This is a genomic window from Nonomuraea sp. NPDC005650, assembly GCF_040605375.1.
Lineage (GTDB): Bacteria > Actinomycetota > Actinomycetes > Streptosporangiales > Streptosporangiaceae > Nonomuraea.
The window spans coordinates 1-55,760 of the sequence record NZ_JBEXCR010000048.1; the positions used below are offsets into that span (position 1 = coordinate 1).

A 55,760-nucleotide genomic window follows, 5' to 3' on the forward strand; every position below is an offset into this window, starting at 1 on the left:
AACCGTCAATAATGACGGGGATATGCATGTGTTACTCATGCACTGGCTTTTAACACACTGTTGAGTTCTCAAGAAACGGACGCGTACTTCCTTGCTTGAAACCGTTTCGGTCTTTCGCTCGGAGGCGTTCATTTCGTTGTGTCTTAAGTCTGTCAGCCGTTCAAGTTCCTGTCAAATTGACCGGACTTGCTCGACTTGCGGAAATTAAGACCCGCCCCGTTTCCGGGACAACCCCTCTAACTTACCAGCCCTCACGAGTGGACGCGCACGTCCGCCGTGACGGAGGAGGAGAAGAAGGGTTGTGCCGCACTTCGTCGGCTCTTCAAGATTAGCAGCGCTCCCGACCCCTCGTGCCGCTTCGCCACGTTCGACGGACACAGATCGATCACGACCGAACATAGACTCCCCCCGTGAGCAGTAACACGCCGCCAGTGGCGAAGAAGGTTCCGACTGAGCGCACCCACCACGGTGACACCGTCATCGACGAGTACGCCTGGCTGGGCAACAAGGAAGATCCCGATACCACCGCCTATCTGGAGGCGGAGAACGAGTTTCTCAAACAGCAGACCGCTCACCTCTCCGACCTCCAGGAGCAGGTGTTCCAGGAGATCAAGGGCCGCACGCAGGAAACCGACCTCTCGGTGGCCAGCCGTAAGGGCTCCTGGTGGTACTTCTCGCGTACCTCCGAAGGCAAGCAGTACGCCGTCTCCTGCCGGGTCCCGGCCGACAGCGACGCGCCCCCGGAGATCACCCCGGGCGCCACTCTCGAACGCGAGGCGGTGATTCTCGACGGAAACGAGCTCGCCGGCGACAGCCCGTTCTTCTCGATCGGCACCAGCTCCGTCTCGCCCGACGGCACGATGCTGGCCTATTCGACCGATTTCAAGGGCGACGAGCGATTCACGCTGCGGTTCAAGAACCTCGCGACAGGCGAGTTGCTCCCCGACGAGATCACCGACATCTTCTACGGCGGCGCCTGGTCGGCCGACGGCTCGACGTTCTTCTACACGCGCGTCGACGACGCCTGGCGCCCGTACCAGGTCTATCGGCACACCCTCGGCACCGAAGAGGACGTGCTGGTCTACGAGGAGGGCGACGAGCGTTACTGGGTCGGCATCGGCCTGACGCGCAGCGAGAAGTACCTCGTGCTCGGCGCGGGCAGCAAGATCACCAGTGAGGTGCGCATTCTCGACGCCACCGATCCCACCGGTGAGTTCGCGGTCGTGCGTCCCAGGAAGACCGGCGTCGAGTACGGCGTCGAGCACGCGGGCGACTTCTTCTACGTGCTCCACAACGAGAACGCCGAGAACTTCGAGCTGGCCACCGCCCCGCTCGACGCCCCCGGCACCTGGACCCCGCTGATCGCCCACCGGGACGACACCAGGCTCCTGGAGATCGACGCGTTCTCCGACCACGCCGTGGTGCACTTCCGCCGCGACGGGCTGACCGGGCTGCGCGTGCTGCCGTACCCGGACGACGTCCAGGGCGGGCGCGAGCGGATCGAGGCCGCCGAGCGGAACGCGTACGAGATCGACTTCCCCGAGCCGCTCTACGACGTCGGCCCCGCGGGCAACCCCGAGTTCACCACGACGCGGCTCCGGCTGGCCTACACGAGCATGGTCACCCCGCCCAGCGTGTACGACTACGAGCTCGACACGCACGAGCTGATCCTGCTCAAGCGGCGCCCGGTGCTGGGCGGCTACGACCCGGCCGACTACGAGCAGTTCCGCGAGTGGGCCACGGCCGAGGACGGCACGCGGATCCCGGTGTCCATCGTCAAGCGCAAGGACTCCGCCAAGCCGGCGCCGACCGTGCTGTACGGGTACGGCAGCTACGAGACCTCCATCGACCCCGGGTTCTCGGTCCCGAGGCTCTCGCTGCTCGACCGCGGGTTCGTCTTCGCCGTCGCGCACGTCAGGGGCGGCGGTGAGATGGGCCGCCGCTGGTACGAGGAGGGCAAGCTCACCAGGAAGCGCAACACGTTCACCGACTTCGTGGCCGTGGCCAGGCACCTGAAGGCGAGCGGCTGGAGCGAGCGGATCATCGCCAGGGGCGGCTCGGCCGGCGGCCTGCTGATGGGCGCTGTCGCGAACCTGGCGCCCGAGGAGTTCGCGGGTGTGGTGGCCGAGGTGCCGTTCGTGGACGCGCTGAACACCATCCTGGATCCGTCGCTCCCGCTCACTGTGATCGAATGGGACGAGTGGGGCGACCCGCTGCACAACCCCGACGTCTACGCCTACATGAAGGGCTACACGCCGTACGAGAACGTGGACGGGCGGCCGTACCCGCCGATCCTGGCCATCACCAGCCTGAACGACACCCGCGTCCTCTACCACGAGCCCGCGAAGTGGATCGCCAGGCTGCGGGCGACGGCGAGCGGCGGGCCGTTCCTGCTCAAGACGGAGATGGGCGCCGGACACGGCGGCCGCAGCGGGCGCTACGACGCCTGGCGCGAAGAGGCCTTCGCGCTCTCCTGGATCATCGAGAGGGGCACCTCATGACCTATCAGGCCGACGACGGCCGCTACGAGCGGCAGCCGTACAACCGCAGCGGCCGCAGCGGGCTGAAGCTGCCCGCGGTCTCCCTGGGCCTGTGGCACAACTTCGGCGACAACCGGCCCATCGAGAACTCCCGGGCGATCCTGCGCCGCGCGTTCGACCTCGGGGTGTCGCACTTCGACCTGGCCAACAACTACGGCGTCCCGTACGGCTCGGCGGAGAAGAACTTCGGCCGCATCCTGCGCGACGATTTCCTCCCATACCGGGATGAGCTGATCATCTCCACCAAGGCCGGCTACGACATGTGGCCGGGCCCGTACGGTGAGTGGGGCTCGCGCAAGTACGTCCTGGCCAGCCTCGACCAGTCGCTCCGGCGCATGGGCCTGGAGTACGTCGACATCTTCTACAGCCACCGGCCCGACCCGGAGACGCCGCTGGAGGAGACCATGGGGGCGCTCGACCGGGCCGTGCGCTCGGGCAAGGCGCTCTACGCGGGCATCTCCAACTACTCAGCCGAGCAGACCGCGCAGGCCGCTCGGATCATGGCCGAGCTGGGCACGCCGCTGCTCATCCACCAGCCGTCCTACTCGATGATCAACCGGTGGATCGAGGACGGGCTGCTCGACGCGGTGGAGGAGGCGGGCATGGGCTGCATCGTGTTCTCGCCGCTGGCGCAGGGCCTGCTGACCGACCGCTACCTCGACGGCGTGCCGTCGGACTCGCGGGCGGCGACGAGCAGGTTCCTCAGCGCCGACAGGATCGACGTCGACCTGGCCCGCGACCTCAACGAGCTGGCCAGGGGCCGCGGGCAGACGCTGGCCCAGATGGCGCTGTCGTGGACGCTCAGGGACCCCAGGGTGACGAGCGTGCTGATCGGGGCGAGCAGCGTGCGGCAGCTTGAGGACAACGTGGCGTGCGTGGACGGCCCCGACTTCACGGAGGACGAGCTGGGGGCCATCGACAAGATCACCGCGCGCCACACGGCCCGCTGATCACAGGGATTCGTGCCGCTGGAGGTAGGTGAAGGCGGCCCAGCCGGGCAGCACCGGCAGCCAGAACGTGAGCAGCCGGTGCAGCAGCACGGCGGAGGTGGCCAGCTCGGCGGGCACGCCGGCCACGGTCAGGCCGCCCGTGAGCGCGAGCTCGACCGCGCCCAGACCGCCCGGTGTGGGCGCGGCCGAGCCGATGGCGTTGGCCGTGAGGTAGACGACCGCGCAGGCGGTGAAGCTGAGCGAGCCGCCGAACGCGGCGACGCAGGCGTCCAGGCACAGGACGAACGCCAGGGTGATCATGAGCGTGCCCGTGCACGCCTCCACCATCTTGCGCGGCGACTGCAGCACGTCGAGCAGCCTGGGCAGCACGTTCGAGAACAGTTTGCGCAGCCTGGAGGTCACCAGCCTGCGCAGCGGCGGCACGCCGAGCACCACCACGACCAGCACCGCGACCGCGAGCAGCACCAGGACGAGGCCGCGTGACGGGGTGAACGAGGTGGTCGTGGTGGAGCCGGTGATGTAGGCGAACAGCAGCAGCAGCGCGATGTGGAAGACCAGCATGATGAGCTGCGAGGCCCCCACGCTGGCCACCGCGCTCGCCGGCGGGATGCCGCGCTTCTGCAGGTAGCGGGTGTTGATCGCGACCCCGCCCACGGCGGCGGGCGCGACGAGCTTGACGAACGACGAGGCGAACTGCACGAGCACGGTCCGCCAGAGCGGCAGCGGCTCGGGCACGAACCCCCGCAGCATCAGGGCCGCGGCCACGAAGCTGACGAACGACGCGAGCAGCGCCACCCCGGACCAGGCCCAGTTGGCCGTGGTGACCACCCGGTAGATGTCGACCCGGCTGAGCTGGGAGAGCACGATGTACGCGGCCAGCGTGCTGGCGATGATCGTGATCAGGGTGCGCGGTTTGAAGCGTTCGAGGCGTACTTCCTCGACCTTGGCCTGCGGCTTGAGCGCGACGATGTGCTCGCGGATGCCGGCCAGCAGGTTTTTGTTCTTGGCGAGGGCCGAGCGGGTCTCCCTGGTCAGCGCGATGCGCTGGAGCAGCGGCATGGCGGCGGCCAGCGTGTCGGGCCCCATGACGGCCGCCGCCGCCCGCACGGAGCGCTCTGGGCCGACGCGCAGGGCCAGGTAGGTCATGAGCTGGGCGATGTCGAGCCTGAGCAGCAGGTCTCCGGCGGCGATCTCGCCGCTGCGGGCGTCGGTCAGCACGACGCGGCCGGCCCGGTCGAGGTGGATGCCGTCGCCGGTGAGCCGCCGGTGCGCCAGGCGCTGGATCTGCAGCAGCTCCACCTGCTCCCAGATCTGGGCGAGCAGCTCGTCGTCGATCTGCTCGTCGGGCACCTCGTCGAGTGGGCGCGTCTCGATGTGCTCGTACGCGAGCATCGCGGCCTCGGTGCCGAGCTCGCTGGTGCCGAGCAGGCGGGGGGTGCTGGCGCCGGCCGCCTGGGCCGCGTACGCCATGAGCGCCTCGCGCTCCAGCTCGGCCCGCAGCGACCTGATGGCCCGGCGCCGGGTCTCGGAGTTGAGCCTGATGCGCCGCCACAGCCGGTACGGCAGCCCGGCCACCTGCCGGTCGCGGTCGAGCACGGTGACGTCGAGGCTGGTGCCGTCCTTGAGCCCGATGGCGTAGCGGCGGCTGCCCTGGTGGTCGTCCTCGATCCGGCGGGCCGAGATCACCGCGAACGACAGCTTGCGCAGCGCGGCCACCACGGCGCTGCCCGGCGGCCTGGTGTTGGGGCTGCCGACGCCGTAGAGGGTGGCGTAGCCGATGGCCATGCCGACCAGCACGGTGACGATGGCGCTGGGCAGCGTGATCTGCCTGCCGGAGAAGAACGCGAGGACGTAGAGGGCGATCGTGGTCCACATCAGCATGCGCCAGGTGGGCCGGCGCGAGATGCGGACGGCGGTGGCGTACGCGACGACCGAGGTGAGCAGCGTGTTCACCGGCTCGATCGTCCGGTCGCCGGTCAACAGCACGCGCAGGTCGTCGACGTTGCCCGCGACCAGCCACTGCCCGAGCAGGAACGACCCGGCCATGCCGATGATCGCGGCGATCAGCCCTTCGGCGACGCGCAGCCCGTCGCGGTGGAAGACCCGTTCGACCGCGAACGCCGCGGGCACGATGAGCACGGCCGCGCCACCGAGGAAGGCGGCGATCCTGCTGAGCAGCGGTACGAGCTGCGCACCCTCCTTGACGTCGGCCTCCAGGCCGATGAGCGTCTGCTTGGCGACCAGCGCGAGCAGGACGACCGCGCCGAGCACGATGAGGGTGGCGAAGAATCGCAGCAGGTCGGAAGGGCGGCGAAGGCGCTGCGGCAGCAGCGGCTCTACGACGTAGACGTCGCTTTCCGCGCGTGACTCAACCACGGCTGGATCCCCCTCGAGGTCCTCCGTGTCATCTCGTTCCCTGATTTCGGCCACCGACAGCGATTCTGCACCTTCCCGGGCGGACCGTGCGATCTCCAGGTTTCCAGTGTCCTCAATCGTCCCCCGCGGACGTCGCACCGGGCAGGCTACACGCATTTCCGCGTCTCCCGTCATTCCAGGTACGGGACGTAGTCTGTGTCCCATGTCGGGTGAGTTGAGGGTTTTGGGGGCCTGTCCGCTGGACTGCCCGGATGGCTGCTCCTGGGTGGTCAGCGTCGAGAACGGCGAGGCCGTCAAGCTTCGCGGCAACCCCGACCACCCGTACACCAGGGGCGCCCTGTGCGTGAAGGTCAACCGTTACCTCGAGCAGACGCGGGCGGACGACCGCATCCTCCACCCCATGCGCCGCATCGGCCCCAAGGGCTCCGGCCAGTTCGAGCGCATCACCTGGGACGAGGCGCTCGACGAGATCTCGGAGCGGCTGCGCGGCATCGTCGAGGAGCACGGCGGGGAGGCCATCTGGCCGTACCTGGGCACCGGCACGCTCGGCTACCTGCAGGGCTGCGAGGGCGTGGCCGGGCGGCGGTTCTGGAACGTGCTGGGGGCCTCCAAGCACTGGCTCAACATCTGCTCGGCGGCCGGCAGCAGCGGCCTGATGCGGACGAACGGCACGCCGGGCGGCATGGACCCCGAGAACTTCGCGCTGGCGAAGCTGATCCTGCTCTGGGGCACGAACACGCTGACCAGCGGGCACCACCTGTGGAAGTTCATCCAGGACGCGCGGGCGGACGGCGCGCACGTCGTCGCCATCGACCCGATCCGCACCAGGACGGCCGACCAGGCCGACGAGTACCTGGCGATCAGGCCGGGCACGGACGCGGCGCTCGCGCTCGGGCTGCTCAACGTCGTGCTGGCGGAGAACGCGCAGGATGAGGAGTTCCTGGCCGAGCACACCGAGGGCTGGGAGGACTTCCGCCAGGAGATCCTGAGATATCCCGTCGAGACTGTGGCCGAAATCACCGGCATCCCCGCCGCCGCCATCCACAGCCTGGGGATGCGGCTCGCCCACACCCGCCCGACCGCCATCCGCGCCACGCAGGGCATCCAGCGGAACCAGGGCGGCGGCACCGCGCTGCGCACGCTCGCCTCGATCCCCGGCGTCACCGGCGACTGGCGCCACCCCGGCGGCGGCATCGCGTACTCCACCTCGGGCCACGTGCACTTCGACATCGACATGCGCAACGACCTGCTGGCCAAGCCCGTCCGCACCCTCGTCATGACCAAGCTGGGGTCCCAACTCGATGATGTGAAGTGCCTGTGGGTGTACGCGGCCAACCCGGCCGGTTCGAGCCCCAACTCGAACGCGATCAGACGGCAGCTCGCCCGCGAGGACCTGTTCACGGTGGTCATGGAGCAGTTCCCGACCGACACCGTGGACTACGCCGACATCGTGCTCCCCGCGACCATGCAGACCGAGCACCATGACCTGCACGCCGGATACGGGCACCTTTACCTGCTCTGGAACGAGCCCGCCGTCCCCCCGCCCGGCGAGTGCCTGTCCACGACGGAGACCTTCCGGCGGCTGGCGGCGCACATGGGGATGACCGAGCCGTCGCTGTTCGACTCGGACCTGGAGCTGGCCGAGCAGCTGCTGTCGAGCGGGCACCCGTCGCTGGAGGGCGTCACGCTCGACCGGCTGCGCAAGGAGGGCTGGGTGCGGATGAACTACCCCCAGCCCTTCACGCCGTTCGCCGAGGGCTTCCCGACGCCGTCCGGCAGGCTGCGCTTCCCGCCGGCGGGCAAGGCGTACACGCCGCCCCACACGGTCCGCGCCAGGGGCGCCTCGCCGTACCCGCTGGCGCTGGTCACGCCCGCCTCGCACACGTTCCTCAACACGACCTTCGGCAACAACCCGGAGCTGCGCCGCCGGGCCAAGGACCCGGTGGTGCTGGTCAACCCGGCCGACGCGGCCTCCCGGGGGCTGGTGGACGGCCAGCGGGTACGCGTGCACAACGAGGGCGGCGGGTTCCTGGCGGACGTGGAGATCAGCGACCGCGTGGCGGCCGGGGTGGTGGCCTCGCCGAAGGGGCGCTGGCCGAAGCTGACCCCCGGCGGCGCCAACCCGAACGCGGTCGTGGCCGAGCGGGACGGGGACATGGGCAGGGGGCCGGGCTTCCACGACAACCTGGTCGAGATCAGCCCTTGTGCCGGTCCATGAACGCCACGATCCGGTCGAGCACGTCCTTCCCGTGAGGGCTCGTGAACAGGGCCGAGGCGTGCAGGCTCTCCCCCGGGATGACCATCGTCTGGTTGTCCGGGGCCTTCGTGGCGGCGTCGTGCGCCGCGGCCAGGTCGCCGGCGCCGCCGTACCCGTCGTTCGCGGAGCCGATCTGGAGGAGCGGGACGGTCAGCCTGGCGGCGTTCTCCTTGCTGATCTCGCCTGAGACGGCCACCACGCCGGCCACCTTCGAGCCGAGTTTCAGCGCCGCGGGGACGGCGGTGGTGGCGCCGATCGAGCCCCCGACCAGGAAGATCCGCTTGACGCCTGGCTCCTTGGCCAGGCGCCGGCCCATGGCGACGGCGGCGTCCTCGGGGAGCGTGGCAGAGCCCCTGGCGTACAGCAGCACTCGGTAGCCGGCGGCCACGAGGCGGTCCGACAGGGGCCGCCACGTGCACACGTTGCCCCGGCGCTCGTAGGTGACGACCACGCCCACCGGACCGTCCCCGGTGATCACGCCGGGGAGGCCGCCGTCGTGCTCGAAGATCTTGCCGTCCGCCTCGGTGAAGCAGCCGGAGACGTTCGGGCCCGTGGGAACCGGGGCCGACGTCGTCGCCGCAGAAGCCGTGCTCGGGCCGGGCGCCGCCGCACCGGTGCTGGCCGCGCCCCCGCAGGCCGTCAGCACCGCCACCATGAGCCCCACCACACCTACCGACACGCGCATGGCCGCCCCTTCTTCTCAACTATGTCAGAACTGACATAGTTGTAGGAGCACCATATCCTTGGGCGAACCATGACCTCAACGCTGGGATTCGCGATCCTCGCCGTGCTGGCGCGCGGCGAGCGCACGGGGTACGACCTCGCCGCGGCCATGCGGCGGCCCGTCGGCTACTTCTGGACGGCCGGGCACAGCCAGATCCACCCCGAGTTGCAGAAGCTGCGGGCCGGGGGGCTGGTCGGGTTCGAGGCCGAGCACGGGCCCGGGCCGCAGGGCAGGAAGGTCTACCACCTGACCGCCGAGGGCAGGGCGGCGCTGCGGGAATGGGTCACCGAGCCGCCGCGCGAGCGGCCGGAGCGCGACGAGCTGGTGCTGAAGACGTACGCGTCGTGGCTGGCCGAGCCGGAGCTGGTCAGGAGGATGTTCGCCGACCAGCTCGCCGCGCACGAGGAACGGCTGGCCGAGTACGAGCGGCAGGAGGCGTCATTCGACGGGCCGCCCGCCTTCGGCGATCCCCGGTTCGGCAACTACGCCACGTTGCGCTGCGGGCTGAGCTACGAGCGGCACCGGGCCGACTGGTGCCGCTGGATGCTGGCTCAGCTCAGCGAGAGCTTGTAGCCCACGTGGGAGGCCGTGAAGCCGAGGTTGTCGTAGAAGCGGTGCGCGTCCGTACGTGACTTGTCGGACGTGAGCTGCACGATGGCGCAGCCGCGCTCCCGGGCCCGGTCGACGGCCCACTCGATCATCCGGCCGCCGAGGCCCTGGCCGCGGGCGCCGGCGGCGACCCTGACGGCCTCGATCTGGCACCGCTCGGCGCCCAGCCGCGACAGCCCGGCCAGATACGTGAGCTGCATCGTGCCCACCACCTCGCCGTCCTGCTCGGCCACGATCAACTCGTCGTACGGGTTGGCGTCGACCCGCTCGAACGCCGCCAGATAGCGCTCGTCGCCGGGGTCGCCCTCGCGCGTGGCGCCGAGATGGTCGTCGGCCAGCATCGCCACGATCGCCGGCACGTCCTCCTTGCGGGCCTCGCGGAAGAGCACTTTCTCACTTTGCTGCATGTCCGAATGATGTCAGGGATGGCTCAGGGTCGGTCCCCGATGCCCTCAAGGGGGCCGAAAAGGCAGCATGAGTGACATGAACGAAATCAGCCGACGAGATGAAGTCTCGCTGTCGGGTGCCGCGCTCCGTGGCGCCCCCTGGAAGGCCGCCGCCGTCGGCGGCGGCGCCGTGGCCGCGACCAGCTTCGGCCTGGGCGTGATCACCGGCGGCGGCGACCTGCCGTGGGCGCTGGGCCTGGGCATCAGCCTGTTCGCCCTGATCGCCGCGATCGGCGCGGTCTCCAAGCCGAACGAGGGCGACCGGGTGACCCGCCAGGCCCGCCTCTGGTCGCTGAAGCACCCGTGGAAGTTCTCGCTGCTGCCCGCGGCCATCACGGCCGTGCTGGACTATCCGGTGCAGCTCGTGCTCGACGGCGAAGGGGTGTTCGGCTCGGCCGTGGGGGCCCTGTGGCACGGCGCGCTCGTCTACCTGATCGCCGGCGTCCTGACGCTCACCATGCGGGGCCGCGCCAGCACCGACCGGTGAGCTCAGCCCTGCGCCTCCCGCTCCGCCTGACTCCGGCACACGCAGAACTCGTTGCCCTCGGGGTCGAGCATCGTCACCCAGCCGGTGCCGTCGGGCTGCCGCCGGTCGTCGTGGACGGTCGCGCCCAGCCCGATGAGCCGCTCGACCTCCTCGTCGCGGGTCCTGCCCTCGGTGCCGTTGACGTCGAGGTGGATCCGGTTCTTCACGGTCTTGCCCTCGGGCACGCGGATGAACAGCAGGAACGGGTCCTGCTTGGTGCGCAGCATGACCTCGTCGTCGCCCGGCTGGTCGCCCTCGCCGAGCGGCAGCCCGGTGGCCTTGCCCCACCAGGTGGCGATCTCGTACGGGTCGGCGGCGTCGATGGTGACGGCATGGATTTCGATCACGCAGCCACCCAACCCGTGACAGGCCGAAACGTCAAGCGAGCACCCGCAGGCCGATGACCCCCGCCAGGATCAGCGCGATCGAGATGAGCCGGGGCAGCGAGACCTCGTCTCCCATGGCGATCATGCCCAGCACCGCGGTGCCCGCGGCGCCGACGCCGGTCCAGACGGCGTACGCGGTGCCGACTTCGAGGCTCTTGAGCGCGTACGAGAGCAGCCCGAAGCTCAGCACGGCCGTGACCAGGAACGACAGGCTCCACCACAGATTGCCGAAGCCGTTGCTGAGCTTGAGCGAAAGGGCCATGGCGACTTCCAAGACGCCGGCCAGCACGAGAATGATCCACGCCATGATCGGAACTCCCTTGAGACGAGACTGCGGTGCGTGCGTCGTCTTGGCGTTCCGGGTACGGCGCGTCTCGTCCGGGAGCTGTCAGCTCATGGGCAAGAACGCGGCCCGCAGCGGGATCATTCCCACCAAATAGTGACCCAACGGTCGCGCGGCAACGGCCACATGCCCAGCTCCAGCACCATGGCCGCCACTTCCTCCGCCCTGGACGGATCGAGGCACACTCTGCGGCACGCGCTGGCCGCCAGGTCCTCCAGCGAGGTGAACCGTTCCAGGGGAGCTTCCCGTTCCTCCACCTGCACGGCATAGCCGAGCGCCGCCGCCAGCGCCACACAGTCCTCGGCGATGGGCCGGACCGGCCGGTCCACCCCGTGGAAGTGCTGCCACAGCGGCGTCATCCAGCTCATGGGATGGCGGTGCGTGAGTTCGAGCACCACCCGCCCCTGCGTGCGCTCGTCGAGCGCCCTCAGGAAGCCAGCCAGGTCCGGGACGTTGTAGACCACGTGCGCGGCTATGGTGGCGTCCACCATGGGCACGTCGCCGGCCACGTCGGGCCAGCGGCCCTCGATCGCCGTGACCGGCACGCCGAGCTTCTCCGCCCTGGCCGTCAGCCCCTCCAGCATCGACGCCGAGGGGTCCACCGCGTAGAGGTGGCCGATGCGCTCGTGCAGCGGCAGAGACGAAGCACCTGGGCCCGAGCCCACGTCGAGCAGCGTGCCCTTGTCGGGCAGCGCCTCCGAGAGCCGGGTCATGGTCGGCCCGTCGTCGGGCTCGGCCAGCGCCCTGTCGGTTCGGGTGCCGAACCGCTCAGGCGAGTGACTCCACGGGTCGACCGGAGCCTGGGCCATGATCTCGTCGGGAATGGCCCAGGATTCCAGTCGCTCTCGCCATCTGGCGGCGAGTTCTTCGGCGTCCATGGAGACGAGCATGCCACGCATACCTCGGGTTACCCGCGGGTAGCATTGCAGAGTAAGGTTACTCGCCAGTACGAATACCCCTCGGTTCAAGGAGATCGACCCCATGGGCCACTACAAGAGCAACGTGCGAGACCTGGAATTCAACCTCTTCGAGGTGTTCGGGCGACGTGAGATCCTCGGCACAGGGCCCTTCGCTGACGTGGACGAGGAGGTCGCCCGGGGTCTCATTGACGAGGTCAACAGGTTGGCCACCGGCGTCCTGGCCGACTCCTTCGAGGAGGGCGACAGGAACCCGCCCGTGTTCGACGCCGCGACCAACTCCGTGAAGGTGCCCGAGGGCTTCAAGAAGTCCTACAAGGCGCTGGTCGACGGCGGCTGGGCCAACCTCGACCTGCCCGCCGACCTGGGCGGCCCCGGCATCCCGAGGAGCCTGGCCTGGGCCACGGCCGAGCTGGTGCTGGGCGCCAACCCGGCGCTGTACATGTACGCCGCGGGCCCCAACTTCGCGTACACGCTGTGGAAGGTCGGCACGCCCGAGCAGAAGCGCTTCGCCGAGCTGGCCATCGAGCGCGAGTGGGGCGCCACCATGGTGCTCACCGAGCCGGACGCCGGCTCCGACGTGGGCGCCGGCCGGGCCAAGGCGGTGCGGCAGGAGGACGGCAGCTGGCACATCGAGGGCGTCAAGCGCTTCATCACCAGCGCCGAGCACGACATGGCCGAGAACATCTTCCACCTCGTGCTGGCCCGCCCCGAGGGCCACGGCCCGGGCACCAAGGGGCTGTCGATGTTCCTGGTGCCGAAGTTCCACGTGAACCTCGAGACCGGCGAGCTGGGCGAGCGCAACGGCGTCTACGTCACCAACGTCGAGAAGAAGATGGGGCTGAAGGTCTCCACGACCTGCGAGCTGACGTTCGGCGACAGGCACCCGGCCGTCGGCTGGCTGGTGGGCGACGTGCACGAGGGCATCAGGCAGATGTTCATGGTCATCGAGCACGCCCGCATGATGGTCGGCACCAAGGCCATCGCCACGCTCTCCACCGGCTACCTGAACGCGCTGGAGTACGCCAGGTCCCGCGTCCAGGGCGCGGACCTGACCCGGATGGCCGACAAGGCCGCCCCGCGGGTGACCGTCGTCCACCACCCGGACGTGCGCCGCGAGCTCATGCTGCAGAAGTCGTACGCCGAGGGCATGCGGGCCCTGGTGCTCTACACGGCCACGTTCCAGGACACCCTCCTGGTCGACCCCGACGACCGGCACGCCGCCGACATGAACGACCTGCTGCTGCCCATCGTCAAAGGCGTCGGCTCCGAGCGGTCGTACGAGCTGCTCTCCCGCTCGCTGCAGACCCTCGGCGGCTCGGGCTACCTGCAGGACTACCCGATCGAGCAGTACATCCGGGACGCCAAGATCGACTCCCTGTACGAGGGGACGACCGCGATCCAGGGCCTGGACCTGTTCTTCCGGAAGATCCTGCGCAACCAGGGCGCGGCGGTCGGGTCGCTGCTGACCGAGATCGGCGCGTTCGCCGGATCCGAGGCGGGCAACGGCCGGCTCAAGGAGGAGCGCAAGCTCCTCGCGGAGGCCGCCGCGGACGTCAAGGCCATGGGCGACACGATGGCGGGCTGGGCGCTGGGCTCGCTGGAGTCGCCGGCCGAGGCCTACAAGGTCGGGCTGAACACCACCCGGCTCCTGCTCGCGCTGGGCGACCTGGTGATCGGCTGGCTGCTGCTGCGGCAGGCCGAGGTGGCCCTGGCCAAGCTGACCGCGGGCGACGACCCGTTCTACCTGGGCAAGGTTGCCGGGGCCTCGTTCTTCGCCAAGACCGTCCTGCCGCGGCTGGCGGCCGAGCGGCGGGTGCTGGAGTCCACGGGGCAGGAGCTCATGGAGCTTCCGGAAGAAGCCTTCTAGAAACCCTCCATCCCCTGGGGGCGCCCGCCGGTCGGCGGGCGCCCTCGCTCGTTGCCGCGGGCGCCGGTGATAGAGCGCAGTCGGGGGTGCTCCGAGGGAGTACGGTCGCGGCATGAGTTCGAGTGCGCACGATCACCCCCTCCCGCCGCCTCGGGTCGAAGAGGTGTCCGAGGGCGTCTTCGCCTACATCCAGCCCGACGGGAGCTGGTGGATCAACAACACCGGCTTCCTGGCCGGCCGGCGCGGCGTGATCTGCGTCGACGCCTGCTCGACCGAGCGCCGTACGCGGGCGTTCCGCGAGGCCATCGGCAAGGTGACCGACCGGCCGATCACCACGCTGGTCAACACCCACCACCACGGCGACCACACGTTCGGCAACTGGCTCTTCCCCGAGGCCACCATCGTCGGGCACGAGGGCGTACGGGAGCAGATCCTGGCCGACGGCGTGCCCGCCTACCGCGCCGCGTGGTCGCCCGACGTGGAGTGGGGCGAGATGGAGGTGGCGCCGCCGTTCCTCACCTTCACCGACCGCATCACCCTGCACTCCGACGACCTGCGGTGCGAGGTGCGGCACGTGGGCCACGCCGCGCACACGACGAACGACTCGTACGTGTGGATTCCCGAGCGGCGGCTGCTGTTCTCGGGCGACCTCGTCTTCAACGGCGGGACGCCGTTCGTGCTGATGGGCTCGGTGGCCGGGGCGCTGGAGGCCGTCGACCAGCTCAGGGCGCTGGGGGCGGAGACCGTCGTGCCGGGGCACGGCGGGGTGTGCGGGCCGGAGGTGTACGACCGGGTCGAGGGTTACCTGCGGTTCGTCCAGGAGACCGCGGCGCGGGGCCGGGCGGCGGGGCTGTCGCCGCTGGAGGCGGCCAGGGAGGCCGACCTGGGCGAGTGGGGCGGGCTGCTGGACTCCGAGCGCATCGTGGGTAACCTGCACCGCGCCTACGCCGAGCTCGACGGGCAGCCGCCGGGCGCGCCGATCGACCTCGTCACCGCCGTGCTCGACATGATCACTTACAACGGCGGCGAGCCGCTGTCCTGTCTCGCCTGAGATGTCACGGGTGTGATCTTCTGTACCCGGGTATGACGGTGGCTGTACTCGCCGTTTGCCTGGAGGTCGTCATGGGTGTCGGGGTCAGCATCTTCTTCCTCACGCTCGGCGCCATCCTGAGATTCGCGATCGAGCCCGACGTGTTCGGCAAGGCCGTCCACATGGACGTGGTCGGGCTCATCTTCATGATCGTCGGTGGCGTGGGCGTGGTGCTGAGCGTCGTGCTGGCCCCCAGAAGGGGGCGCACGTCCGAGGACAGGCTGATGCGCCGCGAGAACAACCCGCCGGAGATCTAGAGGCTGAGCTGCACCGCGGCCCGCGAGGCCATGATCGGCCTGATGTGCTGCACGATCACCTCCTGGTGCTGCGGGTGGTCGCGGTAGAGCAGGTAGTCGTCGACGTCGTCGAAGTCGGCCACCACCGCGTAGTCGTGGTTGCCCTGGTTGATGCCCGCGTCGGGGCCCACGGTGTACGAGCGGAGCTGCGGGATGACGCCGGGCAGCTTGCCCAGCTCGGTGGTCACCGTCTCCTTCTGCTCGTCGGTCGCGGCCTCGGTCCAGGTGAACAGCACGATGTGGCGAATCATGCGATCAGGTGTATCAGATCGCGACGGCGTGACTCTGTACGGGATGGGTGCGGGTGTCCCCGGCCTACGGCGATCGCCGGGGGAGGGGTCCTCCCGGCGGTCGCCGTAGGCTTTCGCGGCTAGCTCCAGGCCAGCAGGTGCAGCGGGTCCTCCAGCATGTCGCCCACGTCGCGCAGGAACATCGAGCCCAGCTCGCCGTCGACGATGCGGTGGTCGAACGACAGGGCCAGGGTGGTCACCTTGCGCACCGCCAGCTCGCCGTCCACCACCCACGGCATGTCCCTGATCTGGCCGACGGCGAGGATGGCGGCCTCGCCGGGGTTGAGGATCGGGGTGCCGGCGTCGACGCCGAAGACGCCGACGTTGGTGATGGTGAAGGTGCCGCCGGCCATCTCGGCCGGCTGGGTGCGGCCCGCCCTGGCCGTCTCCGTGAGCTCGGCCAGCCGCCCGGCCAGCTCGGGGAGCGACAGGGCGTGGGCGTCCTTGACGTTGGGCACCACCAGGCCGCGGGGCGTGGCGGCGGCTATCCCCAGGTTCACGTAGCGCTTGACCACGATCTCCTGCGCCGCCTCGTCCCACGACGAGTTGATCATCGGGTGGCGTTTGACGGCGGTGAGGACCGCCTTGGCCACCAGCAGCAGCGGCGACACCTTGACGTCCGCGAAGTCCCTGAAGCCACGCAGGCGCTGCACCGTCTCCATGGTGTTCGTCACGTCGAGCTGGAGGAACTCGGTGACGTGGGGGGCGGTGAAGGCGCTGGCGACCATGGCCTGGGCGGTCATCTTGCGCACGCCCTTGACGGGGATGCGCTCCTCCGGCCGCTCGGACACGACCTCGACGACCGGCGCCGCCTCGACGGCCGGGGCCGCCCCGGCCTCCGCCGCGGCGTGGACGTCATCGCGGGTGATCGAGCCCTGGGGGCCGGTGCCGGTGAGGGTGGACAGGTCGACGCCGAGGCCCCTGGCCAGCTTCCGTACGGGCGGCTTGGCCAGGACGCTGACCCGGCCGCCGGCGGGCGGCGGGACGGGGGCGACGGCGGGGGCGCCGTTCGCCTCCACGCGGGCGGGGTCGGCCGCCGGGATCGCCGGAGTGCCGGAACCCTGGGGCTTGCGGGGGCGGCGCTTGGTGGCGCCGGTCTTGACGCCGTAGCCGACCAGGACCGCCTGACGCTCCTCCTTGGGGGCCGGGCTGCCGTGGGCGCCGGGCTCGACGGCCCCATCCGCCGGAGGCGTGGGCACCAGGTCCTCGGCCAGGGCCTTGGTCTCCTCCGAGACGGGAGCGCCGCCCTCGGAGGTCTCCACGGTGATGATGGGGACGCCGACGTCGACCGTCTGGCCCTCTTCGGCCAGCAGGCCGGCGACCACCCCGTCCCAGGGGATCGGGAGCTCGACGATCGACTTGGCCGTCTCGATCTCCACGACGATCTGGTTGACCTTGACCGTGTCGCCCGCCTTGACGTGCCAGCGGACGACCTCGGCCTCCGTCAGCCCTTCGCCGACGTCCGGGAGCTTGAACTCTCGTCGCATGAGAACCCCGCCCCCTCAGAACCCGAATGACCGGTCGACGGCGTCGAGCACCCGGTCCAGGTCGGGCAGGTAGTGCTCCTCCAGCTTCGACGGCGGGTAGGGGGTGGAGAAGCCGCCGACCCTGAGCACGGGCGACTCCAGGTGGTAGAAGCACTGCTCCGTGATCCTGGCGGCCAGCTCGGCCCCGAAGCCGCTGTTGACCGGGGCCTCGTGGACGACCACCACCCGTCCGGTACGGCGCGCGGCCTCCATCACGGCCGGCTCGTCCAGCGGGTTGAGCGAGCGCAGGTCGATCACTTCGAGCGAGCGGCCGTCCTCCTCGGCGGCCGTGGCGGCCTCCAGGCACGTCTTGACCATGGGGCCGTACGCCAGCAGCGTGACGTCCGTCCCGGGCCGCACGACCCGGGCCGCGTGCAGCGGCGGCCACCAGTCGGTGGAGCCGGTGTCGATGTCGGCCTTCTCCCAGTAGCGCCGCTTGGGCTCGAAGAAGATCACCGGGTCGTCGCTGCGGATGGCCTGCTGGATCATGGTGTAGGCGTCGGCCGGGTTGGAGCAGGACACGACGCGCAGCCCGGCCGTATGGGTGAAGTACGCCTCGGGCGACTCGCTGTGGTGCTCGACCGCGCCGATGCCACCGCCGCACGGGATGCGTACGACGACGGGGAGCTTGATCGCGCCCAGCGAGCGCATCGGCATCTTGGCGAGCTGCGTGATGATCTGGTCGGCGGCCGGGAAGACGAACCCGTCGAACTGGATCTCGCAGACCGGCCGGTAGCCGCGCAGCGCCAGCCCGATCGCGGTGCCGATGATGCCCGACTCGGCCAGCGGCGTGTCGATGACGCGGTCCTCGCCGAAGTCCTTCTGCAGGCCGTCGGTGACCCGGAAGACGCCGCCCAGCTTGCCGACGTCCTCGCCCATGATGAGGACCTTGGGGTCGTCCTCCATGGCTTTGCGCATGCCCTCGTTGAGCGCCTTGGACAGGCTCATGACCGTCATTTGGCGAACCCCTCCAAGTAAGCGGCGAACTGGGCGCGCTCCTGGTCCATCAGGGCGTGGGGCTCGCGATAGACGTGGTCGAAGATATCGAGCGGCTGGGGGTCGGGCATGGCCAGGCAACGCCTGCGCAGGTCGGCCCCGAGCTGGTCGGCCTCGGCGTCGACGGAGTCGAAGAACGTCTGGTCGGCGTGCTCGTTCTTGAACAGGTACGACCTGACCCGCTCGATCGGGTCCTTGAGCTTCCACGCCTCCAGCTCGCTGGCCACGCGGTAGCGCGTCGGGTCGTCGGTGGTGGTGTGGGCGCCCATCCGGTACGTGAACGCCTCGATGAGCGTCGGCCCCTGGCCGGTGCGGGCGGCCTCCAGCGCCTTCCTGGTCACGGCCAGGCAGGCGAACACGTCGTTGCCGTCCACCCTGATCCCCGGGAAGCCGAAGCCGGAGGCGCGCCGGTAGAGGGGGATGCGGGTCTGCTTCTCCAGGGGCTCGGAGATGGCCCACTGGTTGTTCTGGCAGAAGAACACGATCGGCGCGTTGAAGACGCTGGCCCAGATGAACGACTCGTTCACGTCGCCCTGCGAGGTGGCGCCGTCGCCGAAGTAGACGATCGTGGCGGCGCTCGCGTCGTCGCGCTGGATGCCCATCGCGTAGCCGACCGCGTGGAGGGTCTGGCTGCCGATCACGATCGTGTACAGGTGGAAGTTGTGCTCCTTGGGGTCCCACCCGCCGTGGTTCACGCCTCTGAACAGGCCGAGCAGTTTCACCGGGTCGACGTCGCGGCACCACGCCACGCCGTGCTCGCGGTAGGTGGGGAAGGCCATGTCGGAGTCGGTCAATGCGCGGCCCGAGCCGATCTGGGCCGCCTCCTGGCCCAGCAGCGAGGCCCAGATGCCCAGCTCGCCCTGGCGCTGCAGCGCCACGGCCTCCAGGTCGATGCGCCGTACGAGGACCAGGTCGCGGTAGAGCGACCGGACCTCCTCATCGGTCAGGTCGATGTCATAGTCGGGGTGCTCTACCCGCTCGCCCTCGGGGGTGAGCAGCTGGACGAGCTCCGGAGGTGCGTCAGAGGCACCACGAGAGGCGTCGACTGTCACGAGACCTCCTTCGGCCTCGTGACACCTGTGCTGTGTCTATCGATGACCTCGACAAGCTCGGTCATGAGCCACTCCTGTGCGTAAGGGCGGGTCCTCGATGGGGTTGCCACCTCGGGCCGGCCTTCCAAGCGAGGAACCATCTGGTGGTGGTTCGTACGCGTTTGGGGACATCGTGGCAGACGTCACAGCCCTGCGCGCAAGCCCCATGTCCTCCCCGTTCCCGTTGTGTCGACAGCCACACGCGCCGGTAGGCTGTGCTTCCCAGTCACCCACCGCACCCTGGAGGAACGCAGTGGCCCGCGTCATCGTGGACGTCATGTTGAAGCCCGAGATCCTCGACCCGCAGGGCCAGGCGATCGCCAGGGCGCTGCCCAGGCTCGGCTTCTCCGGCGTCTCGGCCGTGCGCCAGGGCAAGCGCTTCGAGGTCGAGCTCGACGGCCCGGCCGACGAGGCGGCGCTGGAGGAGGTCCGCAAGATGGCCGAGACCCTGCTTGCCAACACGGTGATCGAGGACTACAGCGTCCGGGTTGAGGAGTAGGGGAGATTTGGTGGCCGGATTCCCCCCTGGACGGTTAAAGAGGGGTTCCGCGGCGCCACAATGCCACGGGCATGCCAACACTAAATAACAACAACGTGATTTTGCGGTTAGCCCCGTTTTCACAGGGAAACCTACTCCAGGTGACATTCTGGCGCCCGGAGGAGTCCGGTGGATATTGAGTTCTCGTTGGCACTGCCTCGGGATGCGATCGGCATACCGATGGTCAGGCGAGTGCTTGGGGATGCCATGCGTTCACTCAACGTGAGCGAGACGTGCATCGCCGACATGCTGCTCGCCGTCTCCGAGGCGTGCTCCAACGCGGTGCGGCACGGGGGTCCAGCCAACCGCTACGAAGTGAGCGCGGCGATCGGCTATGGCCGCTGCGACGTGCGCGTCGCGGACAACGGCGACGGCCTGCCGACGATGCCGCCGCACTTCCCTCCGCCAGACACGGAGAACGGCCGCGGCCTGCTGATCATGCGCTCCGTGGTCGACGAGATCTCTTTCGGCATCACGCCCGGCCGTGGCACCACCGTCCACCTGCGCAAGCACCTCGCCTGGGATGACGCGGCCGACGCCCGTCACCGCGAGCTGGCGGCCGTCTGATCTGGGCCTTCGCCCGACGCACGAGCCGATGTGGACCACCCGGCAGCACCCGATAATCTGAAGACACCGCCGCAGACCACCGTCCACCCGAAGAGACGGTGGCGCGTGCGCGCGCATTCCTCGGAGGGGACGACTGTCATGAGCGCTGCCCGTGTGGGCGTAGTCACGTTTCCAGGAACTCTCGACGACCAGGACGCCGCCAGGGCCGTACGCCTCGTGGGCGCGGAGGCGGTGCCGCTGTGGCACGCCGACCACGACCTGAAGGGAGTCGACGCCGTCTTCCTGCCCGGCGGCTTCTCCTACGGCGACTACCTGCGCTGCGGCGCGATCTCCCGGTTCGCGCCGCTGATGGACGAGCTCATCCCGGCCGCCAGGGCGGGGCTGCCCGTGATCGGGACCTGCAACGGGTTCCAGATCCTCTGCGAGGCCCACCTGCTGCCCGGCGCGCTGACCCGCAACGCCTCGCTCCACTACGTCTGCCGTGACCAGCGGGTCCGGATCGAGCAGACGGACACCTCCTGGACCGGTTCCTTCGAGCCCGGCCAGGAGATCGTGCTGCCCGTCAAGCACGGCGAGGGCCGCTATGTGGCCTCCGAGGACACCCTGGCCGCGCTGGAGTCGGGCGGCCACGTGGTCGTGCGCTACGTCGACGGCAACCCCAACGGCGCGCTCAACGACATCGCGGGCATCCGGAACGAGGCGGGCAACGTGGTCGGCCTCATGCCGCACCCCGAGCACGCGGTCGAGGACCTGGTCGGCGCGCCCAGCACCGACGGCCTCGGGTTCTTCACCTCCATCCTCAAGAAGCTGGTGAACGTATGACGGACAGTGTGAAGCGGGCGGGAGAGACGCCTGACGAGCCGATGCCCTTCGCCGAGCTGGGGATGAAGCAGGACGAGTACGACCGGGTCAAGGAGATCCTGGGTCGCCGTCCCACCGGCTCCGAGCTGGCCATCTACAGCGTCATGTGGTCCGAGCACTGCTCGTACAAGTCGTCCAAGGTGCATCTCAAGCAGTTCGCCACGAAGGCTCCCAAGTCTGAGGCGCTGCTCGTGGGCATGGGCGAGAACGCGGGCGTGGTGGACATCGGCGACGGCTGGGCGGCCACGTTCAAGATCGAGTCGCACAACCACCCGTCCTACGTCGAGCCGCACCAGGGCGCGGCCACCGGCGTCGGCGGGATCGTCCGCGACATCATGTCGATGGGCGCGCGCCCGATCGCGGTGATGGACGCGCTGCGCTTCGGCGGCGCGGACGCCGTCGACACCCGCCGGGTCCTGCCCGGCGTGGTCGAGGGCATCAGCCACTACGGAAACTGCCTGGGCCTGCCCAACATCGGCGGCGAGGTCGTCTTCGACCCCTGCTACATCGGCAACCCGCTGGTCAACGCCCTGTGTGTGGGCCTGCTCCGCAAGGACCAGATCAAGCTGGCCACCGCTCCCGGCCCGGGCAACAAGGTCGTGCTGTTCGGCGCGTCCACCGGCCCCGACGGCATCGGCGGCGCCTCCGTGCTCGCGTCGGCGACCTTCGAGGACGAGTCGCACGCCAAGCGGCCCGCCGTGCAGGTGGGCGACCCGTTCATGGAGAAGCTGCTCATCGAGTGCTGCCTGGAGCTGTACGCGGCCGACGTGGTCGTCGGCATCCAGGACCTCGGCGCGGCCGGGGTGTCGTGCGCGACGACCGAGCTGGCCGCCAAGGGCACCGGCGGCATGCACGTCGACCTCAACCTCGTCCCGCTCCGCGACCCCTCGCTCAGGCCCGAGGAGATCCTCATGAGCGAGTCGCAGGAGCGGATGATGGCCGTGGTCCGGCCCGACGACATCGCGGCTTTCATGGCGATCTGCGACAGGTGGGACGTCCCCGCCACCGTCATCGGCGAGGTCACCGACACCGGCCACCTGGTCATGACCTGGGACGGCGAGGTCATCGTGGACATCCCGCCGGGCACGGCGGCCGACGACGGGCCCGTCTACGAGCGCCCGTACCACGAGCCGTCCGGGCAGGCCGCGCTCAACGCCGACACGCCCGACCGGCTGGCGCGGCCCGAGGACCTGCGGGCCACGCTGTTCCAGCTCCTCGGCTCGCCCAACCTGGCCTCCAAGGAGTGGGTGACCTCCCAGTACGACCGTTACGTCCGCTCCAACACCGTGCTGGCCCAGCCGGCGGACGCGGGCATGCTGCGGATCTCGGAGGTCATCGCCGGCGCGGAGCCGACGACCAGGGGCATCGCGCTGTCCACCGACGGCAACGGCCGTTACGCCAAGCTCGACCCGTACGCGGGGGCGCAGCTGGCGCTGGCCGAGGCGTACCGGAACGTGGCCGTGACCGGCGCCAAGCCGCTGGCCGTGACCAACTGCCTCAACTTCGGCTCGCCCGAGGACCCCGAGGTCATGTGGCAGTTCGCCGAGGCCGTGCGCGGCCTGGCCGACGCGTGCCGCACCCTGGGCGTGCCGGTGACCGGCGGGAACGTCTCCTTCTACAACCAGACGGGCTCGACGGCCATCCACCCCACGCCGGTCGTGGGCGTGCTCGGCGTCATCGAGGACGTCGCCAAGCGGGTGCCGTCCGGGTTCACCGCCGAGGGGCTGAAGGTCGTGCTGCTCGGCGACACGCACGAGGAGTTCGGCGGCTCGGAGTGGGCGCACGTCGCCCACCGCCACCTGGGCGGGCTGCCGCCCAGGGCCGACCTGCACGCCGAGCAGGCGCTGGCGACCGTGCTGGTCGAGGCCGCCAAGAGGGGGCTGCTGGAGGGCTCGCACGACCTGTCGGACGGCGGGCTGGCCGTCGCGCTGGCGGAGTCGTGCCTGGCGCGCGGCATCGGGGCCTCGGTGGCGCTGAGCGGGGACGCCTTCACCGACCTGTTCAGCGAGTCGGCCGCGCGGGCGCTGGTCGCGGTGCGGCCGGAGGCCTACGAGGAGTTCGCGTCGCTGTGCGGGCGCCACGAGGTGCCCTGCTACGGGCTCGGCGTGACCGGGGGCGCTTCGCTGGTGGTCGAGGGCGTGTTCGACGTGCCGGTCGAGGAGCTGCGGGAGACGCACTCGGCGGCCCTGCCGGCGCTGTTCGGCTGACGGTTCCGAAGAGGGCCGGTACGGGACGCCCGTACCGGCCCTCTTTCGCGTGTTACGCCTGCTTCAGGCAGACGACGTAGACGGTGCCGCTGACGCTGGTGCCCTGGTTGCCGCCGGCGGTGTAGGTGTTGTTACCGCCGCCGTTGTCGTCCTTGGCCACGCTCACCGTCCACCCGCTGCCGCCGCTGGGGGCGCTGCTCATGACGATGGCGTTCTTGAGGGTGTTGAACGAGAAGCCGCCGCCGGTCGCCATGCCGCCCTGCCCGCAGCTGGCCGTCGCGGAGCCGGTCGAGTTCAGGGACGCGGTCTTGGTGTAGGAGGTGTAGCTCGCGCCGTCGCCGGACTCACCCTTCGGCCCCTGCGGGCCCTGAGGGCCCCGCGGGCCCTGCTCGCCCCTCTCGCCCTGCTTGCCGGGGAGCCCGTCCTTGCCGTCCTTGCCGTCCTGGCCGTTCCTACCGGGCAGGCCGTCCTTGCCAGGCAGGCCACCCTTGCCGTCCTGCCCGTTCTTGCCAGGCAGGCCGTCCTCGCCGTTCTTGCCAGGCAGGCCGTCCTCGCCGTTCTTGCCGGGCAGGCCGTCCTTGCCGTCCGCGCCCTTCGGCCCCTGCGGGCCGGTCTCGCCCTTGGGGCCCTGGGGACCGGTGTCGCCTTTGAGGCCCTGCGGGCCCTTCAGGCCCGTCTCACCCTTCGGCCCCTGCGGGCCGGCCGGGCCGGTCTCGCCCTTCGCGCCCGCCGCGCCCTGCTCGCCCTGCTGGACCGTCGTCTGGGAGGCGCCGCCGATCAGGATCCGCACCTCCGTCTTCCGGCACTTGGTGTCGGGGTTGACGATGCGGGCGTACCGCGTCTTCTTGTGCACGCAGGCGTGCACCTCGCCGGCGGCCGACGATGCGGTGGCGACGCCTCCGACGGTGAGGAGCGAGGCGGCCAGCGCCCCCACGGCGGCGAGGGTGAGCGTGCGCCCACCGCGAACCTTGTTAGCCACGGCTGTCCTTCCAGAACACGTGATGCTCATGTTGTCCACGAGATTCACGTTTCAATCGTTCCAAGAGATGACAGAAACTACATAACGTATCTGTCACGAAACGGAGGGTTACTGACCGGATTGACAGGATTCGGCGACTGCGGTGAGTAAAACGACGCATTGGCGGCGTCGATCTCGGGTGGATAATCGGGTCTGTGTCAACCCCCTACCTGCCTCCGGCCACCCAGCCCGTCCGCGGCGTGGTCTGGGGAATCCACCTGGTGCTCCCCCTGCTGGGGCTCTGGCTGCTGCTCGCCCAGCCGGACATCAACATCATGTGGCAGCACAACGCCAGCCACTTCTGGATGATCATCACCGTGGCCGGGATCAACGTGGTCCTCGGCGTGATGATCAGCGAGGCGTCGCGGCGTCGTCAGGACGCCCGGCTGTTCCTCGTGTCCATGGTCTTCCTGAGCAGTGCCGGCTTCTTCTTCATGCACGGCCTGGCCACCCCGCAGATCATCCTGCCGATCGGCTCGCTGGGCTTCGACGTGGGCCAGCAGGTGGGGCTCTCCGTCTCGGCGGCGTTCGCGTTCGCCTCGGCGCTGCCGCTGGGCGCGGAGGCCGCCAAGAAGGTGCTGGACGCCCAACACCTCATCCGCTCGGTGCTGTTCGGCTTCATGGTCCTCTGGGGGATCACGTCGCTGGTCCCGGGGCTGACGCCGCTCAGCGAGCCGCCGATGGCCTCGCCGGTCGACTGGCTGGCCTGGGCCTCCGTGCCCGGCGTCCTGCTGTACGGCGCGGCGAGCGTGATGATGTTCCTGCTGCACCGCAAGCGCCCGTCGGCCATGCTCATCAGCCTGATCACGGCGTACGCGCTGCTGGCCGAGGCCATGGTCGCCGGGATGTCGCAGCTCAACTGGCACCTGTCCTGGTGGGAGTGGCACGTGCTGCTCACGCTGGCCTTCGTCTTCGTGGCCTACAGCGCGTACCTGCAGTTCAGGCGGGAGGGGTCGAGCGCGGGCCTGTTCGACTCGGTGACGCTGGCGGCGACCGTGCGGCGCATCCAGCAGGACTACGACAAGGCCCTGGAGGAGCTGGTCGAGCACGTACGGCGGGGCGAGCCGCTGGCCGCGACCCGGATGTCGGGCAAGTTCCGGCTCAACGAGAGCCAGGTCGCGGTGCTCGACCGGGCGGGCGAGGCGCTGGCCCACGAGCGCGAGCTGTCCGGGCGGCTGGCCGCCCTGGTGGCCGTGAGCGCCCAGACCCGGGTGGGCCTGCCCGAGGACCAGCTCCTGGCCACGGCCCTGGACCGGGTGCGGCAGGCGTACGGCGACGTGAAGATCGGCCTGGTCGCGGAGGGCAAGGCGGAGATCGGCTCGCGCGGGTACGAGTTCGCCGACAACCAGCCCATCAAGCGTGACAACCTGCTGGCCTTCCCCCTGACGGTCAAGGGCCACCTGGCGGGCGTGCTGGAGGTGCCCGTCGGGCGCACGCACCAGGACGAGGCGCTGGCCGCCACGCTGGCCGGGCAGCTGTCCATCTCCCTGGAGAACGCCCGCCTCTACCAGGAGCTCGACACGCTCTTCCGGCAGTACATGTCGCCCGACGTGGCCAACGCCCTGCTGGCCGACCCGGCGCAGGCGGCGCTGGGCGGCGAGCTCAAGGAGCTGACCGCGCTCTTCGCCGACCTCAAGGGCTTCACGACGTTCTCCGAGAAGGTGACGCCGGGCGAGATCGTCGAGATGCTCAACCGCTACCACACGGCCGCCGTCCCCTGCATCCTCAACAACGGCGGCACGATCGTGCAGTTCGTCGGCGACGCGCTGCTGGCCCTGTTCAACGCCCCCGCCGCCCAGGCGGGCCACGCGCGGGCCGCCTGCAAGGCCGCGCTGGAGATGCAGCGGGCCGCCGCCGAGGTGGCCGAGGAGATGGCCTGGAAGCGGGTGGACGACGTCCCGTGGCCGACGTTCCGGGTGGGCGTCAACACCGGTCCCGCGCTGGTCGGCAACATCGGCAGCCCGGAGCTGCGCGGCTTCAACGCCATGGGCGACTGCGTGAACGTGGCCGCCCGGCTGGAGGGCATCGCCGAGCCGGGCACGGTCGTCATCGGGGAGACGACGCTCAGGCAACTGGGGCGTGGCGCGTCCGTGAACCCTCTGGGGCCGCTCAGCCTCAAGGGCAAGGAGGAGCCGGTCGCCGCCTATGTTCTGACTGATTTGCAATAGAAGGGTGACTCCCGTAACGACATAATCGTGCGCATGGAGCCAGAGTCCGGCGAGTTTCTGTCCATGCTCACCGATGAGGAGACAGCGGCCCTGCGCGCGGCCGGCCGACCGCGGCGGTGGGATCGCGGCACCACGGTGATCAACGAGGGCGACACGTCCGACTGGGTGCTCGTGCTGATGGAGGGCCGGGTCAAGTGTTCATCGCACACCAGCGCCGGCACCGAGGTCGTGCTGGCCGTGCGCGGCCCCGGCGCGCTGCTCGGGGAGATGTCGGCCATCGACGGATCGCCCCGCTCGGCGACGGTGACCGCGCTGGAGCCGATCTCGGGCATCGTGGTGCGGGACTTCTCGTCGTTCCTGGAGGCCCACGGGCGCATCGCGGTGCTGCTCATGCAGCTCGTCACGGGCAGGCTGCGGGACGCGGACAGGAAGCGCATCGAGTACGGCGCGTTCGACACCACGGGCCGGGTCGCCACGCGCCTGCTTGAGCTGGCCGACCGGTACGGCGAGAAGACCAACAGCGGGGTGCGCGTGGCGCTGCCCCTGTCGCAGGACGAGCTGGCCGGATGGACGGGCGCCTCCCGCGAGGCGGTCAGCAAGGCGCTGCGCACGCTGCGCGACCGGGGGCTCATCGAGACCGGGCGGCGGCGCGTGGTGATCCACGACCTCGACGGCCTGCGCAAGAGGGCCCGCTAGCCCCGCCCACCGGATCCCGTACGTACGCCGTACGTCATAGTGGAGGGCATGGTCGCGGTCATTCCTCACGACGCCAGCCGATTACGTTACGCCTGGCAGGTCTGCGCGGTCACCAGCCTGGGGTTGGTGCTCATCGGCATCGCCGGCAGCACGCTCAACGTCGCCCTCCCCACGGTCGTGCGGCACTTCCACGCCGACGCCCTGGAGTCGGGGTGGATCCTCCTGTCGTTCCTGCTGGTGAACACCGCGAGCCTGGTGTTCTTCGGCCGGGTGGCCGACCTGCTGGGCAGGCGGGAGGTCTACCTGACGGGGTTCGCGATCTTCACAGTGGCCTCGCTGCTGGCCGGGCTGTCGCCGGGCGTGTGGTTCCTGATCGCGATGCGCGTGCTGCAGGCGATCGGCGCGGCGATGATCCTGGCGAACGGCACGGTGATCATCACGGACGCGTTCCCGCCCGACCGGCTGAGCCAGGGCATGGGCGTCTACATCGGCACGTTGTCGGTGGCGCAGCTGGCCGGGCCCACGCTGGGCGGGCTGATCGCGGAGACCGCGGGCTGGCAGTGGATCTTCTGGGTGAACGTGCCCGCCGGGCTGGCCGCGCTGACCGTCGGGGCGGTGCTCCTGCGCAGGATGCCCAGGCGGCCGAAGGAGCCCGTGGACGCGCTGGGCAACGTGCTGCTGTTCGCGGCGCTGGCGGCGGTGCTGCTGGCGCTGTCGGAGGCGGGCTCGGGCGGGTTGTCCAGCCCGGTGGTGCTGACGGGGGCGGCGGTGTTCCTGGTGCTGCTGCCGCTGATCGTCCTGGCCGAGCGGCGCTCCTCGAACCCGGTGCTGGACCTGCGGCTGTTCGGCGGGCGGCTGCTGACCTACGCGAACCTGGCCTCGTTCTGCAACGCCCTGGCCCGCTCGGCGCTGATCCTCGTGGTGGCGCTGTACTTCCAGGCGGCCAGGGGCGTGGACGCGTTCGCGGCGGGGCTGAGCGTGCTGCCGGTACCCGTCGGGATCGGGCTGGCCTCGCCGATCGTGGGCCTGCTGGGGCGGCGGGTGTCGCCGTACGCGCTGTCCATCGGCGGGGCCGTGCTCAGCGCCCTCGGGCTCGGGACGCTGATGCTGACCGCCGATCCCGCCACGCCGTACTGGGTGATCGGGATCGGCCTGTTCGTGGCCGGCTGCGGCAGCGGAACGTTCCTGACCGGCAACACCACCCAGGTCATGCGGGCGCTGCCGACCGGCAGCCTGGGCGTGGTCAACGGCTTCCGCGTCATGATCATGAACGTCGGCATCGTGATCAGCGTCGGCCTGTCGCTCAGTGTCCTGACCGCCGCCGTGGGGCCCGGGCTGCGGGCCCAGGTCTACGCGGGCACGTTGTCCAGGCTGTCACCGGTGGCCGTGGGACAGCTCATGGACGGCTTCCAGCGCGCGTACGCCGTGCTGTTCGCCGTGGCCCTGGCAGGCGCGCTGTTCGCGGCTCTGGCGCGCTCTCAGAGGGCCGCGGAGAGCCTGGACTCCACGTCGCGGTAGCGGGAGACCGGGATGAGGTGCACGCCGTCGAAGGCGCCCGAGTCGCGCAGGGCCAGCACCTGCTCGCAGGCCGCCTCCACGCCCGCCATGCGGTCCGCGGCCACCTTCGCGATCAGGTCCTCCGGCAGGTCGATGTCGGGGATGGCGGCGGCCAGCATCCTGGCGTGGCGCTCGCTGGCCAGCACCATGACGCCCGCGTAGACCGGCACGTCCACCTGGTGGGTCTCGCGCCAGCGCAGCTGCGCCTCCAGCGAGAAGCCGACCTGCAGGAACAGGAAGTCGGCCGCGCGCTTCCACGCCGGCAGCGAGCGCATCGAGGCCGCCGCGCCCAGCCGCATGCCGGGCGAGAACTCCCGGGCCTCCTCGATCATCGAGCGCACGGTGAGGTCGCTGGTCCGGTTGCCGCTCGTGGGCTTGTCGCCGTACACGAACAGGAACTGGTCCACCCCGTACGCCGCCGCCGTGAGCAGGTCGCGGCGGAAGCCCAGCAGGTTGCGGTCGCGCGAGTTGAGGCAGGCGATGCCGCGCCCGCCCATGGCCTCGACCTCGTGCGCCACCGCCACGCTCGACACCGTCGCGCGCCCGATGTGGTTGTCGGGGATGAGGAACGAGTGGGCGATCTTGCTCATTGTGCCGATCTGGTGCCTGACGTGCTTCAGATCGGGCTTGGTGGGAGGTTCGATCTCGCAGATCAGCTCGAAGGACATGATCGAGACTCTAACCTTCGGGCGCGAGCGCCTCTATGCCGCCGAGCACGAGGTCGACGCCGAACGTGTCGTACAGCCCCTGCTCCGTCCCCCTGACCAGCGGTGAGGCCATCTCGACCAGGTGCGGGTACGTCTCCTCGGGCAGCGACCGCAGGCCCGCCAGCTTGACCCTGGCCACGCTCGGGTCGACGGCCTTGGCGTGCGTGGGGGCGTCGGCGATGGCGATGGCGCTCTGCAGCACGTATTTGCTGATCAGGCAGCTCTCGTCGACGCCGAACCCGGCATCGCGAGCCAGGCCGAGCGCCTGGTTCCAGACGGCCAGGAAGTTCGGGACCTCGATGGGGTCGATCTGCTCGATCACGCTCTTGGCGCAGGGATGCGCGCGCAGCGTCCCGATCAGCCCCTCGATCAGGTCGCGGAACTGCTCCCGCCACGGGCGCTCGTCGGCCTGCTTGGGCGCGAAGCCACCGATCAGGTGGTCGGCCATGCCGACGAGCAACTGCTCTTTGTTCTTGTAGTGCCAGTAGAGGGCCATCGGGGTCACGCCCAGGTCCGTGGCCAGGCGCCGGATCGTCACGGTGTCGAGCCCTTCGGCGTCACCGATCTCCAGCGCCCGCTCCGCGATCGCCTGCGCGGTCAGTTTTCCCATCACGGTTGACAACTATACGCCGTACAAGTTCAACTATACGGCGTACAAGTACGCTGTATAGGAGGAGATGTCGTGCGGTGGTGGGCGCTGGTCGCGGTGACCTTGGGCACCTTCATGACTTATTTGGATAACAACGTGGGCAACGTCGCGTTGCCGACGATCCAGCGGGAGCTCGGGCTGACGATCTCGGGGCTCGAATGGATCGTGAGCTCGTACATCCTGGTCTTCGCCGGGCTCATGCTGGTCGGCGGCCGGCTGGCGGACGTGTTCGGGGCCCGCAGGGTGTTCCTCGGCGGGCTGGCCGTCTTCACGCTGGCCTCGCTGGCGGCGGGGCTGGCCACGTCCGGTGCGGCGCTGATCGCCGCGCGGGCCGTGCAGGGGGTGGGGGCGGCGCTGCTCACGCCCACCGCGCTGACGCTGATCAGCCAGATCTTCCCCGACCCCGGCGAGCGCGGCAGGGCCGTGGGCGTCTGGAGCGCCGCGGGGGCGCTCTCCATGGCGCTCGGGCCGATCACGGGCGGCTTCATCAGCCAGAACCTGCACTGGGGCTGGATCTACCTGATCAACGTGCCGATCGGAATGCTGACGTTCGGCCTGGCGATGTGGGCGGTCAGGCCCGCGTTCACCCGCGTGCGGCACCGGATCGACCTGCCCGGGCTGGCCACCTCCGCCCTCGCCCTGTTCGCCATGACATATGCGCTCATCGAGGGTGAGAGCGCCGGATGGACCTCGCCGTCGATCCTGGCCGCGTTCGGCGTCTTCGCGGCGGCCGCGGTGGCGTTCGTGCTGGTCGAGGCGCGGGCGGCCGAGCCGATGATCGCGATCTCGCTCTTCAGGTCCAGGGTGTTCAGCGGCGGGCTGCTCACCAGCGGCGTCTGGGCGTTCGGCGTGTTCGGGATCTACTTCTTCAGCGCTCTGTGGCTGCAGAACGTGCTCGGCTTCTCCCCCACCCAGGCGGGCGCGGCGTTCGTGCCGATGGCCCTGGTCACCGCCGTGATGGCGATCCTGTCGCAGCGGATCAGCGCGCGCATCGGCATCGGTCCCGCGGTGGCGCTGGGGATGGCGCTCATGGGCACCGCGATCTACCTGCTCTCCGGCGTGGGTGCCGACGCCGGCTACGCCGACGTGACCCCCTGGTTGTTGCTGTACGGGCTGGGCGGCGGCCTGCTCGTGCCCCTGACGGCCGCGATCCTCGGCGGCATGCCCCGGGACAGGACGGGTGTGGCCTCGGGCGTCCTGAACGTGTCACGCGAGGTGTTCGGGCTGCTCGGCATCACCGTGCTGGGGGCGATCCTGAGCGCCAGGCAAAGCGGCAGCGACAAGGCGCCGCTGCTCGCCTTCCTGGACGCGTACCAGTTCACGCTGGTCATCGCGGCCGTCGTGGTGCTGGTGGCGGTCCCGGTCGCCCTCTACTCGCTGCGAGCCCGTTCCGAGGAGCAACTGGATGAGCCTCAGGCCACCGCTACCGTGGGCTCGTCGAACTGAGTGCGGTAGAGCTCCTCGTAGCGCCCGCCGGCGGCGAGCAGGTCGGCGTGCGTGCCGCGCTCGACCACGTGCCCGTCCTCGATCACCAGGATGAGGTCGGCGGCGCGGATCGTGGAGAGCCGGTGGGCGATCACCACGGCGGTCCGGCCTTCGAGCGCCTCCCCGAGCGCCGCCTGGACGGCCGCCTCGGAGGTGGAGTCGAGCGCCGCCGTGGCCTCGTCCAGGATCACCACCCTGGGCCTGGCCAGCAGCAGCCTGGCGATCGTCAGCCGCTGGCGCTCGCCGCCCGACAGGCGGTAGCCGCGCTCCCCCACGACCGTGTCGAGCCCGTCGGGCAGCGACTCGATCAGGGCGGCCAGCCTGGCCCTGGTGAGGGCGTCCCAGACCTCGTCCTCGCCCGCCTCGGGCCTGGCCAGCAGCAGGTTCGCCCTGATCGTGTCGTGGAACAGGTGGCCGTCCTGGGTGACCATGCCGAGCGTGTCGCGCAGCGAGTCGGCGGTCAGGTCGCGTACGTCCACGCCGCCGAGCCGTACGGCGCCGGAGTCGACGTCGTACAGCCTGGGCAGGAGCTGCGCGATCGTGGACTTGCCCGCGCCGGACGAGCCGACCAGCGCCACCATCTGGCCGGGCTCGGCCCGGAACGAGACGCCGTGCAGCACCTCGACGCCGCCGCGCGAGTCGAGCGTGGCGACCTCCTCCAGCGAGGCGAGCGAGACCTTGTCGGCCGAGGGGTAGGCGAAGCGCACGTCGTCGAACTCGACGGCGACCGGGCCCTCCGGGACCTCGCGGGCGCCGGGCTTCTCCTTGATGAGCGGTTCGAGGTCGAGCACCTCGAAGACGCGCTCGAAGCTGACGACCGCGCTCATGACGTCCACGCGGGCGCTGGCGAGCGCGGTCAGGGGCGCGTACAGGCGGGTGAGCAGCATGGCCATCGACACGAGCGCGCCGGGCGCGAGCTGGTCGCGCAGGGCGTAGAAGCCGCCGAGCCCGTACACGAGCGCCAGGGCCAGCGCCGAGACCAGCGTCAGCGCGGTGACGAAGACCGACTGGGTCATGGCGGAGCGCACGCCGATGTCACGCACCCGCCTGGCCCGGCCGGCGAACTCGGCCGACTCGTGCGCGGGCCGGCCGAACAGCTTGACCAGCGTCGCCCCGGGCGCCGAGAAGCGCTCGGTCATCTGCGTGCCCATGGCCGCGTTGTGGTCGGCCGCCTCGCGCCGCAGCCTGGCGATCCGGGTGCCCATCCGCCGGGCGGGCAGCACGAAGACCGGCAGCAGCAGGAGCGCGAGCAGCGTGATCTGCCAGGAGATGCCGATCATGGCGATGAGCGTCAGCACGAGCGTCACGACGTTGCCCGCCACGCCGGACAACGTGTCGGTGAACGCCCGCTGCGCCCCGATCACGTCGTTGTTCAGGCGGCTGACCAGCGCGCCGGTGCGCGTCCTCATGAAGAACGCGACGGGCATCTTCTGCACGTGGTCGAAGACGGCCGTACGCAGATCGAGGATCAGGTCCTCGCCCAGGCCCGCCGACAACCACCGGTTGAGCAGCCCGAGCCCCGCCTCCGCGAGGGCCAGGCCCGCGATCGCGAGCGACACCACCACGACCACGTCGAGCGGCTCGCTGTTGAAGATGGCGTCCACCACCCGGCCGGCGAGCAGCGGGGACCCCACCGCCAAGCCCGCCATCACCACGCTGAGCACCAGGAACAGCGTCAATTTCCGCCGGTGCGGGCGCGCGAACCCGCCGATACGCCGGAGCGTCGCCCTGGAGACAGGGCGACGCTCCTTCTGGTTGTTCATCGAATACAGCTGGTGCCAGGCGGTCATCTCCATGCTCATGGCATGGAACGCTATTGCCTCAAGTTAAGTTGAGGTCAAGCGCCGATCTTCTTGCCCTGGCCGTGCCAGACCACCGCGACCGACGGGCGCGGCTGGTCACCGTCGGGCCAGCGGCTGCTGGGGCTGTCGGGGGTCGCGCCGTCGGTCTCGCCGGGGTGCTGCACCGCGACGAAGACGCTGCGCTGGTCCGCGGTCACCAGCGGGCCGCAGGTCTCGGCGCCGAACGGGACGGTGAGGAACTGGCGCAGGTGGCCGCGGTCCTTACCGCGTACGGGCATCACGAACATGCCGTCGTTGCTGCCGAGCTGGTTGCCGTCCGTGGCGATCCACAGGTTGCCGTCACGGTCGAACGCCACGTTGTCCGGGCACGAGATCGGCGAGACCTTGGTCTTGTCGTAGCCGGCGAAGTAGGTGGTGGGGTCGCCCGGGTCGCCGCAGACCAGCGGGACCGACCACGCGAACGTCTTCTCGCCCGCGTCGTCGCGCTTCTCGACGATCTCCAGGATGTGGCCGTGCTTGTTCGACGGGCGCGGGTTGGCCTCGTCCACCTGGGCCGCGGTGCGGTTGGTGTTGTTGGTCAGCGCCACGTACACGCCGCCGGTGACCGGGTTGCGCTCCATGTCCTCCGGGCGGTCCATCTTGGTCGCGCCCACCTTGTCGGCGGCCAGGCGGGTGTAGACCAGGACCTCGATGGCGGTCATGCCGTCCACGTACGACTTGTCGCCCGAGACCAGCGGGATCCACTCGCCCGAGCCGTCGAACTCGCCGTCGGAGGGCAGCTTGCCGCTCCCGTCGATCTCGGAGGCGGGGCTGTTGCCGGTGAACTTGGCCACGTACAGGGTGCCCTCGTCCAGCAGCGTCCGGTTGTGCCGGTCGAAGCCGGGGATGTAGCGGTTCTTGGAGACGAACTTGTAGATGTACTCGAAGCGCGAGTCGTCACCCATGTAGACGACCAGGCGGCCGTCGCGGGCCAGCGTGGTGTTTGCGGCCTCGTGCTTGAAGCGCCCGAGCGCGGTGCGCTTGATCGGCGTGGAGTCGGGGTCGAACGGGTCGATCTCCACGACCCAGCCGAACCTGTTGGCCTCCTGCGGGTGCTTGGCCAGGTCGAAGCGCTCCTCCACCCGGTCGAACCTGCGGCTGCTCGACGGGGTGCCGGTGGTGATGGTGTAACGGGTGATGTACGGCTTCTGCTCCGCGGGCACCTTGTCGCCGTTGACGAAGTACTGGTCGAAGTTCTCCTCGGCGGTCAGCACGGTGCCCCAAGGGGTGGTGCCGCCCGAGCAGTTGTTCAGCATGCCGACGGGGTTGCGCCCCTGGGGGTCGGCGGCCGTCTTGAGCAGGTCGCTCCCGGCCGCGGGGCCCGAGAACTTCATGCGGGTCTGGGCGGTGATGCGGCGGTTGTAGCGGCGGCGGCCCTTGGTGACCAGCTTCCACTCGCCGGCGCCGGCCCGCTCGACCTCCACGACCGAGCCACCGTGCGCGGCCAGCGCGATCTTGATCTGCTCCTCGGTCGCGGCGGCGCCGCCCGTGTAACCGCGGAACATCAGGGCCTCGTTGGTGTACTCGTGGTTCACCCACAGCAGGCCGCGGTCGCGGCCCATCGGGAGGAGCATCACGTAGTCGCAGTTGTAGCCGAACTGCTTGGCCTGCGCGTCCGCGGTCTGGTTGTTGAAGTCGAAGGCCGGCGCGCCGGCCACGACGGGGTCACCCCAGCGCACGACCACGGAGGAGCGGTAGCCGTCGGGGATGGTCAACTTGTCGTCCTTGTTCGGCGCGACCGGGGTGAACCGGAGGTCGCCGGAGTTCCCGCCGCGGGCGAGCTCGGCCGCCTGCGTCTCGGGGTCGTCGGCCAGGGCCGGCACGGCCCCCGCGATGCCCGCGCCCGCCACCAGGGCGCCGAGCGCACCAGCGCGCAGCACGCCGCGGCGCGACAGCGCCTCCTTCACCACATCGCCGAAATAGGTGTTGTCACTGGTGTTCGCCACGTCATGCGCGCACGCGTTCCCGCAGCGGAACTGACACGTCATCGCGGAGCGACCGCCCTTGTGCGGGGTGGTGAGCAGCGGCAGGAGCCGCCCGCCCGCATTCGAGTTCGCCACAGATCCTCCATAAAAGTGCGCGGTTGTACGGCGGGCACGCTACGGCCGTTGTCAAAACCGGAGGTGAACGATGACCTCCGTCTTGATGAACGCTTCCAGGGAGACAATGGTGGGGTGCCACCACGCAAAATGGATCAGGAAAAGCTGAGATCGGCGCTCGACGGCCAGCTCGTCGCCCTCGACGAGCCTCCCTACGACGGTCCCGCGTCAGCGCTGCCCGACGCGCTCGTGGCCGCCGTGCTGGCCGCCTACGACCGGGGGCTCCAACCCGAGCGGGCCGCGGCCAGGCAGGCGGTGCGCTATCTGCTCGACCGGCTGGCGACCGCCGCGCCCGGCAGGACCGTGGAGGTACGCGTGCCGCCGTACGCCGCCGTCCAGGCCGTCGAGGGGCCCCGGCACACCCGGGGCACGCCGCCGAACGTGGTCGAGATGGACGGGCGCACCTGGATGGAGCTGGCCCTGGGCCGCCTCACCTGGGCGGAGGCGATGGCGAAGAACCTGGTGTCCGCCAGCGGGTCGCGGGCGGACCTGTCAGAGCACCTGCCGCTCTAGCTTCCTGTCGGCCTTCCTTATCGGCCTTCCTTATCGGCGGACGCCCATCCAGGGGAACTTGTCCTGGAAGCACTTGTCCGCGAGCGGGCTGGGCAGGGGGGCGCACTCCTGCACCACTTTCCAGAACCAGATGGCCACGATCGCGAACAGGACCAGCGAGAGCGCGCTGATCACGATGCCGGCGATGGCGCGGCCCCTGCCGACGCGCTTGGCGAGCGCCACGCAGCCGAAGACGATCGACAGGATCGCGGTGATCAAGCCGGTGAAGCAGACGAAGACGAGAAAGGGGCTGGCCACGCCGAGCACCAGCGACGCCGTGGCCAGGCCGCTGCCCGGCTGGGCCTGCTGGTAGGGGGCGCCGTAAGGGGGCGGGCCGTAGCCGGGCGGGCCGCCGTACGGGCTGGAGGGCATCGTGCCGGGGACGGCCGGCTCCTGCGGTGCGGTGCCCCGGTAGGTGCCGCCGTCGTCCAGCGCTCCCTCGTCCGGGGCCAGGTAGGGCGGCCGGTCGCCCTGCTCGTAGCGGGACGGCGCCGGCCTGGCCGGCGGCTCCCCCTGGGCGCCTCCCCAGCCGGGGTACGGCGGGGTGGCCCCGGGGATCGGATACGCCTGGGTCTCCTCGGCATCGCCCCTGGTGGGCGGGATGGCCTGGGTCTCCTCGGCATCACCACGGGTGGGCGGGATGACCTGGGTCTCCTCGGCATCGCCGCCCGTGGGCGGCGGGGCCTGGGGCCTTCCGGCGTCGCCCTCTGTGGGCGGCGGGGTCTCCGGAGAGGTGGGCAGGTCGGGATGGGTCGGCTCGCCGCCCGGCCTGGGCTCGTGCGTGGGCGGCACGTCGGGCCGGGGCACGACGGGCGGCGCGGGGGCGATCGGCTCCTCGCCCTCCTGAGCGGGCTCCCGCCGTTCCTCCTCCGGCTCGCCGTCGCGCCACCACTCGGGCGTGTGCCGGCCGGGCTCTTCCTCTTCCCGACGGCCTTCGCTCGGGTCCTGCCCCGGGCGGGGCTCGTTCGGGTCCCCAGGTGTGGTCATGCGTCTCCCCGACGGGTTCTACTGCCGGATACTTCACCCTTTCGCGGAGAGGGTCGGCTAAACCACGCGACACGGTAAAAGGGCCTCGATACTTGGGTCATCGTGTGCCAAAACCGCAGACACTTCGCCAGGCGCACGCTGCCCTGGCGGGCTGAACGCCGCCGCGGAGGGCGGTGATATCGCCCCCGAGTGTGCGAGCACCAAAGCGGCCAACCTAAACTGAGGCATGTGCTGAAGGGCGACGGCCGGCTCGGCCATGACCTGGACCTCGATGACCGCGCTCCTAAAGACGCCTGCGGCGTCTTCGGCGTCTGGGCTCCGGGCGAGGAAGTTTCCAAACTCACCTACTACGGGCTGTACGCGTTGCAGCACCGCGGCCAGGAGTCCGCGGGCATCGCGGTCAGCGAGGGCAGCCGCATTCTCGTCTACAAGGACATGGGCCTGGTCGCCCAGGTCTTCGACGAGTCGGTGCTCAGCACCCTGCGCGGCCACCTGGCCATCGGACACTGCCGCTACTCCACCACCGGATCGAGCGTGTGGGAGAACGCGCAGCCCACGTTGAGCTCCACCGACGTCGGCGGCCTCGCGCTCGCCCACAACGGCAACCTGATCAACACCCCGGAGCTGGCCCAGCGCCTGGCCCCGGGCTCCACCCGCGCGACGACCGACACCGAGGTCCTGACCACGCTGCTCGCGCAGGACCGCACGCGTTCCATCGAGGACTCCGCGGCGGAGCTGCTGCCGCAGGTCAAGGGCGCCTACTCGCTGGTGTTCATGGACGAGAAGACGCTCTACGCGGCCCGCGACCCGCAGGGCATCCGCCCGCTGGTCCTGGGCCGGCTGGAGCGCGGCTGGGTGGTGGCCTCCGAGACGGCCGCCCTCGACATCGTGGGCGCCACGTTCGTCCGCGAGATCGAGCCGGGCGAGATGCTGACCATCGACGAGCGCGGCGTCAGGTCGCGCCGCTTCGCGCTGGCCGAGCCCAAGGGCTGCCTCTTCGAGTACGTCTACCTCGCCCGCCCCGACACCACCATCGCCGGGCGCGGCGTCCAGGTCACCAGGGTCGAGGTGGGCCGCGTGCTGGCCCGCGAGCACCCGGTCGAGGCCGACCTGGTCATCCCCACGCCCGAGTCCGGCACCCCGGCGGCCGTCGGCTACGCCGAGGAGAGCGGGATCCCGTACGGGCAGGGCCTGGTCAAGAACTCCTACGTGGGCCGCACGTTCATCCAGCCCTCGCAGACCATCCGCCAGCTCGGCATCCGGCTGAAGCTCAACCCGCTGCGCGAGGTGGTCGAGGGCAAGCGGCTGGTGGTCGTGGACGACTCGATCGTGCGCGGCAACACCCAGCGGGCCATCGTCCGGATGCTGCGCGAGGCCGGGGCCAAGGAGGTGCACGTACGCATCTCCTCGCCGCCCGTGGCCTGGCCGTGCTTCTACGGCATCGACTTCGCCACCAGGGCCGAGCTGATCGCCGGGTCGCTGTCGGTCGAGGAGATCCGCGCCTCGCTCGGCGCCGACTCGCTCGGCTACATCTCCCTGGAGGGCCTGACCAAGGCCACCACCATTCCGGCGGAGCGCCTGTGCCGGGCCTGCTTCGACGGCTCCTACCCGATCCCCATCGACCAGGACAACGTGGGCAAGTTCGTGTTGGAGAGCAAAGCGTGAGCGAGCGTAGCGAGCGAACCAGTAAACACAGCAGTACTCTGCTCACGCTGCCGACGAAGGAGGCTGCGTGAGTAGTTACGAGGCCGCGGGCGTCGACATCGCGGCGGGCGAGCGCGCCGTCGACCTGATGAAGAGCAAGGTGGCGCGCTCGCGGCGGCCCGAGGTGGTCGACGACGCCAGCGGGTTCGCCGGGCTGTTCGACGCCTCGGCGCTCCTGCGCTACGAGCGGCCGCTGCTCGCCACCTCCACCGACGGCGTGGGCACCAAGGTCATGATCGCCCAGCGCTACGGCAAGCACGACACCATCGGCATCGACCTGGTCGGCATGGTCCTCGACGACCTGGTGGTGTGCGGGGCCGAGCCGCTGTTCATGACCGACTACATCGCCTGCGGGAAGGTGGTGCCCGAGCGCGTCGCCGAGATCGTCGGCGGCGTGGCCGAGGGCTGCCGCCTGGCCGGGGCCGCGCTGGTGGGCGGCGAGACGGCCGAGCACCCCGGGGCCATGGGGCCGGACGAGTACGACCTGGCGGGCGCCGGGACGGGCGTCGTGGAGGCCGCCGCCATGCTGGGGTCCTCCCGGGTCGTGGCGGGTGACGTGGTGCTGGGGCTGGCCTCCTCCGGGATCCACTCCAACGGCTACTCCCTGGTGCGCCACGTGCTGCGCGAGGCCTCCCTGTCGCTCGACACCGTCCTGCCCGAGCTGGGGCGCCCGCTGGGCGAGGAGCTGCTGGAGCCGACCCGGATCTACTCCCTGGACTGCCTGGAGCTGGCCCGGACCGTCGACGTGCACGCCTACGCCCACATCACCGGCGGCGGCATCGAGGGCAACCTGTCGCGCTCGCTGCCGGGCCACCTGGACGCCGTGCTCGACCGGTCCTCCTGGACGCCGCCCGCCGTGTTCGGGGTGCTCGCCGGGCACGGGCAGATCGCCCAGAAGGACATGGACCGTACGTTCAACCTCGGGGTCGGCATGGCGGCCATCGTGGCCGCCGACGCGGCGGACGAGGCCGTCAGGGTGCTGGGGGCACGCGGGCTGGACGCCTGGGTGCTCGGGGAAGTGGTGCCGGGCGAGGGCCGCGCACGCTACCGGTAGCAGGCATGGCCCTCGCCCGCTACCGGTAGCCCCTCAGCCGCCCAGCCTGGCGGCTCAGACGTAGCCGCTCAGACTGGCCGCTCAGACTGGCCGCTCAGACGCCCAGCCTGGCGGCTATGCCGTCGAGGACGTAGTCCAGGCCGGTCTCGAACCGCCAGAGCGCGTCGTCCTTGCGGGCGGCCGTCTTCAGGTAGTGCTCGAAGGCGAGGTAACGCCCGGTCTGGATGTGCCAGCTCATCTGCGGCGCGAGCTCGCTGCGCAGCTCGCCGCCGTCGGCATAGCCCTGCTGGGCCATGAAGCTCTGCACGGCGATCTCGTACGCCATGGCGCCGGTCGCGTACGCGTCCACGGCGCGGAACACGCTCATCATCGCGTCGGAGTCGAGGCCCGACCCGGCCAGGGCCGACAGGGAGCGTTCGGTGACGGCCATGCGGCGCGGGGTGAGCGCGAGCATGGCCTGCGGGGACAGCTGGGCCAGCCACGGGTGCCGCAGCATCATCTCGCGGGTGCCGTGGCCCAGCGCCCGCATGGTCTCGCGCCAGCCGAGGCCCTCGGGCAGCCGCAGGCCCTCGTAGACGTGGTCGACCATCAGCTCCAGCAGCTCGTCCTTGCCTGACACGTACCGGTAGGGCGCCATGGGCGCGACGCCCAGCTCGGTGGCCAGGCGGCGCATGGTGACGGCGTCCAGGCCCTCGGCGTCGGCGATCCCGACCGCCGCCGTGGCGATGCGTACCGCCGTGAGGGTCTGCCGGGGGGCCGGAGCCGGACGTTCCAGGCGCGCCCAGAGCGGCTCGCGCGGTTTCTCTTTCTCGACGGCCATGCGGCTCCCCTTCCGTTCGCGATACAGCGTATCCGAAGTAGACAACGTACACTCTCATGTGTACGTTGTATCTCGCTAGATACGCCGTACACTAACGGAGTTCCCATGAACGACAGCCCGCTCAAGGTCGCGGTCATCCTCGGCAGCACCCGGGACGGCCGCCTCGGCACGGTCGTGAGCACCTGGATCGTCGACCAGCTCGCCCAGCGCGGCGACATGGAGGCCGACCTGATCGACCTGGTCGAGACCCCGCTGCCGACCGTCTTCCCGGTCCTCGGCCAGCCCCCCGCCTCCCAGGAGGCCAGGGACCTGCTGGCCGCGGTGTCACCGCGGATGGCGGCGGCCGACGCCTTCGTGATCGTCACGCCCGAGTACAACCGCAGCTTCCCCGCCGCGTTGAAGAACGCCATCGACTGGCACGGCCCGGAGTGGCACGCCAAGCCAGTCGCCTTCGTCTCCTACGGCGGCTTCTCCGCCGGGACGCGCGCGGTCGAGCAGCTTCGCCTGGTCCTGGCCGAGCTGCACGCGGTCACCATCCGTGACAGCATCGGCTTCCAGCGCGTCTGGGAGCAGTTCGACGGCGCGGGCCAGGCGGTCGACCCGGCCGTCGAGCCCGCCGCCAAGGTGATGCTGGACCGGCTCGCCTGGTGGGCGCACGCCCTGCGCGAGGCCAAGTCCGTCCGGCCGTACGCGGCGTGACGCGTCATGACCCGATCTCTTTACGTCGGCGTGTTCGGCCTGCTGCTCGGCATGTTCCTGGCCATGCTGGACGGCCTGATCGTGGGCACCGCGCTGCCCACGATCGCGGGCGACCTCGGCGGCCTGGACCGCCTGCCCTGGGTGGTCACCGCGTACCTGCTCGCCACGGCGGCCACCACCCCGATCTGGGGCAAGGTGGGCGACCTGTTCGGCCGCAAGGCGACCTTCATCGGCGCGATCGCGCTCTTCCTGGCCGGGTCGGGGCTGGCCGGCCTGTCGCAGGACATGAGCCAGCTCATCGCCTTCCGCGCCGTACAGGGGCTCGGCGCGGGCGGGCTCATGGTCGGGGCGCTGGCCATCATCGGCGTGCTGGTGCCACCCCGCGAGAGCGGCCGGCTGCAGTCGATGATCGGCGTCATCATGCCGATCGCGTACGTCGGCGGGCCGCTCCTGGGCGGCCTGCTCACCGACTACCTGAGCTGGCGCTGGACCTTCTACGTCAACCTGCCCGTCGGCGCCCTGGCCCTGCTGATCATCGCCACCCGGATCCACCTCCCGCCCGCCGAACGCGTCAGACCCCGCATCGACTACGCCGGCGCGGCCCTGCTCACCACCGCCATCGTGGCCCTGACCCTGCTGGCCGGCTGGGCGGGCACCGCCTACGCCTGGACCTCGCCCCAGATCCTCGCCCTGGGCGCGCTCGCCGTGGCCACCCTGGCCGGATTCGTCGCCGTCGAACGCCGGACCGCCGAGCCGGTCATCCCGCCCCGGCTGTTCGCCGGCCGCGACTTCACCCTCGCCCAGGTGCTCAGCTTCCTCGTCGGCGCCGCCATGATCAGCGTGACCAACTACCTGCCCCAGTACATGCAGTTCGTCCAGGGCGCATCCCCCGCGGCGGCCGGCATGCTGCTGCTGCCGCTGATGTTCGGCATGCTCGCCGCGCAACTGGTCACCGGCCGGCTCATCAGCCGCGACGGCCGCTATCGCCGCTACCCGATCCTCGGCGGCGCGCTCATGACCGCCGGCTCCCTGGCCCTGCTCCTGCTCGACGCCGCCACCCCCGCACCGGCCGCCTCGGCGCTCACCCTCGTCATCGGGACGGGCATCGGCCTGGTGATGCAGAGCACGACCCTGATCACGATCAACGGCGCCGACCCGCGCGACATGGGCGCGGCCAGCGGCACCGTCACCCTGCTGCGCACCGTCGGCGGATCCCTGGGCATCGCCGTGCTCGGGACCCTGTACGCGGCCCGGATGCGCACCCACCTGACCGACCGCCTCGGCCCCGGCACGGCCGACCGGTTGGAGCGGGGCGGCGAACTGACGCCCGGCTCACTGCCGCACCTGCCCGCCCCCGTGGCCGACGCCGTCCGAGAGGCCGTCACCGGCGGCCTGCACGCCCTCCTCCTCGGCGCCGCCGCCCTCGCGGCGATCTCCTTCGCCGCTTCCTGGCTCATCCGCGAGACCCCCCTCCGCGCCGACACCATGCCCCAGCCCGACTCCGAGCCAGCGCGCTCGTCCCGGAAAGGCTGAGTCGAAGTTCCCGCAGCAGCGGGACCCACGCCCGAAAAGGGAATCGCACCAATAGTGGACACTGCGACCCCCCATGAATGGTTTCCATTGGGGATTCGCCACGGCGGCGCCGGCGGCCATGGTCGCGATGCTGGTCGGCAGCCTGGGCATGCGCCGCGGCTCTCCGCGTCATATTCAGGCGCCCGCTCGGCGAGCTGACCCTGATCGTGAAGACCGGGACGACACTCGAGTCCCAGCGGGGAGTCCGCCCCCACAGAGGAAGAGGTCATCCCCATAGACGAACTCGTCATCAAGGTCGAGGAAGACCGAAGTCCACCCGCTCCGGCGAGCGGTTCTCCAGCAGTCCGTGCGTATGCCATCCGTCCGCGTGCATCTGGCACTGATCCGGCATGTGGATCATGCCGGCTTCAGCGCAGAGGCAGCGCGCGGACGCGGATGCCTCCGTTGCTGAACGCCGCGATTGCACCGGTCTGTAGGTGCTGCTCGATAACCTCGAGATTAGCCGAGATGATGTTGACCAGGTCGGGTGGACGAAGCTCCACCAGCTCTCGCACGAGGATCACAGAGGGTTCGGTCGCACGGGCATGCGCCAGGAGCGCGCCGAAGTCGGTGTCGGCGGAGATAATGATCCGGCTGTCCGCGACGGCGAGTTCCATGATCGTGGTGTCGGGCGCACTCGTCGCCTGGATATCGCGCACGTGGACGGCATCGTGACCGGCTTTGGTCAGCAGCTCAGCAACGCGGGGCGAGAGGTTCTCATCGACCAGGAAATTCACGCCGGCTCTCGGAGACGGTAGAAGTGGACATTTGTTGACACTGCTGCGTACTCAAGCGCCTGTTTGATGTCCTCCCGTTCCAAGTCCGGGTAGTCCGAGAGGATCTCGTCGAAGGTCCATCCGCCGGCCACAAGCCGCACCACCGTCTCCACCGTGATACGCAGACCACGGATGGTGGGCTTCCCTTCGAGTTTGTCAGGCTCGATGGTGATCCGATCGAAGTTCATGCGTCTACCTCCCCCTCCTGATACTGCCAGGTTGAGCGTATGAGAGCGACCAAGATACGTCGCAGGAGAGCAGTGATCAAAGTCCTCGAGGCCATGATGACGAGGGCAGGTGTATGGAGCGGGTGACGCGAATCGCAGCCACAGGCAGGCCGCCACGATGGTGCCCGCGGCACAACCGAGACGGCTCAGCTGCTCACGCAGCCCGGCCGGGGCTATCACCAGAAGCGCTTCGAGCTGGTTGAGGGTGGCAGTGTGCGCCTTGACCGCGCCGGCACGTGCCACGTGTAGCGCACGGGTCACCTCCACCCGCCCGTCCCGAGCCTTGGGCACGGCGGCCGCCCGCCCGACCAGCACCGCCTCCGCCGCGGCATAAGCATCCGGCGGTTCAGACCTGCCCGCCAGCGAGCTTGGTGGGCAATGACATACCCATGTGGGACGCGGCCCACAGCCGGGGAGCGTGAGGGGGCCGGCAGGTCACCTCACCCGGGATCGGGGCTTCGCCCCGATCCCCCATCAGCACGCCCGAGCGTCAGCGAGGACCGCGCCTTTGGGGGATCGAAAGGGGGGCTCGCCCCCTTGGGAGGCAGGCCCGAACCATCGCACGGCGCGTAGCGCCTCCTGGGTGAGGACCGTGCTTTCCCGGGGTCGAAGGGGCGGAGCCCCTGGGAGGCAGGGCCCGAGCACTCGCATGGCACGAAGTGCCTCCCGATGCGAGGACCGTGCTTTTCGCCTGGGAGCCGATCACATGTTGATCATGTGGCCGGCGAGGCCGTGGATCGCTTCCTTGACCGCTTCGCCGAGCGTCGGGTGCGCGTGGACGTTGCGGGCGACCTCGTGCACGGTCAGGTCCCACTGCTGCGCCAGGGTGAGCTCCGGCAGCAGCTCGGTGACCTCGGGTCCGATCAGGTGGGCGCCGAGCAGCTCGCCGTGCGTGTTGTCGCTGATGATCTTGACGAAGCCGTTCGCGTCGCCCAGGCCGTGGGCCTTGCCGTTCGCCGTGAACGGGAACTTGGCCACCTTCACGTCATAGCCCAGGTCGCGCGCCTGCGCCTCGGTGTAGCCGAAGCTGGCCACCTGCGGCTGGCAGTACGTGGCCCGCGGGATCATCACGTAGTCGAGCTCCATGGTCTCCGCCTCGCCGATCGTCTCGGCGGCGATGATGCCCATGGACTCCGCGGCGTGCGCCAGCATCAGCTTGGCGGTGACGTCGCCGATGGCGAAGATGTGCGGCACGTTCGTACGGCAACGCCCGTCGACCGCGATGGCGCCCCGGTCGGTGAGAGCCACGCCCGTCTTCTCCAGGCCGTAGCCCTCGACGCGCGGCTGGAACCCGATGGCCTGCAGCACCTTGTCGGCCTCGAGCACCTGCGTCTGGTCGCCCCTGGTGACGGTGACCTTGACGGAGGCGCCGGTGTCCTCGATGGCGTCCACGCGGGTCGAGGTCAGCACCTCGATGCCGAGCCGCTTGTAGCGCTTGGCCAGCTCGGCCGACACCTCCACGTCCTCCAGCGGCACGACCCGGTCGAGGAACTCCACGATCGTCACCTTGACGCCGTAGTTGTGCAGCACGTACGCGAACTCCACGCCGATGGCGCCGGCGCCCGCGATGATGATGCTCTCCGGCAGCTCCTCGGTGAGGATCTGCTCCTCGTACGTCACCACGCGCTCGGACAACCGCGTGCCCGGGATCAGGCGGGTGGTCGCCCCCGCCGCGATGATGCAATTGGAGAACGTGATCGTCTCGCCGTTCACCTGGAGCGTGTTCGCGTCCAGGAACGTGCCGCGACCGTCGTACTCGGTGATGGCGTTCTTCTTCATCAGGTAGTGAACGCCCTTGACCCGCCCGTCGGCCACCTTGCGGCTGCGCTGGAAGGCCGCTCCGTAGTCGAAGGTGACCTGGCCGCTGATGCCGAACGTCTTGGCCTCGTGGTTGAAGATGTGGGCCAGCTCGGCGTTGCGCAACAGCGCCTTGGACGGGATGCAGCCCACGTTCAGGCAGACGCCACCCCAGTACTTCTCCTCGACGACCGCGGCGCGCAGCCCGAGCTGGGCGGCGCGGACGGCGGCCGTGTACCCTCCCGGACCCGCGCCGAGAACGACGACGTCATAGTGAGTGCTCATGAGTCGGACCATACCGTCAGCTAGACCTCGACCTTGTACGAGAGGGTGAGCTCGTCGGCGGGCACACCGCGGATCCCCCAGTTCGCCTTGGGCATCTCGATGATCGTGATCTCGACGTCCTCAGGATCGTAGCCGGATTTTTCGTAGATCTCCCGGATCAGCGCCCGCTTGGCGTCGTCGCTGCGGCCTGTGAAGCAGATCACCTCGATGATGAGGTAATCGTCGCTACGCCCAGGGCAGACGAAGTCGTCCGCGTCGAGCAGCAGGAACCGGTGGAACCGCTTCTCCGGCGGCAGACCCCAAGCGCTCACCAGGCACGACTGCACCAGATCGGAGATCTCCCGCTGCCGCCCGGCCCACACATCCCTGCGCCCGTACACCTTCACCTGTGCCATATCGGCAATATAGAGGGCGTGATCCGTGTACTCCTGGCCGACGACGAGGCCATGATCCGGGCCGGGGTCAAAGCGATCCTCGCCGCCGACCCGTCGCTGGAGGTGGTGGCCGAGGCCGGCGACGGCAGGCAGGCCGTCGACCTGGCCATCAGCCACCGCCCCGACGTGGCGCTGCTCGACATCCGCATGCCCAGGCTCGACGGCCTGGGCGCGGCGAGCGAGATGCGCCGGGTCGCGCCGGACACGGCCGTGGTGATGCTGACCACATTCGGAGAGGACGACTACATCGCCAAGGCGCTCGACATCGGGGCGAGCGGGTTCCTGCTCAAGTCGGGCGACCCGCGCGAGCTGATCGCCGGGATCCACGCGGTGGCCGACGGGGCCGCGTACCTGTCGCCCAGGGTCGCCCAGCGGGTGATCGCGCAGCTCGCGGGCGGCAGGATGAGCAAGGGGGCGCTGGCCCGCGAGCGCGTCAGCGCGCTCACCGAGCGCGAGCGCGAGGTGCTGGCCCTGCTCGGCGCGGGCATGTCCAACGCCGAGATCGCCCGCGAGCTGCACATCGTCGAGGGCACGGTCAAGGCGTACGTGAGCGCCATCCTCACCCGGCTCGGCGTCCGCAACCGGGTGCAGGCCGCGATAATCGCCCACGAGGCCGGGTTGGTAGCCTGACGCGTGATGTATCGCCTCGTGTTCACGCAGGTCTTGCGGCGTTTCGACGCCGAGGCCGTGCACCATCTCACCGTGAGCGCCCTCGCGCTCCTCGCGCGGCTGCCCGTGGTCAAGCGGCTGCTCTTCCGCGCGCTCGCGCCCCGCGACCCGGCCCTGCGGGTGACCGCGTTCGGCGTGCACTTCCCGGGCCCGCTCGGCCTGGCCGCCGGGTTCGACAAGGACGCCGCGTGCGCCGAGGGCATCGCCGCGCTCGGTTTCGGGCACGTCGAGGTCGGCACGATCACCGCGCACGCCCAGCCGGGCAACCCACGCCCGCGCCTCTTCCGGCTGCTGCCAGAGCGCGCGGTGATCAACCGGATGGGCTTCAACAACGCCGGGGCGACCGCCGCGGCCCGCAGGCTGCGCCGCGCCCGCGGCGTCCCCGTCGTGGTCGGCGTGAACATCGGCAAGACCAAGGTGGTGCCCGAGTCGGAGGCCGTGGCCGACTACGTGGCCAGCGCCAGGGAGCTCGCGCCGCTGGCCGACTACCTCGTGGTCAACGTCAGCTCGCCCAACACCCCGGGGCTGCGCAACCTCCAGGCGGTCTCGCTGCTGCGGCCGCTGCTCACGGCGGTCAAGGAGGTCGCGGACGGCACGCCCCGCCCCACCCCGCTGCTGGTGAAGATCGCGCCCGACCTCGCGGACGAGGACGTCGACGCGGTCGCCGACCTGGCGGTGGAGCTGGGCCTGGACGGGATCATCGCCACCAACACCACGATCAGGCACGGCGGCGAGACGGGCGGGCTGTCGGGCCGCCCGCTCAAGGGCCGCTCCCTGGAGGTGCTCAGGCGCCTGCGCGCCAGGGTCGGCAACCGGCTCACGCTGGTGTCGGTCGGCGGGGTGGAGGACGTGGACGACGTCTGGGAGCGCCTGCTGGCCGGGGCCAGCCTGGTCCAGGGCTACACGGGCTGGATCTACGGCGGCCCGCTTTGGGCCTCGCGCATCCACCGCCAGCTCTCCAGGCGCGTACGCCGCCACGGCCTCAAGTCCGTCACCGACGCCATCGGCCGCACCGCCTGAATCCCCTATCGTGGGGCGAATGATCGAAGAGGTACCCCTAGCGGACGGCGTCATCCTGCGACCGGCCGCCGAGCAGGACGCCGAGGCCCTGCAACGCTCCTACGACCGCAACCGCGAGCACCTGAAACAGTGGGAGCCCCGCAGGCCCGCCGAGTTCTTCACCCTGGAGGGCCAGGCCAAGCGGCTCATGGACGTGCTGGAGCAGCAGGCGCAGGGCCGGGCGATGCCGTGGGTGCTCGCGGACGGCGACGAGATCGTGGGCCGCGCGACGCTCAGCGGCATCGTCCGCGGCCCCTGGCTGAGCGCCGACCTCGGCTACTGGGTGGACGGCGACTATGTCGGGCGCGGCCTGGCCACCGGCGCCGTGCGGGAGGTGTGCCGGCTGGCCGACGAGGAGCTGCGGCTGCACCGGATCGCGGCCAGCACCCTGCTCGACAACGCGGCCTCGCAGAACGTGCTGGTCAAGACCGGCTTCGAGCCGTACGGCACCGCCGACCGCTACCTCGAGATCGACGGCAGGTGGCAGGACTGCCGCCTGTTCCAGCGCATCCTCAACGACCGCCCGGCCTTCTGACTCACACGCTGGGGCGGGTCGACTCCGCGTCGTGCGTCATGCTCTCGATGTGGCCCATCGCCTCGTGGACACGCAACACGCCCGGCCGGTGCGGGCGCCGCCGCTGCCACGGGTGCGGCCCCGCCGGCGGGCGGTACTCCACCCCGAGCGCGTCCAGCCGCCCCAGATGCTCCTCCAGCCGTCCCGCGAAGCCGCCCGTGAAGCTGTCCGCGGAGCCGCCCGTGGAGCCGCCCGTGGAGCCATCTGCGGGACCGGCCCACGCGACCTCCGCCAGCGCGCACGCCCGCGGCCACAGCCGGTAGTCGACCATGCGGGCGTCGGGCACCCGCTCGCTCCAGAGCTGTGCCTGGGCCCCCAGGACCCGGGCGCGCTCCTCCTCCGTCCAGGAGGCCGGCGCGGGCTCGAAGGCGGCCACGTCCGAGACGGTGATGGCGTCGCCGATGGCCATGGGCTCGTCCGCCGAGGCCGCCTCCGCCCAGTCGAAGTACAGCGGGAACACCGGGGTCGCCACCACGTCGTGCCCGGCCGCCGCCGCCCGGCGGCCCACCCCCATGCCGCGCCACGGCATCACCACGGTGTCCTCCCGCAGCCCGCCGCTGACGAACGCCTCGTCCCACACCACGGCCCGCGCGCCCCGCTCGGCCAGCGCGTCCGCGAGCCGCCGCAGGAACCACGCCTGCAGCTCGTTGGAGGTGGCCAGCCCGAGCGAGTCGCGGTACGCGATGATCTCCGGGGACTCGCCCCAATGGTCCAGCACGACCTCGTCGCCGCCGATGTGCACGTACGGGGTCTCCCCCAGCGCCCCGATCAGCTCGTCGAAGATCGTGGTCAGGAACTCGACGGTCGGCGGCAGCGGCGACAGGATCGCGGAGGAGATGCCCCACCGGTCGAGCACGTCGTAAGGCTCCCCGGTGGCCCCGAGCGCCGGGTAGGCCGCCAGGATCGCCGACGCGTGACCGGGCACGTCGATCTCGGGGACGATCGTGACGCACCGCGAGCGGGCGTACGCGCCGATCTCGGCCAGGTCGTCGAGCGTGTAGTAGCCCCCGTGCGGCAGGTCGTCGTACGTGTCCGGCTCCCGCCAGAAGTTGGTCGCCGTGCGCGGCCGGTGCGAGGAGACCTCGTGCAGCAGCGGGTACGCCCTGCTCTCCACCCGCCATCCCTGGTCGTCCACCAGGTGCAGGTGGAGGCGGTTGAGCTTGTGCATCGCCATCAGGTCGAGCAGGCGGAGGATCTCCCGCTTGGGGAAGAAGTGCCGCGCCACGTCCAGGTGCAGCCCGCGCCAGGCGAACCGCGGCGCGTCCTCGATCCGCACCCCTGGAACGGACCACGAGGCCCCGCCGGAGAACCGATAGGAGGCGGCCGGCAGCAGCTGGTGCAGCGACTGCGCCGCGTAGAACGCCCCCGCCCGCCCGCCGGCCACGATCTCGACGCCCCGCGAGCCGACCGTCAGCCGGTACGCCTCCTCACCGAGCGCCGGATCCCGCCGGACGTCTATCTCACCCGCGTCGCCGGGCCGCAGGTCGAGCAGCGGGAGCGCGAGGCGCACGGCGTCCACCAGGTCGCCGGACACGGTCGCGCCCGAGGTCAGCTGGAAGGAACCGGAAAGATCGCTGAGCAGCTCTGGGCGAGGAATCATGCTTTGAGATAGTGCTGCAATCCGTTCGCCAGCGCCACCGCGATCTTCTGCCGGAAACGCGGGTCCTGGAACTTGGCCGCCTCGGCGGCGTTGCGCATGTTGCCGCACTCGATGAGGATCTTCGGCACCGTCGACAGGTTGAGGCCGCCGAGGTCGCTGCGGTAGTCGAGCGCGTCGCGACCGACATAGGTGGAGTACGGCAGGCCCGTGCCCTTGGCGAACGCGTTGCGCACGTCGATGCCGAGCCTGCTCGACGCGGCCACGACCTTGTCCACGGGGCCGTTGATCTTCTTCGGCATGATGACGTGGAAACCGTGGTTGGCGGGGGCCGAGCCGTCGCCGTGGATGGAGATCGCGACGTTGGCGTGAGCCTTGTTGCCGATCGCGGCCCGTTCGGTGATGCACGGGCCCACGCCGTCGTTGCTCTCCCTGGTCAGCTTGACCGTGGCCCCGCGGGCTTCGAGGATCTTGACGAGCCGCTTGGAGACGTCCCAGGCGAAGGCGGCCTCGCTGTAGCCGTTGTTGGTCGCGGTGCCCGTCGTGTCGCAGGGCTTCCACTTGGTCAGCACGTTGACCATGCGGTTGACGGCCTTGGGGTCACGGTAGTTGCCGCCGTTGTGGCCCGGGTCGATCACGACGACCTTGCCCTCGAGCGGCTTGTCGTCGAGCGGGGACTGCTTGGCGGGAGTCTGCTCCGTGGCGGGAGTCGGCTCCGCGGCGGTCTGCTCCTGGACGGGAGTCCGCTCCGTGGCGGTCTGCTCCGCGCTGGTCGCGGGAGCGGCCTGACCTGCCGCGGCGTCACCGGTGCCGGTGCCGCCACACGCGGAGGCGATCAGGCCGCAAACGGCGAGGACTGAGGCTGGCAGAGCACGCATGGGATCCAACTTACGGCAAACCCGGAGCTCAAGCCCGTCTTATGCCGACCACGGCGGGTGGAGGGGAGTCGTACGTCCTAAGGCCCTCACCAGACGCGCTCGCCGACCTCCTGGCGCTCCAGCAGGGCGGCCAGCTCCCGCGCGTCCTCGGCGTCGAGCCCGAGGACGACGCGGGGCCGGCCCCACGGGTGGTCGAGGGAGTGGGCGACGTAACTGGCGACCGACTCCGCGGTGCCGTCGACGCCCCGCCCCCTCCCCGCCCGCCAGTGGCCCCAGGCGCGCTCGAGCTCGGCCGCCGCGCGCTGGGCGCAAGACACTAGTTCCGGATCACGCATGACTGTTCCCCCGGATCAGACCGTGACCGGACCGAATCCGGCCACAATTAGCATGACCCTGACGAGTAAACAGCCGCGCGGCCGCTTCTCCGCGCGGCTTGACCCAGCCTTGGGGCTTTGCGAACAAGAAACCTGCTCCAGCAGACCGCCGCCCTACTGTCGTGCGCGCGATTCTCGCCACAGCGGCGGCCGGCTTTGCAGATTTCTCATTCGTCTTAGGCCGGACCCGTGCTACGTCGCACGATCAGCTCGGGGCGGATCTCGCGCAGGCGCGAGACCTTGGCGGGGTCCCCGATCCGGTCGCTCAGCAGCGCCGCCGCCGACCTTCCCATGGTGCGGCGGGGCTGGTCGACCGAGGTGAGCGAGATGTGGTGGGAGGCCGACAGGTGCGTGTTGTCGTAACCGACCACCGAAAGGTCTTGCGGGACTCGCAGGCCCAGCTCGCTCGCGGCTGAGAGCACGCCGAGCGCGACCACGTCATTGGCGGCGAAGATCGCCGTGGGCCTGGGGTCGCGGGTGAGCAGCGCCATCGCCGCCTCCCTGCCGCCCTCCTCGGTCGAGTCCGCGGCCTCGACCATGATGTACGGCGCCAGCGAGTGCCTGCGCATGGCCACGAGGTAGCCCTCGCAGCGCGAGGAGCGCCGGCCCTCGATGTGCGCGATGCGCTTGTGGCCCAGCTCGACCAGGTGATCGATGGCCAGGCGAGCGCCGAGCTGGTCGTCGTCGACCACGATGTCGACTCCGTCGAGCTCGATGTCACGTTCCCCTACGACGACGGTCGGGGTGTAGGCGGTGGCCTCGATCAGCGTCTCGCTGGTCGGCGCGATGCCCAGCAGGATCAGCCCGTCCACCCTGAGTTCGAGGAAGGCCTCGACGGCCTCGTCCTCGAACGCCGGGTCCCACTGGCTGTTCCCGATGAGCATGCGCAGGCCGTCGCCGTGCAGGCTCTCCTGCAGACCGTCGAGGAACTCCGCGTAGAACGGATTGTGCAGGTCGGCGACGAGCGCGCCGACGAGATGCGTACGGCCTTCGACCAGGCTCCGCGCGACCGCGTTCGGCCGGTAGCCGAGTTCGCGGGCGGCCTGCAGCACGGCCTGGCGCCGGTGCTCGCTCACGTGCGGGGATCCGCGCAGCACGAGAGAGACCAGCGATTTCGAGACGCCGGCTCGTTCGGCGACGTTGCGGATTGTCGGTCTGGGCCGAGGCAGCGTGTCTACCTCTCTGAGCTCGGTGATGGTGGAAGTGTTGACGGGCGGTCCTGACATGTGTCTCCCCCGCGATGCGGATATGGGCACCTGTCTGACCAAACGATCGAGTTCGCCGCAGGGTACGGCCTTCTCACTCTTTCGCTCAGGGAATCGTGGTCGGCCGACCCGGGGAACGGGCGGCACGGCGTCGGCTACTGTGCAGGGGTGACACCCGGGAAGCCAGCCGAGACGGCGCGGCCGGCGCGGCGCAGGCTCAGCGTCGACCGGCGTCGCGAGGAGCTGATGGCGGCCGCGCTCGAGCTGTTCAGCACCCGTGACGCGGAAGACGTCTCGATCGACGACGTGGCCTCGGCGGCGGGCGCTTCGCGGGCCCTCGTCTACCACTATTTCGGCGGCAAGCAGGAGCTCTACGTGGCCGCGCTGAAGAGCGCGGCGGAGCAGTTGGAGTCCCGGCTTCGCCCCCATGAGGGCGGCCGGCCGGTCGAAGAGCTGGCCTCAGGGCTCAAGCGCTACTTCGACTTCGTCGAGGAGCACGCGGCCGGGTTCGCCGCGTTGCTGCGCGGGGGGCCCGCCAACAGGGCGGGCGAGGTCGGCGAGATCGTCGACGGCGTACGCCAGCGGCTCTTCCGCCAGATCCTGAAACAGATGCGCGTCGAGGAGGCCAGCCCGGTGCTGCGCTCGACCCTGCGGTCGTGGATCGCCTCCGTGGAGACGGCCGGCCTCGACTGGCTGGAGCATCGTGACATAGAGCGACCGACGCTGGAAAAGATGCTCGTCGACCACATGGGCGCGCTGCTGCGCGTGGCCGCCGCCTACGACGGCGACGTGGCCAGGCTGCTGGAACGATTCAGTTAGCCCGGATCGGTAAGCCCGGAAGGATGGCGCCGGGCGGGCGGCGCCAACTCTCCCATGCGACGTTTTGTCGTCACAGCGGTGGACCAGGCCGTCGGCCTGGCTCACCCCCAACCCCCCTGAGGATCCGTGACGACCCTCACTTACTCCGAGCGCTGCTGCGGAATGCCCGCGAGCAGTGCCCGGACCTCGGTCTCCCGGTAACGCCGATGACCGCCGAGGGTGCGAATCGACGTCAACTTACCCGCCTTGGCCCACCGCGTAACGGTCTTGGGGTCGACCCTGAACATGGTCGCGACCTCAGCGGGCGTGAGCAGTGGCTCGGCCTCGGGTGTACGAGCTGACATTTGTGCGGCCTCTCCTCCGTGTGGACCGGCTTAGCGATCCTGTGACTGCCTTTGCGCGTGTCACGGATGTCCCCCTATGGCACAGAGCGTGCGGCTTTTCTGAGCCATATGCGGCATCACCCGATGTGACCATACCGCCACGCAGAGCGATTGGCGAGCCCTTCTTTGACCCAACTGCCCGCCCCCGTGGCGATGTCACGCTCGGTGATTCTAGCGACACGGTTCGTGGTATCGCAGTGAAAACGGCAAACTACTCAGTTCGCAGAAGAGAGCAGCCGTGAGACGTGACCTACTCATGCAGGTCAGACGGTCGCATTGAGCCTCAGTTGGCAGATTCCAGCTGTTGCATTGACTTCCACCGGAGGATCACCCTCTGGTACATGGCGTAGGCAAGTTCTTCTTGACCCGTGTCCAGGCCCGTCAGAGCTGCCGACAGCTCGGCGACGGACTGATCCGCCTGCAACGCGTCGTCGTCCATGAGGTGGACGAGGCCGCCGTAGTCGAGCTCGACCAGCGAGTGCGGGTGGAACTCCTCCAGCCACCTGGCGACGTCCTCCACGTCGAAGTTGGCGGACACGTCGCCCAGATGCCTGCGCAGCACGTTGAGCGCCCTGGCCGCCCGCCTCCTGGCCTGTGCCATGGAGGTGACGTAGATGAGGTTGCGTCCGGTAGCGGTCGTCACGTCCTGTCCCGGGTTGGCGGAGCCGAGCACCAGCCAGCGCTCGTTTCCATCAAACGGCACGAACCACGATGGCGGCACATGCCACGCCGTGGTGCGAATGTGCGTACGCAACGCGGACGAACCGCCCTGCCGTTTGTAACGGTCGAAGTCGTCGGCCACCTGGTCGGCGATCGCCTTGGGCACCAGGCGGTCCATCATCTTCACAGGAGTGCTGCCACGCAGCCTTGAGAACGCCAGCCACGAACGCAAACGGGTCTGCCAGGGGCAGACGTACAGCCGGTCCTCAACACGCCGCAGATAGGCGTTGGGGCTCTCCTGGGCGGGAACGGGTTGAGGGGGCATGCCGAGAAGGCGCATGACCGACTCGCCGTGCTCCGCATTGAGCGCGTTCGCGCGGCGCGGGCGATCACGTGAGTCGGCGTAGTCGGCCCACACCTTGCGCTCGGGTTCGGCGAACGCGGTCAGTGGCTCATAGACGCGGAGGTAGGCGGCATAGGGCAGCACGGAGGCATCGTGTCATGAAGCGAACCTGCGTGCACCGTTGTGGGGCTTACTACGCTGTGAGGTGATCTCCGCCGCAAAGGTGCGGCGGACCGGACAGGGAGTCACTACCGTGACCGACGTCTTCGGCTCGTCCCAAAAGGACGTCCACGAGCAGGTCGTGTTCTGCGCCGACGAGCAGAGCGGCCTGCGTGCCATCATCGCCATCCACAACACGGCCCTGGGCCCTGGGCTGGGAGGCACCCGCTTCTATCCGTACGAGAGCGAGAGCGCGGCCCTGGCCGACGTGCTCAACCTCTCCAAGGGCATGTCCTACAAGAACGCTCTGGCCGGCCTCGACCTGGGCGGCGGCAAGGCCGTCATCATCGGCGACCCGGCGCAGGACAAGAACGAGGCGCTGCTGCGCGCGTACGGGAGGTTCGTGCAGTCGCTCGGCGGGCGCTACATCACGGCCTGCGACGTGGGCACCTACAGCGCGGACATGGACGTCATCGCCCGCGAGTCCCGCTTCGTGACCGGCCGCTC

53 protein-coding genes and 1 riboswitch (1 of these 54 running past the window's edge) are annotated in these 55,760 nt (G+C 70.1%); of the genes, 26 read left to right on the top strand and 27 right to left on the bottom strand.

Features of this window, described 5'->3' with window-relative positions; all coding sequences use genetic code 11:
* Window positions 1-410 precede the first annotated feature (410 nt).
* A complete protein-coding gene (locus ABZS69_RS53410) occupies window positions 411-2,501 on the top strand; it encodes a S9 family peptidase (protein WP_355388700.1) in 2,091 nt (696 codons plus the stop codon).
* Entirely contained in the window at window positions 2,498-3,490 is a 993-nt protein-coding gene (gene mgrA / locus ABZS69_RS53415) for an L-glyceraldehyde 3-phosphate reductase (RefSeq protein WP_355388702.1), read from the top strand. The genes ABZS69_RS53410 and mgrA overlap by 4 nt, the downstream gene beginning before the upstream one ends.
* Here the strand turns inward: mgrA and ABZS69_RS53420 are convergent, their stop codons facing one another.
* Window positions 3,491-5,866 carry a lysylphosphatidylglycerol synthase transmembrane domain-containing protein gene (locus ABZS69_RS53420; RefSeq protein WP_355388704.1) on the bottom strand — a complete coding sequence of 792 codons (2,376 nt, stop codon included), beginning with the start codon at window positions 5,864-5,866 and terminating at the stop codon, window positions 3,491-3,493.
* Between the two features lie 202 nt (window positions 5,867-6,068).
* Between ABZS69_RS53420 and ABZS69_RS53425 the strand changes: the two genes are divergently transcribed.
* A complete protein-coding gene (locus ABZS69_RS53425; protein WP_355388706.1) occupies window positions 6,069-8,084 on the top strand; it encodes a molybdopterin-dependent oxidoreductase in 2,016 nt (671 codons plus the stop codon).
* Here ABZS69_RS53425 and ABZS69_RS53430 read toward each other — a convergent pair.
* The gene (locus ABZS69_RS53430) at window positions 8,062-8,808 is read right to left on the bottom strand and encodes a hypothetical protein (protein WP_355388708.1); all 747 of its coding nucleotides are present in this window, start codon (window positions 8,806-8,808) and stop codon (window positions 8,062-8,064) included. The genes ABZS69_RS53425 and ABZS69_RS53430 overlap by 23 nt on opposite strands.
* 69 nt (window positions 8,809-8,877) lie before the next feature.
* On the opposite strand from ABZS69_RS53430, the gene ABZS69_RS53435 reads away from it, so the two are divergent.
* The gene (locus tag ABZS69_RS53435) at window positions 8,878-9,420 is read left to right on the top strand and encodes a PadR family transcriptional regulator (protein WP_355388710.1); all 543 of its coding nucleotides are present in this window, start codon (window positions 8,878-8,880) and stop codon (window positions 9,418-9,420) included.
* On the opposite strand, the gene ABZS69_RS53440 is transcribed toward ABZS69_RS53435, so the two are convergent.
* Window positions 9,399-9,863: a GNAT family N-acetyltransferase gene (locus tag ABZS69_RS53440; RefSeq protein ID WP_355388712.1), complete on the bottom strand. Its 465-nt coding sequence runs from the start codon at window positions 9,861-9,863 to the stop codon at window positions 9,399-9,401. The two genes, ABZS69_RS53435 and ABZS69_RS53440, sit on opposite strands and share 22 nt — an antisense overlap.
* A 76-nt stretch (window positions 9,864-9,939) precedes the next feature.
* Here ABZS69_RS53440 and ABZS69_RS53445 point away from each other — a divergent pair, with 76 nt between their 5' ends.
* A complete protein-coding gene (locus ABZS69_RS53445; RefSeq protein WP_355388714.1) occupies window positions 9,940-10,389 on the top strand; it encodes a hypothetical protein in 450 nt (149 codons plus the stop codon).
* Between the two features lie 2 nt (window positions 10,390-10,391).
* On the opposite strand, the gene ABZS69_RS53450 is transcribed toward ABZS69_RS53445, so the two are convergent.
* The 3 genes from ABZS69_RS53450 to ABZS69_RS53460 all read right to left on the bottom strand — a co-directional run bounded on the left by ABZS69_RS53450 (window position 10,392) and on the right by ABZS69_RS53460 (window position 12,035).
* On the bottom strand, window positions 10,392-10,775 hold the full coding sequence (locus tag ABZS69_RS53450; RefSeq protein ID WP_355388716.1) for a VOC family protein: 384 nt from the start codon (window positions 10,773-10,775) through the stop codon (window positions 10,392-10,394).
* A gap of 31 nt (window positions 10,776-10,806) precedes the next feature.
* Window positions 10,807-11,121, bottom strand: coding sequence for a multidrug efflux SMR transporter (locus tag ABZS69_RS53455; protein WP_355388718.1), 315 nt, complete (start codon window positions 11,119-11,121; stop codon window positions 10,807-10,809).
* Between the two features lie 32 nt (window positions 11,122-11,153).
* Window positions 11,154-11,212, bottom strand: a riboswitch (guanidine-III (ykkC-III) riboswitch).
* Window positions 11,213-11,237: 25 nt separating this feature from the next.
* Entirely contained in the window at window positions 11,238-12,035 is a 798-nt protein-coding gene (locus tag ABZS69_RS53460) for a class I SAM-dependent methyltransferase (protein ID WP_355388720.1), read from the bottom strand.
* A 103-nt stretch (window positions 12,036-12,138) separates the two neighbouring features.
* Between ABZS69_RS53460 and ABZS69_RS53465 the strand changes: the two genes are divergently transcribed.
* From ABZS69_RS53465 to ABZS69_RS53475, 3 genes are all read left to right on the top strand, one after another.
* Complete coding sequence (locus ABZS69_RS53465) at window positions 12,139-13,944, top strand: acyl-CoA dehydrogenase (protein WP_355388722.1); 1,806 nt, start codon at window positions 12,139-12,141, stop codon at window positions 13,942-13,944.
* A gap of 112 nt (window positions 13,945-14,056) precedes the next feature.
* Window positions 14,057-14,995 carry an MBL fold metallo-hydrolase gene (locus ABZS69_RS53470; RefSeq protein ID WP_355388724.1) on the top strand — a complete coding sequence of 313 codons (939 nt, stop codon included), beginning with the start codon at window positions 14,057-14,059 and terminating at the stop codon, window positions 14,993-14,995.
* Window positions 14,996-15,027: 32 nt separating this feature from the next.
* Window positions 15,028-15,291, top strand: a complete 264-nt coding sequence (locus ABZS69_RS53475; protein ID WP_355388726.1) for a hypothetical protein — start codon at window positions 15,028-15,030, stop codon at window positions 15,289-15,291.
* On the opposite strand, the gene ABZS69_RS53480 is transcribed toward ABZS69_RS53475, so the two are convergent.
* The 4 genes from ABZS69_RS53480 to pdhA all read right to left on the bottom strand — a co-directional run bounded on the left by ABZS69_RS53480 (window position 15,288) and on the right by pdhA (window position 19,194).
* The gene (locus tag ABZS69_RS53480) at window positions 15,288-15,581 is read right to left on the bottom strand and encodes a Dabb family protein (protein WP_355388728.1); all 294 of its coding nucleotides are present in this window, start codon (window positions 15,579-15,581) and stop codon (window positions 15,288-15,290) included. The genes ABZS69_RS53475 and ABZS69_RS53480 overlap by 4 nt on opposite strands.
* Window positions 15,582-15,700: 119 nt before the next feature.
* Window positions 15,701-17,107, bottom strand: coding sequence for a dihydrolipoamide acetyltransferase family protein (locus ABZS69_RS53485; RefSeq protein ID WP_355388730.1), 1,407 nt, complete (start codon window positions 17,105-17,107; stop codon window positions 15,701-15,703).
* Window positions 17,108-17,122: 15 nt separating this feature from the next.
* Window positions 17,123-18,103 carry an alpha-ketoacid dehydrogenase subunit beta gene (locus ABZS69_RS53490; RefSeq protein WP_355388732.1) on the bottom strand — a complete coding sequence of 327 codons (981 nt, stop codon included), beginning with the start codon at window positions 18,101-18,103 and terminating at the stop codon, window positions 17,123-17,125.
* Complete coding sequence (pdhA, locus tag ABZS69_RS53495; protein ID WP_355388734.1) at window positions 18,100-19,194, bottom strand: pyruvate dehydrogenase (acetyl-transferring) E1 component subunit alpha; 1,095 nt, start codon at window positions 19,192-19,194, stop codon at window positions 18,100-18,102. The genes ABZS69_RS53490 and pdhA overlap by 4 nt, the downstream gene beginning before the upstream one ends.
* 292 nt (window positions 19,195-19,486) lie before the next feature.
* Between pdhA and purS the strand changes: the two genes are divergently transcribed.
* The 4 genes from purS to purL all read left to right on the top strand — a co-directional run bounded on the left by purS (window position 19,487) and on the right by purL (window position 23,406).
* Window positions 19,487-19,732: a phosphoribosylformylglycinamidine synthase subunit PurS gene (purS, locus tag ABZS69_RS53500; protein WP_355388736.1), complete on the top strand. Its 246-nt coding sequence runs from the start codon at window positions 19,487-19,489 to the stop codon at window positions 19,730-19,732.
* A 168-nt stretch (window positions 19,733-19,900) separates the two neighbouring features.
* Window positions 19,901-20,338 (top strand): ATP-binding protein, encoded by a 438-nt coding sequence (locus tag ABZS69_RS53505; RefSeq protein WP_355388738.1) that lies wholly within the window; start codon window positions 19,901-19,903, stop codon window positions 20,336-20,338.
* Window positions 20,339-20,476: 138 nt separating this feature from the next.
* Window positions 20,477-21,160 carry a phosphoribosylformylglycinamidine synthase subunit PurQ gene (gene purQ, locus ABZS69_RS53510; RefSeq protein ID WP_355388740.1) on the top strand — a complete coding sequence of 228 codons (684 nt, stop codon included), beginning with the start codon at window positions 20,477-20,479 and terminating at the stop codon, window positions 21,158-21,160.
* Window positions 21,157-23,406, top strand: coding sequence for a phosphoribosylformylglycinamidine synthase subunit PurL (purL, locus tag ABZS69_RS53515; RefSeq protein WP_355388742.1), 2,250 nt, complete (start codon window positions 21,157-21,159; stop codon window positions 23,404-23,406). Before purQ ends, purL begins: the two co-directional genes overlap by 4 nt.
* Before the next feature lie 52 nt (window positions 23,407-23,458).
* Here the strand turns inward: purL and ABZS69_RS53520 are convergent, their stop codons facing one another.
* Window positions 23,459-24,385 (bottom strand): hypothetical protein, encoded by a 927-nt coding sequence (locus tag ABZS69_RS53520; protein ID WP_355388744.1) that lies wholly within the window; start codon window positions 24,383-24,385, stop codon window positions 23,459-23,461.
* 194 nt (window positions 24,386-24,579) lie between these two features.
* Between ABZS69_RS53520 and ABZS69_RS53525 the strand changes: the two genes are divergently transcribed.
* Genes ABZS69_RS53525 through ABZS69_RS53535 form a run of 3 tightly spaced genes read left to right on the top strand, consistent with a single transcriptional unit; the run spans window position 24,580 to window position 28,806 of the window.
* Entirely contained in the window at window positions 24,580-26,592 is a 2,013-nt protein-coding gene (locus ABZS69_RS53525) for an adenylate/guanylate cyclase domain-containing protein (protein WP_355388746.1), read from the top strand.
* 33 nt (window positions 26,593-26,625) lie between these two features.
* A complete protein-coding gene (locus ABZS69_RS53530) occupies window positions 26,626-27,288 on the top strand; it encodes a Crp/Fnr family transcriptional regulator (protein ID WP_355388748.1) in 663 nt (220 codons plus the stop codon).
* Window positions 27,289-27,336: 48 nt separating this feature from the next.
* Complete coding sequence (locus ABZS69_RS53535; protein ID WP_355388750.1) at window positions 27,337-28,806, top strand: MFS transporter; 1,470 nt, start codon at window positions 27,337-27,339, stop codon at window positions 28,804-28,806.
* Here the strand turns inward: ABZS69_RS53535 and ABZS69_RS53540 are convergent.
* The gene (locus ABZS69_RS53540; protein ID WP_355388752.1) at window positions 28,767-29,513 is read right to left on the bottom strand and encodes a methylenetetrahydrofolate reductase; all 747 of its coding nucleotides are present in this window, start codon (window positions 29,511-29,513) and stop codon (window positions 28,767-28,769) included. The two genes, ABZS69_RS53535 and ABZS69_RS53540, sit on opposite strands and share 40 nt — an antisense overlap.
* A gap of 10 nt (window positions 29,514-29,523) precedes the next feature.
* The gene (locus ABZS69_RS53545; RefSeq protein ID WP_355388884.1) at window positions 29,524-30,162 is read right to left on the bottom strand and encodes a TetR family transcriptional regulator; all 639 of its coding nucleotides are present in this window, start codon (window positions 30,160-30,162) and stop codon (window positions 29,524-29,526) included.
* Between the two features lie 96 nt (window positions 30,163-30,258).
* Between ABZS69_RS53545 and ABZS69_RS53550 the strand changes: the two genes are divergently transcribed.
* On the top strand, window positions 30,259-31,647 hold the full coding sequence (locus ABZS69_RS53550) for a DHA2 family efflux MFS transporter permease subunit (RefSeq protein WP_355388886.1): 1,389 nt from the start codon (window positions 30,259-30,261) through the stop codon (window positions 31,645-31,647).
* Here the strand turns inward: ABZS69_RS53550 and ABZS69_RS53555 are convergent.
* Entirely contained in the window at window positions 31,614-33,488 is a 1,875-nt protein-coding gene (locus ABZS69_RS53555; RefSeq protein WP_355388754.1) for an ABC transporter ATP-binding protein, read from the bottom strand. The genes ABZS69_RS53550 and ABZS69_RS53555 overlap by 34 nt on opposite strands.
* Window positions 33,489-33,523: 35 nt before the next feature.
* Window positions 33,524-35,587: a PhoX family phosphatase gene (locus ABZS69_RS53560; protein ID WP_355388756.1), complete on the bottom strand. Its 2,064-nt coding sequence runs from the start codon at window positions 35,585-35,587 to the stop codon at window positions 33,524-33,526.
* A gap of 129 nt (window positions 35,588-35,716) precedes the next feature.
* Here ABZS69_RS53560 and ABZS69_RS53565 point away from each other — a divergent pair, with 129 nt between their 5' ends.
* Window positions 35,717-36,139, top strand: coding sequence for a sterol carrier family protein (locus ABZS69_RS53565; protein WP_355388758.1), 423 nt, complete (start codon window positions 35,717-35,719; stop codon window positions 36,137-36,139).
* Window positions 36,140-36,169: 30 nt separating this feature from the next.
* On the opposite strand, the gene ABZS69_RS53570 is transcribed toward ABZS69_RS53565, so the two are convergent.
* Window positions 36,170-37,165, bottom strand: a complete 996-nt coding sequence (locus ABZS69_RS53570; protein WP_355388760.1) for a hypothetical protein — start codon at window positions 37,163-37,165, stop codon at window positions 36,170-36,172.
* Between the two features lie 228 nt (window positions 37,166-37,393).
* On the opposite strand from ABZS69_RS53570, the gene purF reads away from it, so the two are divergent.
* Window positions 37,394-38,830, top strand: coding sequence for an amidophosphoribosyltransferase (gene purF, locus ABZS69_RS53575; protein ID WP_355388762.1), 1,437 nt, complete (start codon window positions 37,394-37,396; stop codon window positions 38,828-38,830).
* 67 nt (window positions 38,831-38,897) lie between these two features.
* Window positions 38,898-39,923 carry a phosphoribosylformylglycinamidine cyclo-ligase gene (gene purM, locus ABZS69_RS53580; RefSeq protein ID WP_355388764.1) on the top strand — a complete coding sequence of 342 codons (1,026 nt, stop codon included), beginning with the start codon at window positions 38,898-38,900 and terminating at the stop codon, window positions 39,921-39,923.
* Between the two features lie 94 nt (window positions 39,924-40,017).
* Here purM and ABZS69_RS53585 read toward each other — a convergent pair whose 3' ends face one another.
* Window positions 40,018-40,743, bottom strand: coding sequence for a TetR/AcrR family transcriptional regulator C-terminal domain-containing protein (locus ABZS69_RS53585; protein WP_355388766.1), 726 nt, complete (start codon window positions 40,741-40,743; stop codon window positions 40,018-40,020).
* Between the two features lie 105 nt (window positions 40,744-40,848).
* Here ABZS69_RS53585 and ABZS69_RS53590 point away from each other — a divergent pair, with 105 nt between their 5' ends.
* Window positions 40,849-41,442: an NAD(P)H-dependent oxidoreductase gene (locus ABZS69_RS53590; protein WP_355388768.1), complete on the top strand. Its 594-nt coding sequence runs from the start codon at window positions 40,849-40,851 to the stop codon at window positions 41,440-41,442.
* Between the two features lie 6 nt (window positions 41,443-41,448).
* A complete protein-coding gene (locus tag ABZS69_RS53595; RefSeq protein ID WP_355388770.1) occupies window positions 41,449-42,975 on the top strand; it encodes an MDR family MFS transporter in 1,527 nt (508 codons plus the stop codon).
* A gap of 407 nt (window positions 42,976-43,382) precedes the next feature.
* Here ABZS69_RS53595 and ABZS69_RS53600 read toward each other — a convergent pair whose 3' ends face one another.
* From ABZS69_RS53600 to ABZS69_RS53615, 4 genes are all read right to left on the bottom strand, one after another.
* The gene (locus ABZS69_RS53600; protein WP_355388772.1) at window positions 43,383-43,751 is read right to left on the bottom strand and encodes a DUF5615 family PIN-like protein; all 369 of its coding nucleotides are present in this window, start codon (window positions 43,749-43,751) and stop codon (window positions 43,383-43,385) included.
* On the bottom strand, window positions 43,748-43,978 hold the full coding sequence (locus tag ABZS69_RS53605; protein WP_355388774.1) for a DUF433 domain-containing protein: 231 nt from the start codon (window positions 43,976-43,978) through the stop codon (window positions 43,748-43,750). Before ABZS69_RS53605 ends, ABZS69_RS53600 begins: the two co-directional genes overlap by 4 nt.
* A 741-nt stretch (window positions 43,979-44,719) precedes the next feature.
* Window positions 44,720-46,099 carry a dihydrolipoyl dehydrogenase gene (lpdA, locus tag ABZS69_RS53610; protein ID WP_355388776.1) on the bottom strand — a complete coding sequence of 460 codons (1,380 nt, stop codon included), beginning with the start codon at window positions 46,097-46,099 and terminating at the stop codon, window positions 44,720-44,722.
* 20 nt (window positions 46,100-46,119) lie between these two features.
* Window positions 46,120-46,494, bottom strand: coding sequence for a tautomerase family protein (locus ABZS69_RS53615; protein ID WP_355388778.1), 375 nt, complete (start codon window positions 46,492-46,494; stop codon window positions 46,120-46,122).
* An 18-nt stretch (window positions 46,495-46,512) separates the two neighbouring features.
* Between ABZS69_RS53615 and ABZS69_RS53620 the strand changes: the two genes are divergently transcribed.
* Genes ABZS69_RS53620 through ABZS69_RS53630 form a run of 3 tightly spaced genes read left to right on the top strand, consistent with a single transcriptional unit; the run spans window position 46,513 to window position 48,796 of the window.
* On the top strand, window positions 46,513-47,163 hold the full coding sequence (locus ABZS69_RS53620) for a response regulator transcription factor (protein WP_355388780.1): 651 nt from the start codon (window positions 46,513-46,515) through the stop codon (window positions 47,161-47,163).
* A gap of 6 nt (window positions 47,164-47,169) precedes the next feature.
* Entirely contained in the window at window positions 47,170-48,222 is a 1,053-nt protein-coding gene (locus ABZS69_RS53625) for a quinone-dependent dihydroorotate dehydrogenase (protein ID WP_355388782.1), read from the top strand.
* A gap of 19 nt (window positions 48,223-48,241) precedes the next feature.
* A complete protein-coding gene (locus ABZS69_RS53630; protein WP_355388784.1) occupies window positions 48,242-48,796 on the top strand; it encodes a GNAT family N-acetyltransferase in 555 nt (184 codons plus the stop codon).
* Between the two features lies 1 nt (window position 48,797).
* On the opposite strand, the gene ABZS69_RS53635 is transcribed toward ABZS69_RS53630, so the two are convergent.
* From ABZS69_RS53635 to ABZS69_RS53650, 4 genes are all read right to left on the bottom strand, one after another.
* On the bottom strand, window positions 48,798-50,435 hold the full coding sequence (locus ABZS69_RS53635) for a beta-N-acetylhexosaminidase (RefSeq protein ID WP_355388786.1): 1,638 nt from the start codon (window positions 50,433-50,435) through the stop codon (window positions 48,798-48,800).
* On the bottom strand, window positions 50,432-51,310 hold the full coding sequence (locus ABZS69_RS53640) for an N-acetylmuramoyl-L-alanine amidase (protein ID WP_355388788.1): 879 nt from the start codon (window positions 51,308-51,310) through the stop codon (window positions 50,432-50,434). Before ABZS69_RS53640 ends, ABZS69_RS53635 begins: the two co-directional genes overlap by 4 nt.
* Before the next feature lie 86 nt (window positions 51,311-51,396).
* The gene (locus ABZS69_RS53645; protein WP_355388790.1) at window positions 51,397-51,645 is read right to left on the bottom strand and encodes a hypothetical protein; all 249 of its coding nucleotides are present in this window, start codon (window positions 51,643-51,645) and stop codon (window positions 51,397-51,399) included.
* Window positions 51,646-51,860: 215 nt separating this feature from the next.
* Entirely contained in the window at window positions 51,861-52,910 is a 1,050-nt protein-coding gene (locus tag ABZS69_RS53650) for a LacI family DNA-binding transcriptional regulator (protein ID WP_355388792.1), read from the bottom strand.
* Window positions 52,911-53,057: 147 nt separating this feature from the next.
* Between ABZS69_RS53650 and ABZS69_RS53655 the strand changes: the two genes are divergently transcribed.
* Window positions 53,058-53,708, top strand: a complete 651-nt coding sequence (locus ABZS69_RS53655; protein WP_355388794.1) for a TetR/AcrR family transcriptional regulator — start codon at window positions 53,058-53,060, stop codon at window positions 53,706-53,708.
* 140 nt (window positions 53,709-53,848) lie between these two features.
* Here ABZS69_RS53655 and bldC read toward each other — a convergent pair whose 3' ends face one another.
* A complete protein-coding gene (gene bldC / locus ABZS69_RS53660; protein WP_013133571.1) occupies window positions 53,849-54,052 on the bottom strand; it encodes a developmental transcriptional regulator BldC in 204 nt (67 codons plus the stop codon).
* 322 nt (window positions 54,053-54,374) lie between these two features.
* A complete protein-coding gene (locus tag ABZS69_RS53665; protein WP_355388796.1) occupies window positions 54,375-55,238 on the bottom strand; it encodes a hypothetical protein in 864 nt (287 codons plus the stop codon).
* Between the two features lie 109 nt (window positions 55,239-55,347).
* Between ABZS69_RS53665 and ABZS69_RS53670 the strand changes: the two genes are divergently transcribed.
* Window positions 55,348-55,760, top strand: partial view of a Glu/Leu/Phe/Val dehydrogenase gene (locus ABZS69_RS53670; RefSeq protein WP_355388798.1) — the 5' portion only. It continues 667 nt past the right edge of the window; only the first 413 of its 1,080 coding nucleotides appear in the window; the start codon lies at window positions 55,348-55,350; its stop codon lies off the right edge, out of view.

Coding starts and splice junctions, on each gene's coding strand:
- ABZS69_RS53490 (WP_355388732.1), bottom strand. CDS start 18,103: ATGACGGTCATGAGCCTGTCCAAGGCGCTCAACGAGGGCATGCGCAAA.
- ABZS69_RS53425 (WP_355388706.1), top strand. CDS start 6,069: ATGTCGGGTGAGTTGAGGGTTTTGGGGGCCTGTCCGCTGGACTGCCCG.
- ABZS69_RS53595 (WP_355388770.1), top strand. CDS start 41,449: ATGACCCGATCTCTTTACGTCGGCGTGTTCGGCCTGCTGCTCGGCATG.
- ABZS69_RS53570 (WP_355388760.1), bottom strand. CDS start 37,165: ATGACCACACCTGGGGACCCGAACGAGCCCCGCCCGGGGCAGGACCCG.
- purQ (WP_355388740.1), top strand. CDS start 20,477: ATGAGCGCTGCCCGTGTGGGCGTAGTCACGTTTCCAGGAACTCTCGAC.
- ABZS69_RS53435 (WP_355388710.1), top strand. CDS start 8,878: ATGACCTCAACGCTGGGATTCGCGATCCTCGCCGTGCTGGCGCGCGGC.
- ABZS69_RS53440 (WP_355388712.1), bottom strand. CDS start 9,863: ATGCAGCAAAGTGAGAAAGTGCTCTTCCGCGAGGCCCGCAAGGAGGAC.
- ABZS69_RS53475 (WP_355388726.1), top strand. CDS start 15,028: ATGACGGTGGCTGTACTCGCCGTTTGCCTGGAGGTCGTCATGGGTGTC.
- ABZS69_RS53460 (WP_355388720.1), bottom strand. CDS start 12,035: ATGGACGCCGAAGAACTCGCCGCCAGATGGCGAGAGCGACTGGAATCC.
- ABZS69_RS53480 (WP_355388728.1), bottom strand. CDS start 15,581: ATGATTCGCCACATCGTGCTGTTCACCTGGACCGAGGCCGCGACCGAC.
- bldC (WP_013133571.1), bottom strand. CDS start 54,052: ATGTCAGCTCGTACACCCGAGGCCGAGCCACTGCTCACGCCCGCTGAG.
- ABZS69_RS53430 (WP_355388708.1), bottom strand. CDS start 8,808: ATGCGCGTGTCGGTAGGTGTGGTGGGGCTCATGGTGGCGGTGCTGACG.
- lpdA (WP_355388776.1), bottom strand. CDS start 46,099: ATGAGCACTCACTATGACGTCGTCGTTCTCGGCGCGGGTCCGGGAGGG.
- mgrA (WP_355388702.1), top strand. CDS start 2,498: ATGACCTATCAGGCCGACGACGGCCGCTACGAGCGGCAGCCGTACAAC.
- ABZS69_RS53455 (WP_355388718.1), bottom strand. CDS start 11,121: ATGGCGTGGATCATTCTCGTGCTGGCCGGCGTCTTGGAAGTCGCCATG.
- ABZS69_RS53635 (WP_355388786.1), bottom strand. CDS start 50,435: ATGATTCCTCGCCCAGAGCTGCTCAGCGATCTTTCCGGTTCCTTCCAG.
- ABZS69_RS53590 (WP_355388768.1), top strand. CDS start 40,849: ATGAACGACAGCCCGCTCAAGGTCGCGGTCATCCTCGGCAGCACCCGG.
- ABZS69_RS53565 (WP_355388758.1), top strand. CDS start 35,717: ATGGATCAGGAAAAGCTGAGATCGGCGCTCGACGGCCAGCTCGTCGCC.
- purL (WP_355388742.1), top strand. CDS start 21,157: ATGACGGACAGTGTGAAGCGGGCGGGAGAGACGCCTGACGAGCCGATG.
- ABZS69_RS53545 (WP_355388884.1), bottom strand. CDS start 30,162: ATGGGAAAACTGACCGCGCAGGCGATCGCGGAGCGGGCGCTGGAGATC.
- ABZS69_RS53625 (WP_355388782.1), top strand. CDS start 47,170: ATGTATCGCCTCGTGTTCACGCAGGTCTTGCGGCGTTTCGACGCCGAG.
- ABZS69_RS53445 (WP_355388714.1), top strand. CDS start 9,940: ATGAACGAAATCAGCCGACGAGATGAAGTCTCGCTGTCGGGTGCCGCG.
- ABZS69_RS53585 (WP_355388766.1), bottom strand. CDS start 40,743: ATGGCCGTCGAGAAAGAGAAACCGCGCGAGCCGCTCTGGGCGCGCCTG.
- ABZS69_RS53615 (WP_355388778.1), bottom strand. CDS start 46,494: ATGGCACAGGTGAAGGTGTACGGGCGCAGGGATGTGTGGGCCGGGCGG.
- ABZS69_RS53645 (WP_355388790.1), bottom strand. CDS start 51,645: ATGCGTGATCCGGAACTAGTGTCTTGCGCCCAGCGCGCGGCGGCCGAG.
- ABZS69_RS53540 (WP_355388752.1), bottom strand. CDS start 29,513: ATGTCCTTCGAGCTGATCTGCGAGATCGAACCTCCCACCAAGCCCGAT.
- ABZS69_RS53485 (WP_355388730.1), bottom strand. CDS start 17,107: ATGCGACGAGAGTTCAAGCTCCCGGACGTCGGCGAAGGGCTGACGGAG.
- ABZS69_RS53555 (WP_355388754.1), bottom strand. CDS start 33,488: ATGAGCATGGAGATGACCGCCTGGCACCAGCTGTATTCGATGAACAAC.
- ABZS69_RS53630 (WP_355388784.1), top strand. CDS start 48,242: ATGATCGAAGAGGTACCCCTAGCGGACGGCGTCATCCTGCGACCGGCC.
- ABZS69_RS53640 (WP_355388788.1), bottom strand. CDS start 51,310: ATGCGTGCTCTGCCAGCCTCAGTCCTCGCCGTTTGCGGCCTGATCGCC.
- ABZS69_RS53535 (WP_355388750.1), top strand. CDS start 27,337: ATGGTCGCGGTCATTCCTCACGACGCCAGCCGATTACGTTACGCCTGG.
- ABZS69_RS53650 (WP_355388792.1), bottom strand. CDS start 52,910: ATGTCAGGACCGCCCGTCAACACTTCCACCATCACCGAGCTCAGAGAG.
- ABZS69_RS53530 (WP_355388748.1), top strand. CDS start 26,626: ATGGAGCCAGAGTCCGGCGAGTTTCTGTCCATGCTCACCGATGAGGAG.
- ABZS69_RS53465 (WP_355388722.1), top strand. CDS start 12,139: ATGGGCCACTACAAGAGCAACGTGCGAGACCTGGAATTCAACCTCTTC.
- ABZS69_RS53470 (WP_355388724.1), top strand. CDS start 14,057: ATGAGTTCGAGTGCGCACGATCACCCCCTCCCGCCGCCTCGGGTCGAA.
- ABZS69_RS53605 (WP_355388774.1), bottom strand. CDS start 43,978: ATGAACTTCGATCGGATCACCATCGAGCCTGACAAACTCGAAGGGAAG.